At 32.6% G+C, this 57,671-nt stretch carries 33 protein-coding genes and 1 tRNA gene (2 of these 34 running past the window's edge); 9 read left to right on the plus strand and 25 right to left on the minus strand.

Translation table 11 applies throughout. The annotated features are described in order from the left end of the window. The 5 genes from MED152_RS07885 to MED152_RS07905 all read right to left on the minus strand — a co-directional run. Positions 1-765: the start of a helix-turn-helix domain-containing protein gene (locus MED152_RS07885; protein WP_015481336.1), read on the minus strand. 1,635 nt of this gene lie to the left of the window's left edge; 765 of the gene's 2,400 nt are visible here — the first part of the coding sequence; it begins with the start codon at positions 763-765; its stop codon lies off the left edge, out of view. 78 nt (positions 766-843) lie between these two features. Beyond that, a complete protein-coding gene (locus tag MED152_RS07890) occupies positions 844-1,209 on the minus strand; it encodes a DUF2200 domain-containing protein (protein WP_015481337.1) in 366 nt (121 codons plus the stop codon). Positions 1,210-1,269: 60 nt separating this feature from the next. Beyond that, positions 1,270-2,154, minus strand: a complete 885-nt coding sequence (locus MED152_RS07895; protein WP_015481338.1) for a hypothetical protein — start codon at positions 2,152-2,154, stop codon at positions 1,270-1,272. A gap of 41 nt (positions 2,155-2,195) precedes the next feature. Beyond that, positions 2,196-3,419 carry a 2-oxoglutarate dehydrogenase complex dihydrolipoyllysine-residue succinyltransferase gene (odhB, locus tag MED152_RS07900; RefSeq protein WP_015481339.1) on the minus strand — a complete coding sequence of 408 codons (1,224 nt, stop codon included), beginning with the start codon at positions 3,417-3,419 and terminating at the stop codon, positions 2,196-2,198. Positions 3,420-3,452: 33 nt separating this feature from the next. Continuing rightward, positions 3,453-6,182 (minus strand): 2-oxoglutarate dehydrogenase E1 component, encoded by a 2,730-nt coding sequence (locus MED152_RS07905; RefSeq protein ID WP_015481340.1) that lies wholly within the window; start codon positions 6,180-6,182, stop codon positions 3,453-3,455. A 182-nt stretch (positions 6,183-6,364) separates the two neighbouring features. Between MED152_RS07905 and MED152_RS07910 the strand changes: the two genes are divergently transcribed. Continuing rightward, positions 6,365-6,438: transfer RNA gene (locus MED152_RS07910), tRNA-Asn, on the plus strand. 70 nt (positions 6,439-6,508) lie between these two features. On the opposite strand, the gene MED152_RS07915 is transcribed toward MED152_RS07910, so the two are convergent. The 4 genes from MED152_RS07915 to MED152_RS07930 form a co-directional block, all read right to left on the minus strand. Then, complete coding sequence (locus MED152_RS07915; protein ID WP_015481341.1) at positions 6,509-7,480, minus strand: type I phosphomannose isomerase catalytic subunit; 972 nt, start codon at positions 7,478-7,480, stop codon at positions 6,509-6,511. Between the two features lie 49 nt (positions 7,481-7,529). Next, positions 7,530-7,952, minus strand: coding sequence for a hypothetical protein (locus MED152_RS07920; RefSeq protein ID WP_015481342.1), 423 nt, complete (start codon positions 7,950-7,952; stop codon positions 7,530-7,532). 65 nt (positions 7,953-8,017) lie between these two features. Next, positions 8,018-9,085, minus strand: a complete 1,068-nt coding sequence (locus MED152_RS07925) for a zinc metalloprotease (RefSeq protein ID WP_015481343.1) — start codon at positions 9,083-9,085, stop codon at positions 8,018-8,020. Between the two features lie 216 nt (positions 9,086-9,301). Continuing rightward, positions 9,302-10,516: an aminotransferase class V-fold PLP-dependent enzyme gene (locus MED152_RS07930; RefSeq protein ID WP_015481344.1), complete on the minus strand. Its 1,215-nt coding sequence runs from the start codon at positions 10,514-10,516 to the stop codon at positions 9,302-9,304. A gap of 97 nt (positions 10,517-10,613) precedes the next feature. Between MED152_RS07930 and MED152_RS07935 the strand changes: the two genes are divergently transcribed. The 4 genes from MED152_RS07935 (at position 10,614) to MED152_RS07950 (ending at position 38,574) form a co-directional block, all read left to right on the plus strand. Continuing rightward, positions 10,614-11,939: a serine hydrolase gene (locus tag MED152_RS07935; protein ID WP_015481345.1), complete on the plus strand. Its 1,326-nt coding sequence runs from the start codon at positions 10,614-10,616 to the stop codon at positions 11,937-11,939. 161 nt (positions 11,940-12,100) lie between these two features. Then, positions 12,101-36,061: an isopeptide-forming domain-containing fimbrial protein gene (locus MED152_RS13685; RefSeq protein WP_015481346.1), complete on the plus strand. Its 23,961-nt coding sequence runs from the start codon at positions 12,101-12,103 to the stop codon at positions 36,059-36,061. A 14-nt stretch (positions 36,062-36,075) separates the two neighbouring features. After that, entirely contained in the window at positions 36,076-36,981 is a 906-nt protein-coding gene (locus tag MED152_RS07945; RefSeq protein WP_041383492.1) for a type IX secretion system membrane protein PorP/SprF, read from the plus strand. A gap of 9 nt (positions 36,982-36,990) precedes the next feature. After that, on the plus strand, positions 36,991-38,574 hold the full coding sequence (locus tag MED152_RS07950; RefSeq protein ID WP_015481348.1) for an OmpA family protein: 1,584 nt from the start codon (positions 36,991-36,993) through the stop codon (positions 38,572-38,574). Here the strand turns inward: MED152_RS07950 and MED152_RS07955 are convergent, their stop codons facing one another. From MED152_RS07955 to MED152_RS08005, 11 genes are all read right to left on the minus strand, one after another. Beyond that, complete coding sequence (locus MED152_RS07955) at positions 38,575-39,480, minus strand: hypothetical protein (RefSeq protein ID WP_148284806.1); 906 nt, start codon at positions 39,478-39,480, stop codon at positions 38,575-38,577. It abuts the gene before it with no gap. A 74-nt stretch (positions 39,481-39,554) separates the two neighbouring features. Then, positions 39,555-39,758 (minus strand): hypothetical protein, encoded by a 204-nt coding sequence (locus MED152_RS07960; RefSeq protein WP_015481350.1) that lies wholly within the window; start codon positions 39,756-39,758, stop codon positions 39,555-39,557. Positions 39,759-39,842: 84 nt separating this feature from the next. Beyond that, entirely contained in the window at positions 39,843-41,156 is a 1,314-nt protein-coding gene (gene sufD, locus MED152_RS07965) for a Fe-S cluster assembly protein SufD (protein WP_015481351.1), read from the minus strand. Positions 41,157-41,210: 54 nt separating this feature from the next. Beyond that, positions 41,211-41,960, minus strand: a complete 750-nt coding sequence (gene sufC, locus MED152_RS07970; RefSeq protein ID WP_015481352.1) for a Fe-S cluster assembly ATPase SufC — start codon at positions 41,958-41,960, stop codon at positions 41,211-41,213. Between the two features lie 12 nt (positions 41,961-41,972). Continuing rightward, positions 41,973-42,833: an N-acyl homoserine lactonase family protein gene (locus MED152_RS07975; protein ID WP_015481353.1), complete on the minus strand. Its 861-nt coding sequence runs from the start codon at positions 42,831-42,833 to the stop codon at positions 41,973-41,975. A gap of 27 nt (positions 42,834-42,860) precedes the next feature. After that, positions 42,861-44,309: a Fe-S cluster assembly protein SufB gene (gene sufB, locus MED152_RS07980; RefSeq protein WP_015481354.1), complete on the minus strand. Its 1,449-nt coding sequence runs from the start codon at positions 44,307-44,309 to the stop codon at positions 42,861-42,863. A gap of 12 nt (positions 44,310-44,321) precedes the next feature. After that, the gene (locus MED152_RS07985; protein WP_041383495.1) at positions 44,322-44,651 is read right to left on the minus strand and encodes an iron-sulfur cluster assembly accessory protein; all 330 of its coding nucleotides are present in this window, start codon (positions 44,649-44,651) and stop codon (positions 44,322-44,324) included. 106 nt (positions 44,652-44,757) lie between these two features. Next, a complete protein-coding gene (locus MED152_RS07990) occupies positions 44,758-45,816 on the minus strand; it encodes a cytochrome-c peroxidase (RefSeq protein ID WP_015481356.1) in 1,059 nt (352 codons plus the stop codon). Between the two features lie 13 nt (positions 45,817-45,829). Then, positions 45,830-46,582, minus strand: a complete 753-nt coding sequence (locus MED152_RS07995) for an MbnP family protein (RefSeq protein ID WP_015481357.1) — start codon at positions 46,580-46,582, stop codon at positions 45,830-45,832. Positions 46,583-46,586: 4 nt separating this feature from the next. Next, positions 46,587-47,909, minus strand: a complete 1,323-nt coding sequence (locus MED152_RS08000) for a hypothetical protein (RefSeq protein WP_015481358.1) — start codon at positions 47,907-47,909, stop codon at positions 46,587-46,589. 8 nt (positions 47,910-47,917) lie between these two features. Then, complete coding sequence (locus tag MED152_RS08005; protein ID WP_015481359.1) at positions 47,918-49,174, minus strand: choice-of-anchor B family protein; 1,257 nt, start codon at positions 49,172-49,174, stop codon at positions 47,918-47,920. 162 nt (positions 49,175-49,336) lie between these two features. Here MED152_RS08005 and thiL point away from each other — a divergent pair, with 162 nt between their 5' ends. Next, complete coding sequence (thiL, locus tag MED152_RS08010) at positions 49,337-50,380, plus strand: thiamine-phosphate kinase (protein WP_015481360.1); 1,044 nt, start codon at positions 49,337-49,339, stop codon at positions 50,378-50,380. Positions 50,381-50,425: 45 nt separating this feature from the next. Here the strand turns inward: thiL and MED152_RS08015 are convergent, their stop codons facing one another. The 3 genes from MED152_RS08015 to MED152_RS08025 all read right to left on the minus strand — a co-directional run bounded on the left by MED152_RS08015 (position 50,426) and on the right by MED152_RS08025 (position 52,748). Then, positions 50,426-51,199, minus strand: coding sequence for a LuxR C-terminal-related transcriptional regulator (locus tag MED152_RS08015; RefSeq protein ID WP_015481361.1), 774 nt, complete (start codon positions 51,197-51,199; stop codon positions 50,426-50,428). Positions 51,200-51,364: 165 nt separating this feature from the next. After that, positions 51,365-51,919, minus strand: coding sequence for a hypothetical protein (locus MED152_RS08020; protein WP_015481362.1), 555 nt, complete (start codon positions 51,917-51,919; stop codon positions 51,365-51,367). Between the two features lie 49 nt (positions 51,920-51,968). Then, a complete protein-coding gene (locus MED152_RS08025; protein WP_015481363.1) occupies positions 51,969-52,748 on the minus strand; it encodes an alpha/beta fold hydrolase in 780 nt (259 codons plus the stop codon). A gap of 43 nt (positions 52,749-52,791) precedes the next feature. On the opposite strand from MED152_RS08025, the gene brnQ reads away from it, so the two are divergent. From brnQ to MED152_RS08040, 3 genes are all read left to right on the plus strand, one after another. Beyond that, positions 52,792-54,081 (plus strand): branched-chain amino acid transport system II carrier protein, encoded by a 1,290-nt coding sequence (brnQ, locus tag MED152_RS08030; RefSeq protein ID WP_015481364.1) that lies wholly within the window; start codon positions 52,792-52,794, stop codon positions 54,079-54,081. Positions 54,082-54,154: 73 nt separating this feature from the next. Continuing rightward, positions 54,155-54,937 carry an alpha/beta fold hydrolase gene (locus MED152_RS08035; RefSeq protein WP_015481365.1) on the plus strand — a complete coding sequence of 261 codons (783 nt, stop codon included), beginning with the start codon at positions 54,155-54,157 and terminating at the stop codon, positions 54,935-54,937. Between the two features lie 43 nt (positions 54,938-54,980). Next, on the plus strand, positions 54,981-55,985 hold the full coding sequence (locus MED152_RS08040; RefSeq protein WP_015481366.1) for a sugar kinase: 1,005 nt from the start codon (positions 54,981-54,983) through the stop codon (positions 55,983-55,985). Positions 55,986-56,042: 57 nt separating this feature from the next. Here MED152_RS08040 and MED152_RS08045 read toward each other — a convergent pair whose 3' ends face one another. Further along, positions 56,043-57,332 carry an aminopeptidase P family protein gene (locus tag MED152_RS08045; RefSeq protein ID WP_015481367.1) on the minus strand — a complete coding sequence of 430 codons (1,290 nt, stop codon included), beginning with the start codon at positions 57,330-57,332 and terminating at the stop codon, positions 56,043-56,045. A gap of 55 nt (positions 57,333-57,387) precedes the next feature. After that, positions 57,388-57,671 carry the 3' portion of a DEAD/DEAH box helicase gene (locus tag MED152_RS08050; protein WP_015481368.1) on the minus strand. 1,033 nt of this gene lie beyond the right edge of the window, so 284 of the gene's 1,317 nt are visible here — the last part of the coding sequence; its start codon lies off the right edge, out of view; it ends in the stop codon at positions 57,388-57,390.

A 57,671-nucleotide genomic window follows, 5' to 3' on the forward strand; every position in this document is an offset into this window, starting at 1 on the left:
GGTTTTGTTGTTAAGCTTATTTAATTCAGAATCGTTAATGGTGTTTGCTCTTTTATTATGTGTGGTGAGCGTTATATAATTGTCGTCTGCACTTGGAGAAAAACTAGGATCAAACCTTTCATTCAAAATTTTAGCAGACTTATCAGACAGATTGTTGTTTCGAATCTCATTAAGAATGGTTATAAATTTTTCGTTTTTTTGACGATAAATATGCTTTAATTCAATGGATACAACATTGGCTTCTTGAAAAGCTTTTGAACTAAAAAAGTAAACAGTATTATAATATTGTTGCAATAAACTCCATTCATTTGGTCTAATAACTGGCGCTAATTGCTGTAAATCTCCAATCATTAAAACTTGTGCGCCACCAAAAACCTTATTTCTGTTTTTGTATCTGCGCATAACTTGATCTATACCATCTAACAAATCCGCACGAACCATGGAAATTTCATCAATAATTACTAAATCTAAAGATTTAATAATATCAATCTTTGTTTTAGAAAATCTACGTTGCTGATTGTTTTGAGTTTGGTTGGGCAAAATAGGCCCAAAAGGCATTTGAAAAAAGGAATGAATTGTAACCCCTTTTGCGTTAATTGCTGCAACACCTGTAGGCGCAACAATTACTAATCTTTTTAAAGATTCGTTTTTAATTTGATGTAAAAAAGTAGTTTTACCTGTACCCGCTTTTCCTGTAATGAAAAGGTTTCTATCTGTTTTTTCGATAAAACTTAAGGCAAGTTCTAATTCAGGATTTGTGGGCATTTTACTTTTTGATGCAAGATAAACAAACCTGAATTATATCTTAAATATCGTATTAAAAAGTTACCTAGAATGTTTGGTTTAAGAGCGTAAAATTTTCTCCATTTTTCTACCTTTTGCAAGTTCATCTACCAATTTATCTAGATATCTTACTTTTTGGGTTAACTCATTATCTATTTCTTCTATTCTATAACCACAAATAACACCTTTAATCAAACTAGCATTATCATTTAAATTTGCTTCTTCAAAAAAAGTAGTAAAAGTGACTTGATCCTTAATTAATTGTTGAAGTTTCTCTGAATTAAAACCTGTTAACCATTCTATTACTTGATGTAATTCATTAATAGTTCTACCTTTTTTCTCAATCTTTGTTACATAATGAGGATATACAGAATAGAACTTCATGTTAGCTATTCTAGCATTATGTTTGTCTGTAGTTGTGCTCATAAATTTGGTTTAGTCGAATTTACAAAAAATTATATGGTAATAGAAATAAGAAAGGTTTGGTTACTCTTTAATTAACTGATAACCTTTAAAATTCACATTGTCTAAAGTTACAGCAACAGGATCTACACCTACTGAATTTTTAACAGACTTATTACCATTAATTTGCATGCCTATTTGAATAAAGTTTTCTACCCAGCCATTTTTTGCATTTACGTAAGGTAAGGTTGTGTTTTGCAAACTAAATATTTCATTATCAATAATCATTGATTTGTAAACAATAGTATTTTCTGTGATATAACTTTCTAACTTAATGGTGTGCCATTCTTTTGGAGACAAACAATAATTAATTTTAGGACTGAAAGATTGCCAACCAATGGGAATATTATCTGCATTTTGCTCATCATTCCAAAAACGCCATTCACCAGCTTTACTAAATTGTAATCCAAATCCATGTGAAAAAGGCAATTCTATATGTTGCCAAGTAAGTTCTAAACCTTCTATTGTTGCCAAATCTGAGTTAGAACAGTCTAATTCGCCATCTATATACAAATCTAATTCGTAAACCAAATACTTTGCTTCTTGATATTGCCAAGGTTCTCCTTGCCATTTCAAAGCTTTTGTGTTTGTGAAAAATACATTATTGTATTGGTCTCCTCCTGTTATTGCACAGTGTAACTTTATATTGCTAATACTATTGGTATGATCTAAAGACCAGCTTATTGTTGTACCAGGAAAAATAATATCTTCATAAACGCCCCAACCTGTGTAATACAAGTCTAGTTGTTCGTCATAAATTCTTTGAGAAGCATTGAGGGTATCATTCTCAATGTTTTGATAGTCAAAAATAAGTTCTCCTTTTTGGTAAGCAGAAACTTGAAGTGGATTTTCTTTAGAACATCCAAAAATAAGAAGAACACTTGCGAAAAAAATGACCCTTTTAATCATACTATCGTGCTTCTTATTTTTGGATATTGAAAAGAGTAAAATTACATTTCTAATGCTTTTGTTGGATTATTATCCATCAATAATTCTACAGGATTTTCTAAAGCCTCTTTAATAGCAACTAAGAAACCTACAGATTCTCTACCATCAATAATTCTATGATCGTAAGATAGTGCTACATACATAATTGGTGCAATTGTTACACCACCATCTACAGCAATTGGTCTTTCTACAATATTGTGCATTCCTAAAATTGCACTTTGAGGTGGATTGATAATTGGCGTAGATAACATAGAACCAAAAACACCACCATTGGTAATTGTAAAGGTTCCTCCTGTCATTTCATCAATAGTAATCTGCCCATCTCTAGCTCTTAAGGCCAAACGTTTTACTTCGCTTTCTACACCTCTAAAAGATAAGTCTTCTGCATTTCTAATTACAGGTACCATTAATCCTTTAGGACCAGATACTGCAATTGAAATATCTTGAAAATCATGTTTTACTTGGTAATCTCCATCAATCATAGAGTTTACATCTGGGTACATTTTTAATGCTCTAACTACTGCTAAAGTAAAGAAAGACATGAACCCTAAACCAACACCATGCTTTGCTTTAAAATCTTCTTTATATTGAGATCTTAAGTCAAAAATTGGCTGCATATTTACCTCGTTAAACGTAGTTAACATTGCAGTTTCGCTTTTTACAGCTACTAAACGTTCTGCAACTTTTCTACGTAACATAGACATTTTCTTACGCTCAGTTCCACGAGTTCCGTTTGCAGGTTGAGTACCCATAGATGGTACTGCTTTTACAGCATCATCTTTAGTAATTCTACCATCTTTTCCAGTACCTTTTACAGTTGAAGCTTCAATTCCTTTTTCAGCTAAAACTTTTTTAGCTGCAGGAGATGCAACACCAGATGCATAGGTATCTTTTTTCTCTACTGCTGGAGAAACTTTATGCTCTTGTGTTGGAGCTTCTTTGGTTGGTTTTTCCTCATTTGATGAATCTCCTCCTTCTGGTTTAGAAGCACTTGTATCTATTAAACATACTACTTCACCAACAGCAACAGCATCACCTTCTTCTGCTTTTAAAGTGATAATTCCGCTTTCTTCTGCAGGTAATTCTAAAGTAGCTTTGTCTGAATCTACTTCTGCAATTGGTTGATCTTTCTCAACATAATCTCCATCTTCAACTAACCAAGTTGCAATTTCTACTTCTGTGATTGATTCTCCTGGAGAAGGAACTTTCATTTCTAAAACACTCATGGTTTCTCTTTTATATTTATTCTAAATCTCTTATTAACTATTAAAAACGCTGTCTATTACAGCTTTATGTCTTTTCTTAAAACGTGTACTTGAACCTGCTGCTGGTACTGCATAATATTTACGAGAACGTACAGATAGGTTCTTCAATTCAAATCTTTGTAACATGTAGCTCCAAGCACCCATATTTCTAGGTTCTTCTTGTGCCCAAATATATTCTTCAATATTTGGATATCTCTCTATTACTTGCTGAATTTTTTCTTTATGAAGTGGGAATAATTGCTCTATTCTAACTAAAGCAATATCTTCTCTTTTATTTTCTTCTCTTTCTGCTAACAAATCATAATAGAATTTACCCATACAGAAAACTAATTTCTTTACTTTATCTGGGTTAATTGTATCGTCTATTACTTCTTGGAATTCTCCAGTAGCTAATTCTTCTATGGTGTTAACCGCTTTTACATGTCTAAGTAAACTTTTAGGAGTAAAAACAATTAATGGTTTTCTATAATCACGTTTCATTTGACGACGCAATAAGTGGAAAAAGTTAGCTGGAGTTGTACAGTTTGCAACTGTCATATTATCTTCTGCACAAAGCTGTAAATAACGTTCTATTCTTGCAGATGAATGTTCTGATCCTTGCCCTTCATAACCATGAGGTAATAAAACTACAATACCGTTTTGAACTTTCCATTTGTCTTCTGCAGCAGAAATATATTGATCGAACATGATTTGTGCTCCGTTTGAAAAATCTCCAAACTGTGCTTCCCAAATTGTTAATGTATTTGGGTTAGCCATGGCATAACCATAATCAAAACCTAACACACCATACTCAGATAATAACGAATTGTAAATCGTCATTTTACCCTTATTGTTTGGGTTTGTGTTTAATAAATTTACACGTTCTTCAGTTTTTTCATCTCTTAAAACAGCATGTCTGTGCGAAAATGTTCCTCTTTCTACATCTTGCCCAGAAATACGAACATTAAAGCCTTCTTCCATTAAAGAACCATAAGCTAAATTTTCGGCCATTCCCCAATCTAATTGATTGGTTTCGAATGCCATTTTAGCTCTACCTTGTAAAATACGTTCTGCTTTTCTTACAAAATTTGCACCTTCAGGAACAGTTGAAACTACTTTTGCAATGCGCTTTAAACCATCTACAGGATACTTTGTGTCTAAAGTTTGTAGCATGGCAGTTTCATTCTGACGCTCAAAGCCCTCCCAAGTAGACTCCATAAATTCTTTTACTTTAGAATTTTCGTCTTGCTTAGAATTGTCAAACTCTCTTTCTAACATTCCTTTAAATTCATCTGTAATTTCTTTTACATATGATGAATCTATAGAACCTTCTTGTAATAATTTCTCTGCATAAATTTCCTTCGGATTTTTATGCTTAGAAATTGCTTTGTATAATTTAGGCTGTGTAAAACGAGGTTCATCACCTTCATTATGCCCATATTTACGATATCCTAATAAATCAATAAAAATATCGGTTTTAAATTTCATTCTAAACTGCAAAGCCATTTCCATTGCATGACAAACAGCTTCTGTATCATCTGCATTTACGTGCAATACAGGAGATAACGTTACTTTTGCAACATCTGTACAATACGTACTAGAACGTGCATCTAAGTAATTGGTTGTAAAACCTATTTGGTTATTTACTACTATATGTATAGTACCACCAGTTTTGTAACCATTTAATTTGGCCATTTGTACAACCTCGTAAGCTATACCTTGCCCAGCAATAGCTGCATCTCCATGAATAACGATTGGTAAGATTTTACTTGAATCTCCATCGTATTTTCTATCAATTTTAGCTCTTGTAATACCTTCTGCAACTGCTGCAACAGTTTCTAAGTGCGATGGATTTGGAACTAAATTCATTTTAATTTCATTACCATCTCTATAGGTTTTACTCAACGTTAAACCTAAGTGATATTTTACATCACCATCTATATCTTGGTCTTCAAAATCTTTACCTTCAAACTCACTGAACAAATCTCTTACAGGTTTTTTAAAGATGTTCACTAAGGTATTTAAACGCCCTCTGTGAGCCATACCTAAAACACATTCTTTAACTCCGTATTTCTCTGCAGCATCTCTTAACATTACACTAATTCCAGGAATTAATGTTTCTCCTCCTTCTAAAGAAAAACGCTTTTGACCTACATATTTAGTTTGTAAAAAGCTTTCAAATGTAACTGCTTGATTTAATTTAGATAAGATGTATTTCTTAGAATCCTGACTGTAGCTAGGGTGATTATCGTTCTCATTTAAACGCTCTTGCCACCATTTTAATTTCTCAGGATTACGCATGTACATGTATTCTACACCAATAGAATCGCAATAAATGCTTTTAAGATGATCTATAATTTTAGATAATTTTACTCTACCAATGCCTAAAACATCACCTGCAGAAAATTCTTTGTCTAAATCATCTTGAGTTAAACCAAAGTTTTCTATAGCTAAAGTTGGTTCGTATTTTCTTCTATCTCTAACAGGATTTGTTTTTGTAAATAAATGACCTCTAGTTCTGTACCCATTTATTAAGTCTACAACCAAGAATTCTTTTCTAACTTCTTGTGGAATTTCTGTAGAAACTTCTTCATCTGTTAACGAATAGTTTTCATTTGCAAGATCATAACCTTGAAAAAAACTTCTCCAACTTGGTTCTACTGAATCTGGATTAACTAAATATTGATCGTATAAATCTGCTATAAAGCCTGTGTGTGCTGCGTTTAAGAACGAAAATTTGTCCATATAATTATTTATGCTTTTGTTTAAGCTACTAATTGAAACAAAAATACAATTTTTAAAAATATTGCGTAATTTATTTAGGAATATAAATCATTAAAATTTTATTAAAAAAAATAAAAAAGTATTTGGCAATATTCTAAAATAATATATATTTGCACTCGCTAATCACAAATTGTGAAGCAAACTCCTCCTTAGCTCAGTTGGTTAGAGCATCTGACTGTTAATCAGAGGGTCCTTGGTTCGAGTCCAAGAGGGGGAGCAAAAAAGCCTTATCTAATTGAGATAAGGCTTTTTTAATTTATACAATTCAAACTTAAAATACTTCTTTTTTAATAATACACTTCTAATAATTTTGCGTTAGAAGCCTCAATATTAATACTGTTAATTGCAGCTGGCAACAAAATAGTTTCACCACAATTTATACTATATGTTTTATTTTCATGATGAATAGTTGCATTACCTTCTACACACATAAAAATTATAAACGAATCTATAGCTGAATAATCTTTTTCAATTTTTGAATCTACATCTAAAATATTTGTAGTAAAATATGGCGAATGCACTAGTTTGTTAGATTTATTTTTATCTAACTCATAAGACGTTTTATAACTATCATGCACTTGATAATCAATGACATCTATTGCTTGCTCATTATGTAAATCTCTTTTTTTACCAGTTTTAGCATCTACTCTGTCATAATCGTAAATTCTATAGGTAATGTCTGAAGTTTGCTGAATTTCTGCCAACAAAACTCCTGCTCCAATTGCATGTACTCTTCCTGTAGGAATGTAAAAAGTATCTCCTTTATTTACATTTTCATGATGCATTACGTCTAAAATTGTATTGTTTTTTAGATGCTCTTTGTATTCATCTTTATTAATTTCTTTATCAAAACCAACTATTAACTCAGCTTCCTCATCTGCTTGCATTACATACCACATTTCATTTTTACCAAATGAATTGTGCCTTTCTTTTGCTATTTCATTACTAGGATGCACCTGAATAGAAAGTGGTGTTTTAGCATCTATGAACTTAATTAGTAAAGGAAACTCTTCACCAAATTTTTCGTACACGTTGTTTCCAACAAAATCTCCTTTAAACTCATTGGTTAAATCTCTTAACGATTTACCTACTAAATTACCATCTGCAACTAAGGTTTCATCTCCAGAAACATCTGATATTTCCCAAGATTCACCAATATTCTCTTCTGTGTACTCTTTATTTAATTCTGTTTTTAGTTTTTCACCACCCCAAATTCTGTACTTATACAAAGGCGTAAACTTTAAAGGATAAAAATTCATAATAATTTATTTTATTCAAAGATAACAAAATGACCTTTTTAGAAATGTTTTACTCGTTTAATGATATTATATATGCATATAAACTGCGTAAAGCTTTAGGTGGGTTACCATGATCAAACTCAACAGAACTATATGTGGTATTGTCTTTTGTGATATTTAGGGCTGCAAACATAGCACCATCTGTATACCTTTTTTCTGAAGGTGCTTCCATTTGATTCATTTGTGATAAATCAATTTCATTTACCAATTTAGTTAGTTTGCTAATTTGAGTTTTACTTAAAACTTTAGTCTTTTTTGTATCTGAGGAACTAAAATTGAATTTACCATTTTCGATAGTCATTAAAAAAGACGAACCTCTAGTTTTAGCTTCATATTTTATTGATAGATTATCTTCTTGATGCGCATCTTGACTCTTACAATCTAAGCAAGCAAAAAAGACCAAGAAACCTAAAACTTTAATGTATTTATTCATAATTGACTTTTAAATTAACAAAAAAAGGCGTCTAAAGACGCCTTTTTACTAAATTTTTGAAAGTATTAGTTTCCTGCAATTGAGGCTCTTCCACCTCCTGAAGCAAATAAAGCTCTCATTCTTTCTTTTTGACCTTCACTAAACATATTCATACAAGCATCATCTGTATAATCCATGTAATTCATGAATTGATCATTACTTCTACAGTGATATGCTGTTGTAGGACAACCATAATTTGGCCTGTCTGAAGATGGTGTATCTGCAACAAAATCATCTCTGTTACATCTTCCATCACCCCAAATATGTCTTAAGTTTAGATAATGACCAACTTCGTGAGTTGTAGTTCTACCTCCATCAAAAGGTGCAGCAACGTAACCAGTTGTTCCAAAGTACTGAGGAGAAACTACTATACCATCTGTAGCAAGGCTACCTCCAGGAAATTGTGCATAACCTAAAATTCCACCACCAATATTTGCAACCCAAATATTCATGTGAGTTTCTGGAGTTACAGGAGGATAAGCAGATTTTACTGCATTATTAGTACCCCAAGCAGTTGTTGTACTTGCGTTTCTAAATGTTCCTGCTAATGAAAATGTAATTTCTGTATCTGCTGCTACACCTGCAAAAGCACTTGGTGTATTGTTTGCATCGTTATTAGTTCTTCTAAAATCATCATTTAAAACTGCAATTTGGGAGTTTATTTGAGCATCAGAAATATTTTCATTTGAGTTACTATAAACAACGTGCACATAAACAGGAATGTTTACAATACCTAAGTTGTCTGAAACTGGTGGGTCTCCTCCACCATCATTTCCTCCACCACCATTTCCATTTCCATTACCAGCACCAGATGGCTTTTTTCCAGCAATAAAACTTCTAGTAGCATATTCAATATCGTACATTTTTTTATAAAGCCCTTTATTTTCTGCAAGTTGTCTATTTAAAACCTGCATAGAATAACATTCTTTACCATCTTTTTCTGATGGTCCTTTAGCTTCTAAATCGTCTGTATGAACAAAAAAGTCGCTCATATCTATTTTAGATTGTTGATCGTTTGAAATGTCTGTTGTTTCATCTTGACATCCCACAAAAATTCCTGTTGCTAATAGCAAGCCTAATAATGATTTTCTCATAAATTAAAATGATTTTGGGGTTTAATTAAAAAGTTAAAGTAAGTTAATTTTTTATAAAATAATTAATGAAAATGTTTAAATAATAACAATTATTCATAATTATGTTAAATTTTTTAACGATGCGAATATACCGTTATTTTTAACATTTCAAAATAATTCATAAAAAAAATCATCAAATATTGATGATTTTTAAATTTTTACAAGAAAACAGTGAATTTATGACAACATAGTAACCGCCCTTTTTAATGCGTTCACAAAAACGTCTATTTCATTTTTCGTATTGTAGAAAGAAAACGATGCTCTTACAGTTCCTGGTATTTGAAAGTAGTCCATAATAGGTTGTGCACAATGATGCCCAGTTCTAACTGCAATACCTAATTTGTCTAAAATTGCTCCAATATCATAAGGATGAATCTCATTTACATTAAACGAAATAACTGCAGTTTTTTCTGCTGATGTTCCATAGATTTTTAATCCTTCAATTTTAAGTAATTCTTCTGTAGCATAAACTAACAAATCATTTTCATAAGATGCAATATTATCAAAACCAACAGAATTCATGTAATCTAAAGCTGCACCAAAAGCGATTCCTCCACAGATATTTGGAGTACCAGCCTCGAACTTATGAGGTAAACCTGCATAGGTAGTTTTTTTAAAAGAAACAGTGGCAATCATTTCTCCTCCTCCTTGATAAGGTGGTAATTTTTCTAACCATTCTTGTTTGCCATACAATAAACCAACTCCTGTTGGCCCACATAATTTATGAGCAGATGCTACATAAAAATCTACGTCTAAAGCCTGTACATCTGGCTTAATATGAGGTGTAGCTTGTGCACCATCAATTAAAACTGCAGCATTAACTTTATGTGCGGCTTCAATAATTTCTTCTATAGGATTTACGGTACCTAAAGCATTAGACACATGATTACAAAAAACAAGTTTTGTATTTTCATTTAACAACTCATGATAGGTTTGCAAATCTAACACACCATCAGCAGTCATTGGTATTACCTTTAAAATAGCGCCTGTTTTTTCGCATAGCATTTGCCAAGGCACAATATTAGAATGATGCTCTAAAGCAGAAACAATTAATTCATCTCCCTTACTCAATAAAGACTCAAAACCTGAAGCCACCATATTTATGGCATGTGTTGTACCTGCAGTTAAAATAATTTCATAAGCTTCTTTCGCATTAAAATGATGCTGAATTTTTATACGCGCTTCTTCGTATTTATCTGTAGCTTCCTGGCTTAATGTATGCACACCTCTGTGAATGTTTGCATTGTAATTGCTGTAATAATCTACAATAGTATCTATAACAACTTGAGGTGTTTGAGAAGTTGCTGCATTATCAAAATACACTAAAGGTTTACCATGTACTTTTCTTTTTAGTATTGGAAAATCTTCTCTAATCTTATCTACATTAAACATGGGAATCATTTTAAAATACAAAGATAAAACTTGATTTTTTAAAGTGCGAAGAAAGACAATATGATTTTCTTATTTTTACATCACTAAACTCTTTGCAATGAAAATTTTAAAGCGAATTTTACTTTTATTCTCTATTTCTTTAATCCTTATTATTTTTTTTAACTATCCAAAATTAAATATGCTTTCTGGTTATGCTGCCAAAAGTACAGCTTCATCTGTATTTCTTGCTGAGAGAGATTTAGATGTTACTAATGCTACAGACAACAATTTTTCTCCTGTAAACTTAGCTACAAACACCGTGAATGCTGATAAGAAAATTGCCATTTCTTCTGCATTCGGACTTTTAACAAGAAAAGCAATTTATAGAGATGGTTTAGGTGCTGTACTTACACTGTCTAAAGAGGATGAATCTGCCACTTATTTAAAACCGAAAAGAAGTATTCCTGATAATAAAACGCCTTATCCTTATGGAAATGCAGAACAGAAAGACACTATTTTCAACAATATTGATTATTCAAAATTAGATGATGCTTTAACCTATTTATTTGACGAAAAAAATCAAACTAGAGCTGCTATAATTTTGTACAAAGATCAAATCATTGCAGAAAAATATGCTGATGGTTTTACAAAAGAATCTAAGTTATTAGGCTGGTCTATGACAAAAAGCATTACCAGTACCATTTTCGGAATTTTAGAGCATCAACAAAAAATAAATGTGCAAGACAAAGCACCAATAGCCGCTTGGAAAAATGATGAAAGAAGCAAAATTACCATTCATAATCTGCTACAAATGAATTCTGGTTTAGAATGGGATGAGAATTATGACAAAATTTCTGACGCCACAAAAATGCTTTTTTTAGAGAGAGATATGACTAAAACCCAAGAACTAAAAGAACTTGCAGGTCAACCAAACCAAAGCTGGAATTATTCTTCTGGAACCACCAATTTATTATCTGGTATTCTTAGAAAACAATTTCAATCTCATCAAGAATATTTAGATTTTTGGTATACAGATTTAATCGATAAAATAGGCATGAATTCTATGCTAATAGAAACTGATTTAGAAGGCAATTATGTAGGGTCTTCTTATGCTTGGGCATCAGCCAGAGATTGGGCTAAATTGGGCTTACTTTATTTAAAAAATGGAAACTGGAAAGGCGAACAACTCTTTGATGAAAATTGGGTAAAATATGCTACAGAACCTACACCAAGCTCTAAAGGTTGGTATGGTGCTCAAATTTGGCTTAATGCTGGCAATAGGTACCCAAGCGTTTCTAAGAACATGTACTTTTTTAGTGGTTACCAAGGGCAAAATGTATTTATTTTGCCAGATGAAGAAATGGTAATTGTAAGGCTAGGTTTAACCAAAAACGCAGACGTAAATACCTTTCTAGAAAAAGTTGTTAACAGCATCCGAAATTAAACTTAACGTTAAATGTCTGATAATAACTGAAATCTGTTAAATTCTTGTTAATAAGTTTCGACTTTTTTATTTACTTTTAGGCTTTAAAATTAAAAAACATTCTTTTTCCCTCCTTGACAGGTGTTTTTTTGCCTATGAAATAATTAATTTATTTAATAAAGATGATTTATAGTTACCTTCATTCTATTCTATTAAACATTAAAAAACTTACCTTAATTTTAGTACTTAGTTCACCTGTTTTATTAGGTCAAAACTTAGTACATAACTTTGAATTTAATGGTAATTTAAATGATACTAAACTTACTGGAGTTAGTTTAACAGCAACCAATGTAGCATCTTCGAGCTTTAGTTCAAACCCAAATAGATGGACCTGGTCTCAACCAAGTACTCCTGGAGGAGGTTTAATTTTACAAACCGATAAATTGGTTGATGAAGAAAGCTATTCTATAGGTTTTAGAATTTCTTATCAGAATACAGGTAACCCAGATGGAACCTCTAAAAGCTATAAAAAAATTCTTTCCTTTAAGGGCCCTACAGATGATAATGGGCTTTATTTTAATCATCAAAACTTACAGTTTTTTCCTTTTGGTGCGAATAATGCAGTAACTTATACACCAAACGTTTTTTACGATTTCATTTTAACAAGAACAGCAGATTCTAAAGAATTATATGTTTATATAGTAGAGAATGATGGTTCTGTAACCTTAGTATATTCTAAGATAGACACCAATGATTCTGCAGTACCTAGATTGGTTGGAGGTAAACACGAATTTATCTTTTTTAAAAATGATGGTACAGGTTCAGAAAATACACCTGGTGGAACTGTAGAAGGAATTCGTTTGTGGGATGGCCCTTTAAATCAATCACAAATTGGCGCTGCTCTTTCTTCTGTAACAACTAATCCTGCTACAAACGTATTTGGTTCAACAGCTACTTTAAATGGCGAGGTTAACCCACAAGGTTCAACCTCTAATTTTGAATTTGAGTATGGGTTAACTACAAGTTATGGTCAAACTATAACGCCTACACCTTCTTCAGGCAATGCATCTTCAGCAATTACTGTATCAGCAAATTTAACCGGTTTAACACCAGGTATTGAATATCATTACAGGTTAAAATCTACAAATACAGCAGGTGATTCATTTGGTTCAGACCAAACATTTACAACCATTTCTCCTGGTGGAGTTAATGGTGCAGGTTTATGGTTAAATAGCAGTGATGGTGTTTCAAATTCTGGAGATAATCTTACCAATTGGGATGACCAATCTGGAGCCAATACATTTACTATTGTTGGTAACCCAAAAGTTGTAAATAATGCCATAAATTTTAACAAAGCCATTGCGTTTGATGGTGTAGATGACTATCTACAAGGGAGTCAACCCATAATTTTTCAAAATATATATGCTGTTTATAAAAGAAATAGCGCCACAGAAAAAGACCCTTTAATAGGTGTTAATAAAGGTGTAGAAGGTTATGATGGTAGTATGCTTGTTGGCCCAAATATGTGGGTTTCAAACTCATCTTCTGGTCAAGGAATAATTTTTCAATCTGCAGGAGATTTAGGAACTTCAAAGGCTAGAATAGCGGTTTCTGAGATTATACCTGCTAATAATTTAAATAACCAATTTAGCTCTATTGATGGAAAAGTGTTTTCTACATCAGAAGTTACAAGTACTGGATCGTCTATAAGCACTTTTGCAGGAACCCCACTAATAGGTACAGATTTTGCATCTACAAATAGAGATTATTTTGATGGGGAAATCGCTGAATTAATAATGTTCTCTAACACCCATACAGAACTTCAACGAAAAAAAATAATCACGTATTTAGCCATTAAATATGGTATTACTTTAGACCCTTCTGTTGGTAGCTATATTACTTCTAATGGAACCGTTCTTTGGGATAATACTAGTTATTGGAATGATGTTTTTGGGATTGGTAGATCTAATGTGGATGGATTAAACTTAAAAGTATCTAACCCAATTAATACTGGTTTTGGAGATGGAAAAGGTATTCCAGGTAAAGGTAACGTTACAATTTCAAACCCCACTAATTTAGCTGATGGAGAATTTTTAATGATTGGCCATGACAATGGTGCATTGACAGAACAGTCTACAGATTTACCTTCTGCAAGTATTGGCAAAACACGTATAACCAGAGAGTGGAAAGTAAAAAATACAAATAATGTAAATGGTATTAATGTTACTTTTAGTTTAGACAGTATTTGCCTTTCTGGAGTTTTAAATACTGATTATACCTTAATTATAGATGAAGATGGAAATGGCGATTTTACTGATGGTACCATAACCCAATTTACAGCTTCTGCAATATCATTAGAAACTTTAATATTTCAAGGTGTTACATTAGTTGATGGTGCCGTTTTTACAATTCAAGGCACACCTGCATCAATTGCTTTATCTTCTGCTAGTACTACAGATAACCAAGAAATTTGTATTACAGACCCAATTACAGACATCACCTACGATGCAAAAAATATAGATAGTGCTACCATTACAGGTTTACCAACAGGTTTAACCGGTAGTTTTAACAATGTTGCTAAAGTTTTTACCATTTCTGGCACGCCTACACAAACAGGTAATTTTACGTACACCATAAACACAGTAAGCTCACAATGTAGTACAGCACCAACTATTACTGGTAAAATCACTATTTATGAGGCAGAAACTGTTAGTGCTGCATCAAGCTCACCAACTGTAGGAACCAACCAAACTTTACCACCAATAACACATACTACTACTGGTGCTACTGGTATTGGTACTGCAACAGGTTTACCAACAGGAGTTACTGCAAATTATGCTGCAGATGTAATCACTTTAAGTGGTACACCAACTTTGGCAGGTACTTATAATTATAGTATTCCTTTAACTGGTAAATGCGGAAATGTAAGTGCTACAGGTACCATAATTGTAACTGATAATTTAGATACAGATGGTGATGGAGTGTTAGATTCTGACGATTTAGATGCAGATAATGATGGTATTTTAAATACAGATGAAGGTTTTGGGGCTATAATTCCTGCAAGACCAATAAGCACATATACCTCATCAACATCAATCAAAGCTGCTGCTGGACCAAGTATTTCAAATCCTACAAACGGTTATGTGGTTACAGATAAATCAACTACTGGTAAATTTGCTTTTGAAGCTGTTTCAAGATCAGAAGATGGTTCTGGAGGTGGTATTGGTACAATCTCTTTTGTAGAAATAGATGTAGACTTTGCACCAAAAGAAACCGTAAGTAATGTTGTAGTAGACTTTAAAATAGGTAGTCAATCTAGTGCTACAGGTAATGGGTATTTTGATGATGGTATTTATATAGAAATTAACGGAGTTATTGTGGTTAATTTTAACTATGCACAATATAACGTTTCTGCATTCAATAACATATTTGATCTTAATGGTGGTGGATGGGCTCCTTGGAATGGAGAAGGGAACCCCACTCTTGAATTGGATTTATTGGGTAGACAAGTACGTTTAATGGCAGACACTAAGAATGGTGGACGCCAAGATGCCTTGCCTTTTATTACCAATGCAAAACCTAACCCAATGCCATTGGTAGATTTTGAAAAAGGTGTAAGAGTAGGTACAGCTTTTAACAACGAAAATGGTCCAGGAGGTATAGGTATACAAACCTTATCATTCTCTGCAGATGTAACTACACACATAGATAGTAATAATGATGGGGTGTTTGACTACTTATCTGATGATGGTGATAGTGATGGTTGTAATGATGTAGATGAAGCATATGGAACAGGTTTTGATACCAATGGAAATGGACAATATGGAGCAACACCAACCTTAGCTAATGGAGGTGTAAATGCCAATGGTTTAGTAGTTGCTGCTGGTATTGCAGCAAGTACTCGTGCTTATACAAAAAGTCCTTTAGATGCAGATTCAAATGGTACAAAAGACTTTCAACAACTAAGTCAAAAGTTAGGAGCTATTTCCACGCAATCTACTGCAGTAACTTCTACAATTGATACTGATGCCGTTTTTACAGTAGATTACACCTTAACAGGTTCAGGCACAGACACCTCTGTTATTCAATGGTACCTTAAAGAAAATGGTACAGGAGCAGAACAAAAATTAACAAATTCAACAATTACTGCTGGTAGTTTTAATGAGGCTTATAGTGGTGTAGATACTAAAACACTTACAGTATCTAACTTTAACAGTACAGATAATGGGCATGTATATTTTGCTAAAATCACTAATCCTGCTTTGGCATGTGACCCTGAATTAACTACAAGTGAAGTTGCATTAACAGTTACACCACACGCAATTGTGGCTACTTTAGACACCTACACTATCGTACAAAATAGCACAGGCGATTTAGCTACAAGTTTAATAGCAAATGATCTATTTAAAGGAGTAGCTGCAACAAGTTCTGATTTAAACGTAACTGTAACCGACTTTGGCACTACCAATGGTAATGTAACCTTTAATGCTGCAACAAACTCTTTAGTTACACAGGCTGCTTTAGCTCCAGGAAGTTACACTATACAATATCAAATTTGTGAAAAGGCAGATCCAACCAATTGTGATTCAACCACTGTAAATTTAGTAGTTCAGTTAGATACAGATGCAGATGGTGTTCCAGATGTTACAGATTTAGATGATGATAATGATGGAATTTTAGACACTGTAGAAGGAGAATGTATACTACCCACTCAAATGCGTTTAGGATATATACCAAATGCTAGAGATTTAGATGGAGATGATGGCTATACTCTAGATGGTAATAATATGAGTAATGCACTTACTCAAAAAATTCAAAATCCAGCAAATTTTGGTCCTTCAGGTATTGTAAAAACAGAAATTGTTTTAGTGCCTATAAACGCAAGCCCGATAACCAAAACCGATTTAGATAATTTAAATTTAGATGCTATATTTATTGGTGGTATAGATAAAATTCCAACTATAGAATCTTGGCTTTCAGATGCAGAATTCACGGCTATAAAAACATGGTCTTCAAGTCCTAACAAAACAGTTATAGTTACGCAAGCATCATCTACAAAATGGGGCAGAGTTCTTAAATCGGGTAATACAAACCCAGACACACCAACTACAATTGGTGCCTCAACTAGTATTTTTGATGGGCCTTTTGGTAAAAGTACTTCTTTTATCCAAGGAGGAACTTTTCAAGCTGTTTATGAACCAAATTCTACTAAAAATGATGTTATTCTTGCTGCAGATGCTAATAACAATATTGTAATCATTAAAGATGAAGTTTATAATGATATTTTATTATCTGATGTTGATATTTTAACCACTGTAGGAGGAGTTTCTAGTGGGCCAAATTTAGCCACACTTAATAATAATGATATATTAGCCATGAACCTAATATACACAGCCATTCCTTTAAGTTCTTGTCCTGGTTCTGATATAGATTTAGATGGTGTTTCGAACTCATTAGATGCAGATTCAGATGGAGATGGTTGTAATGATGTAAATGAAGTTTATGGTTCAAAAATAGATCCAGATTCTGATGGTGTTTATGGTGTTGGTAAACCTGCAGTAGACGCAACAGGTAAAGTAATTGCTGCAGACTACAGAAACCCTCAAGATATTGACTCTAATGGTACAGAAGATTTCATTCAATCTTCACTTATAGTAACACATGTAAAAACACAACCTAACCCAATTACAGTAGACTCTAAAGACGATGCTACTTTTACGGTTGAATTCAATACAAAAGGATCAGGAACCTCACCTATTTATCAATGGCAAGTTAAAGAAGCTGGTGCTACTAGCTGGACTGATTTAACTAATAATGCAGAATATTCAGGAGTTAATACGCCTACTCTAACAGTAATTAGAGCACTTTATGCTAAAAACAATAACCTATACAGAATAGAAGTATTTAACAATTCTAGTGTTTGTGCTGGTACTTTTCTTACGGATGCTGCAAAATTAACAGTTACTCCAGAGCCATTTGTAATTGTAGATGAAACTGAAACAATATCACAAGCTTTTAATGGTACCATTATTCCTACAGTGCTTTCTAACGATATGTCTGCAGGAATTACAGCAAGTGTAAGTAATTTAACCATTACATTAATTGGTACAGTGCCTAATGGAATTACTTTTGATACTGCAACAGGTGAAGTTTCTTCAGATGGAACAGCAACACCTGGAACTTATTCTTTTCAATACAAACTTTGTGAAATTGCAGATCCAACGAATTGTACATTACCAGCAGAATATGGTACAGTAAACTTAACTATTTTACTTGATACAGATTTTGACGGAGTTGCAGATATAAATGACTTAGATGATGATAATGATGGTATCTTAGATAGTATTGAAGATGCTGGAAACACAGATATAGATTCAGATGGAATTATAAATTCTTTAGATGCAGACTCAGATAATGATGGCTGTAATGACTCAAATGAAGTTTATGGTGCAAATGCAGATTCAGACAACAATGGAAAATTTGGTTCAGGTTCACCTACTGTAGATGCTAATGGTTTGGTTATTGCAGCTGGTGTAACAGGTAATGCATATAACACACTACCAACTGACAATGATTCAAATGGTACAGATGATTTCTTACAAACTTCAAAAGCCTTATCAGGCATTACTACACAACCTGTAGATCATTTAACTAATATTAATAGATCTGTTACCTTTTCTGTAACAACTGCAATAAGTGGTTCAGGAACAGATGTTAGTTATCAATGGCAAGTAAATGATGGTGGAGTTGGTACTTGGACAGATTTAGCAGACAATAGTTTTTACACAGGTTCTACCTCAGCTAGTTTAGTTGTAACGCCTAATAATAGCACGTTTAACAGCAATCAATATAGAGTGGTTATCACTACACCATCTTACGTTTGTGACTCAGATGTAACCTCGAATGCTGCTGTGTTATCTATTATTTCTAACAATATTAGTGCAGATAATGATGCTGCTCAAGTAGTAGAAAAAGTAGCGAATTCATCTATTGTAAATGTATTAACCAATGATATTTTAAACAATTCACCAGCACTAATTACAGAAGTAACACTTAGCCAAATAAGTAGTACAAGTGCAGGAATTTCTTTAGACATAGCTACTGGAGATATAAGCATTAACGCTAGTGTACTTGCAGGAATTTACTTCTTAGAGTACAGAATTTGTGAAAATGTAGATCCATCTAATTGTTCTAATGGTATTGCAACAATTGTTGTTCAAAAAGATACTGATGGAGATCAAATTCCAGATCAAACAGATCCAGATATTGACAATGATGGTAATCCAAACGCAACAGATCCTAACACCAATATTGCAACTGCAAATAATGATACAGCTACTGCAAAAGTAGCTCAAGCAAAGGATGTAGACATTTTAGCAAATGACGATTTTCTACCAGGTGCAAATACAACAATAACACAAACAGGAGGTTCTGCTGCAGGTGTAGTTTCTTTTGATAACACCACAGGTATTTTAACCTATACACCAACTTTAGCAGAAGCTGGTACTGATGTAACTATAGAATATCAAGTTACAAATACACCAACATCCGTTTCAAAAACTGCTACTGTTACCATCACTATAGATAATGAAGCAGATTTAAGTATTGCTTTAACTGTAGATAATAACGCACCAAATGTTGGCGATAATGTAGTGTTTACAATTACATTAACAAATGCTGGCCCAAGCAATGCTACTAATGTAGATGCTACTGCTTTATTACCTTCAGGTTATACTTATGCTAGTGCAATTGTTAGTAAAGGAACTTATAACCCAGTAACAGGAAATTGGTTTGTTGGGCCTGTAACTAATGCAAATCCTGAGATTATAGCCATTACAGCTTCTGTAAATGCATCAGGAACTTATTCTTTTCCGGCTGAAATTGCATTTGCAGATCAAACAGACCCAGATTCTACACCTGGAAATGGAAATACAACAGAAGACGATTATGCTACAATTACTGTAACACCAGTTGCTCAAGCTAATTTGGTTACTGTTTTAGCAGTAAATAATGCTACACCAAATGAAAATGATGAAATAACTTATCAAATAAAAGTAACCAATAACGGACCTAGTGCAGCTACTAACGTTCAAGTTAATTCTGCTACAATTCCTTCAGGAATCACTTATATTTCAGATGATGGTTCAGGAGATTATAATTCAACTTCAGGCATTTGGTCTATTGGTAATTTGGCTTCAGGAAACAGTGCAACATTGCATATTGTAGGAAGTATAGATTCTGGTGAAGCTGGTAATACCATTAACCAAACTGTTGCAACAACCGCAACTGAAAACGATACAACTACTACAGGTGATATTTTATCTGCAGATTTAACTGTAAATCAAGCAGCACTTACAACTACAATTGTGGTAGACAATGCAACACCTAATGAAGGTGATACAATAAAATACACTATAACTATTAGCAATTCAGGTGCAAATACTGCAACAGGAATTGAGCTTACTAGTATTTTACCATCAAGCTTAACTTATGTATCAGATAATGGTGCAGGTGCTTACAATTCAGCAACCGGAATTTGGCAACCAGCTGCTATTGCAAATGGTGCAAATGCTTCTTTAGAAATTACTGCAACCGTAAATTCAGGTACTGCAGGTAATACCATTTCAACTGCAGTTTCAAAAATAGTAAGCAATCAAAGTACAAGTAATACATTACCTGCAAGTACTGCAGATATTACAGTAAAAAGCATCAATTTAGTTACTGTAATTTCTGTAGATGATGCCTCACCAAATGAAGGACAAACGATTCAGTATACCATCAACATAAATAATGCTGGTACAGATAATGCAACAAACGTTTCTTTAACTGATGTATTACCAAATGGAGTTACCTACGTTTCAGACAATAGTGGTGGTACTTACAATTCAACAACAGGTCTTTGGACAGTTGGCACTATCAATGCTGGAAATTCTGATTCTTTAATCATTACTGCAACTGTAGATTCTGGAACTGCAGGTAATCATATAGATAATACCATCACCAACATTAGTGCTACAGAAACAGACACTACAAATACAGGTGATAATTTAACAGCATCTATTACAGTAACTAGTGCAAATTTGGTAACTGTATTGTCAATCACTAATGCATCACCTAATGTAAATGACAACTTTGCCTATACCATTACAGTTACCAATAATGGCCCTGGAAATGCAACAGGTATTTCATTAACTAATGTAGTGCCTAGTGGTTTAACCTATGTTAGTAATGTTGCTTCAGTAGGGTCTTACAATCAAACAACTGGTTTATGGACTTTAGGTGGTTTAACCAATGGTAATTCTGCAACTTTAACGATTAATGCAACTGTTGATGCTAATCAAGGTAATGTTACCAATACAATTAGTACAACTGCTGCAAATGGAGATCAAACAGATGCAACTAATGCAGGAGACGTTTTATCACAAAGTTACACACCTACTTCAGCAAACCTTATTACAGTATATTCTGTGAATAATCCAACACCAAATGTTGGTAGTCAGGTTGTATTTTCAATCACTGTAAACAATGCAGGGCCTAGTAATGAAACAAATGTTTCTTTAACTAGTTTGTTACCATCAGGAGTTACATATATTAGTGATGATGCTTCAGGTGCCTATAATACCACAACTGGTTTATGGACAATTGGTGCTATAAACGATGGTGCTACTTCTCAATTAAATATTACTGCTTCTGTTGATTCAAATCAAGGAGGACAAACCATAACAGGATCAACAACAGCTGCTACTGGAAATCAGGTAGATTTAATAACTGCAGGAGATGTACTTTCTGCCAGTTTAAATGTAACTAGTGCTGATCTTGTAACTATTTTAAGTGTAGATAATGCTACACCAAACGTTGGCCAAAATGTTACGTTCACTATCAATGTAACAAATAATGGTCCAAATGATGAAACAAATACAAGTTTAACAAGTCTGTTACCTAATGGATTTGCCTTTGTTAGTGCAACTCCAAGCCAAGGAACTTATAATGATGGTTCAGGCTTATGGACAATTGGTAATATTACTCAAAACACTACAGAAACATTAACTATAGTTGCAACTGTAAATAATGATCAAGGAGGAAATACACTTACCGTAAACACAACAGCTGCTAATGGAGATCAAACAGATCCTACCTCTACTGCTGATGTTTTGTCTGTAAATGTAAATCCTACAAGTACTAATTTAGTTACAGTTTTAAGTTTAAATAATAGTGTGCCAAATGAAGGAAGTACTATTAAATATACTATTAATGTTACCAATGTTAGTGCAACAGAAGCTACAAATACTTCATTAACTGCAGGTTTACCTGCTGGCTTAACTTATGTAAGCAACTCTGCATCTCAAGGTACTTATAATGACTCAACTGGTCTTTGGACTATAGGAGCTATAGGTTCTAATGCAAAAGTTTCTTTAGAAATCACGGCTACAGTTAACGCTAATACTAGTGGTACTTCAATAACAAATACTATAACTGCAGCTGTAGCAGATCAATCAGATACAAGTAGTGTTGGAGATGTTTTATCCAAATCACTTACAGTTACAAATTCTAATTTAATAACTGTAAAAACGGTCGATAACCCAACACCAAATATTAATACCAATGTTGTTTATACAATTACGGTTTCTAATGTTGGTGCATCAGATCATACAGATGTATCTTTAACAGATTTATTGCCTGCTGGAGTTAGTTATGTAAGCCATACTGAAAGTCAGGGTACTTATAATCAAACTTCAGGGCTTTGGACTATAGGAAATGTAACAACAAATTCTGATGCAACATTAAGCATAGTTGCTAGTATAGATACAAATCAAGGAGGACAATCTATTACAAATACAACTACGGCTGCTAAAGGTAATGAAGCAGATCCGTCAAATGTAGGAGATACTTTATCTGCCACTGTTAACGTAACTAGTGCCAATTTAGTTACCGTTCTTAATGTTGATAATAAAAACCCAAATATTGGAGATCAGGTAAAATATACAATTACTGTAACCAATAATGGAGCTTCTAATGAAGATGCGATTTCTTTAACAAGTATGGTACCTTCAGGTTTAACTTTTGTAAGTGCAAACCCTTCTTCTGGTAGTTATGCTTCAGGAGTTTGGACAATAGGAAGTTTAACAGCATTGTCTTCTGCCACAATCGAGTTAATAGCGACAGTAGATTCGAATCAGGCTGGAAACACAATCACATACACAACAACTGCTGCCTCAGGTAACCAAACAGATCCAACAACAGTTGGTGATGTTTTATCTACTGATATTTTAGTAGCAACATCAAACTTAGTTACAACTATTCGTGTAGATAACCCTTCACCAAATGAATTGGAAACGATTGTTTATACCATTTTAGTTAGAAATGCAGGGCCTAATGATGAAACAAATACCAAATTAACTGATGTTTTACCTTCAGGTGTTACTTACCAAAGTGAAACTGTAACTCAAGGTTCATATAATAATAGTACTGGTTTATGGACTATAGGAACTTTAACAAATGGAGCAACAGCTACTCTAGAAATCACAGCCACTGTTGATGCCAATGAAGGTGGAAATACAATTACAAATACAATAAGTGCTGCTTCAGGTGATGTTGTAGACTTAGATACAACAGGCGATATTTTATCTGCAAGTATTACTGTAGAAGATGCAAAATTAGTAACTACTTTATTTGTAAATAATACTACTCCAAATGAAGGTGATGAGGTTACATATACGTATACAGTGGTTAACAATGGCCCATCAACAGATAGAAATATTGAATTAACAAGCCAATTGCCTGCAGGCTTAACTTTAGTTTCGGCTACTGAAAGTCAAGGTTCTTATGATCAAAATACTGGACTTTGGCAAATTGGAAACTTAGCAAATGGTGCCAATGCTACTTTAATAGTAAAAGCAACTGTAAACGCAAGTACAGGAGGTTCTACGATTACAACAACAACTACAAAAGCAGAAGGTGACCATACCAATGCATCTACAACAGGAAATGTGTTATCTGCCTCTATAAACGTAACTACAGTTAATTTAGTTACTACGAAATCAGTTGATAATCCTGTACCTAATGAAGGTGATACTGTTATTTATACCATAAATGTTTCTAACATTAGTAAAACAAATGCTACAAATGTTTCTTTAACAGATGAATTACCAACAGGTGTAAGTTTTGTAAGTAGCTCAGCTACAGCAGGTTCATATGACATTACTAGTAAAATATGGACCATTGGAAATATAAATCAAGGAGATACAGAGACTTTAAATATAACAGCAACAGTAGATCCAGGGACATTAGGTAATGTAATTACCAATACTATTTCTGCTAGAGCTGCAGGAGATCAAACAGATGGTACAACTGCTGGAGATGATTTAACAGCAGATATTACTGTTAGTGCATCAGATTTAGTAACTGTAGTTGCAGTAGATAATCCAACTCCGAATGTAGATGATATCATTGAGTATACAATTACTGTAATAAACAACAGAGGTTTAAGTGATACTAATATTTCTTTGACAGATCAATTACCTGCAGGTGTAACTTTAAGTGGAATACCAACAGCATCGCAAGGAACCTATGATTCAGGAACTGGTGTTTGGACCATTGGTACTTTAAATTCTGGTGATAAAGTTACTTTAAAAATTAAAGCGACTATAAATTCAGATCAAGGAGGACAAACAATAACGAATACTATAGATTCAGTTGCGAGTGGTGATCAAGCAGATCCAACAACTAACGGAGATATTACTAGTGTTGATGTAAACGTTACAAGTGCAAACTTAGTAACAACTATTAGAGTTGATAATCCAAATCCGAATGTTGGTGATACCATTAAGTACTTGATTAGTGTTACCAATAATGGCCCAAGTGATGAGACTAATACAAGTTTAACAGCGCAATTACCTACTGGAGTTACTTACAGTGCAGATAATGCAAGTTCTGGTACTTATAATTCAGTTTCTGGTTTATGGACCATAGGTAGTATTGCAAAATTTACTACTGTAACTTTAGAATTAACAGCAACTGTAGATGCAAATACTGGTGGAACTACCATAAGCAATGTAATTACTGCTGCAAATGGAGATCAAACAGACCCAACAACTACAGGTGATAATTTACAATCGGATATTATAGTACAAACAGCAGATTTAATTACCCAATTATCAGTAGATAATACTACTCCAAATGAAGGTGATACTGTAGTTTATACTTTATCCGTTAGAAATTCTGGGCCAAACTCAGAGTCTGGTATTAATTTAACAAATGTACTACCTTCAGGAGTAACTTATGTATCGAATTCACCAAGTCAAGGTACTTATACTTCAGGAAGTGGTTTATGGAATGTTGGTACATTATCTAATGGAAGTATTGCAACCTTAACTATAAATGCAACTGTTGATGCAAATACTGCAGGCTCTGCAATTGTTGCTACAACAACAGCAGCTTCAGGTACAGTAACAGATCCAAATACAAATGGCGATAATCTAACAGCAACTATAAATGTATTAGGTGCAAAATTATTAACCAATGTTGTAGTTTCTAATGCTTCACCAAATGAAGGAGACATTGTAACATATACAATTACAGTTACCAATAACGGACCAACTGCAGATGAGAATATTAGTTTAACAAGTTTTGTTCCTTCTGGATTAACTTATAACAGCGATTCTGCTTCTCAAGGAAGTTTTATTCCTGGAACAGGAGTTTGGTCTATAGGGAATTTAGCGAATGGAGCTCAAGCTACCTTAGTGGTAACGTCACAAGTTAACAATAATACTGGTGGTACTTCAATTACAGTTAATACTACTGCTGCAGACGGAGATCATACAAGTAGTACTTTATCTTCTAATGTATTAAGTGCAGTAATGAATGTTACAAGTGTAGATTTAGTTACCACTATAAGTGTAGACAATCCTGTACCTAATGAAGGAAATACTATTGAGTATACAGTTAATGTATCTAACATAAGTAGTACAAATGCAACCAATGTTTCTTTAACTAGTTTATTACCTTCAGGGCTTAGTATAGTTGGCTCAGCATCTGTATCTTCTGGAACTTACAACAGTAGTTCTGGCTTATGGTCTATAGGAACTTTATCAAAAGGAAACAAAGCTACCTTAACCTTAACAGCAACAGTAGATGCTGGTACAATTGGTAGTGTTATTACGAATACTACAACTGCTGCAGTAGCAGATCAATCAGATGTTAGTAATTCTGGAGATGTTTTATCTGTGCCTATCACAGTTACTGGTGGTAATTTAATTACGGTAAAAACGGTAGACAATACATCACCAAACACAGGAGATACTGTAAATTATACCATCACTTTAACCAATAATGGGCCATCTGCTTACACTAATGTTGTATTTACTGATAATTTACCATCAGGTGTAACTTATGTGGGTAGTTCAGCAAGTCAAGGTACTTATTCAAATGGGAATCAACTTTGGACAGTTGGTACAATTCCAGCAAATAGTACTGCAACTCTGCAAATTACAGCTACAATTAATGCTGATAAAGGTGGTGATACAATTGTAAGTACCATAACACCTGCAACAGCAGATGAAGCAGATGTATCTACAATTGGTGATGTTTTAGAAGCAAGTTTAACAGTTACTAGTTCTAATTTAATAACATCAATCTCATTAGATAATACAAATCCTAATGTTGGTGATACTGTAAACTACACCATTGTTGTTACCAATAATGGACCTAATGATGAGAATAACATCACACTAGAAGATTATGTGCCAACTGGTTTAACATTTGCAAGTGCAACAGCAAGTCAAGGTTCATATGCATCATCAACAGGAATTTGGAATATAGGTACTATTAATGAATTTGGAAGTGCTACTCTTACCATTTCTGCAACTGTAGATTCTGGAACAAATGCACAAACCATAACAAATACAATAACACAAAGAGCAATTGGTGATCAAACAGACCCAACAACTGCTGGAGATGATTTAGAAGCTAACTTAACAGTATCTAGTGCAAATTTAATTACGGTAATTAGTGTAAACAACCCAACACCTAATGAAGGTGAAGCAGTAAACTATACAATTACTGTAACCAATAATGGGCCAAATGACGAATCATCTGTTAGTTTAACAAGTTTATTACCAAGTGATATTAACTTTAATTCTGCAATTGTTGCACAAGGTAGTTATTCATCTACTTCAGGTATTTGGACTATTGGTAATTTATCTAAAAACACCTCTACTACTTTAACCTTATTAGGTACAGTTGCAAGTGGTGCAGCACAAAATAATCCAATAACGACAAGTACAACAGCTGCTCAAGGTAATATTGCAGATTCAAATACTGCAGGAGATGTACTGTCTGTAGCTATAAATGTTACACAAAGTGATTTAATTACAACTATTGCAGTAGATAATCCTACACCTAATGAAGGTGATACAGTTACTTACACAATAACAGTAAATAATAACGGACCAAATGATGAAACAAACGCATCTTTAACATCAGTTTTACCAACAGGTTTAACTTTTGTAAGTTCATCTTTACCTGGAGCTTATAACCAAGCAACTGGTTTATGGACAATAGGAAATATCTCTAAAAATTCATCTAAAACTTTAACTATTTCAGCTACTGTAAATGCAAATACTTTTGGTAATACCATTACTGCATCAACAACAGCTGCTAATGGAGATCAAGCAGATCCTAGCACTGCAAACGATGTACTTTCTACCACCATAACTGTTGGTAACTTTACAGATATTGTATTATCGAAAACAGTAGATAACAGCACTCCTAATATTGGAGATACTATAGATTACACAATTTCTGTAACCAATAATGGGCCAGCCAATGCAACAAATGTTGTTATTACAGATGTTCTTCCTGCAGGATTAACTTTTGTAAATGAAATTGCTGGTTCTGGGGTTTGGAATGCAACAAATTCTACTTGGACGTTAGCTACTTTACCAAATGGCGAAACTAGAAATTTAACGATTACTGCAACTGTAAATGCAGATCAAGGAGGAAATACCATTACCAATACAATTTCTAATACGCAAGATCAAGTAGATTCAAATGCTACTCAAGATGATAATTCAGAAGCAATTACAGTAACATCAGTAGATTTATTTGCTACTAAAACAGTAGATAACAACAATCCTAATGAAGGTGATGTAATTAGCTATAGCATAAGAGTAACCAACAATACAGGCTCAGACACTGCAACAAATGTGGCTATTACAGATGTTTTACCAACTGGAGTAACTTATTTAAGTAATACTGCAACTAATGGTTCTTATAATTCAGGATCAGGTTTATGGTCTATTGGAACTTTAGCTAGTGGTGCAAATGCCTTATTAATTATTGATGCACAAGTAAATGCAGGTACTTTAGGTACAACTATTGTAAATACAGCAAGTACATTAATTTCAGATCAAGCAGATAACAATACAACTGCAGATGATTTATCTGAATCAATAACGGTAACTAGCACTGATTTAGTTACAACCAAAACTGTAAATACTGCAACACCTACAGAAGGTGAAGACATTATTTATACGTTAACAGTAACTAATAATGCTGGTAACAACGCAACTAATGTTAGTTTGGTAGATAGGTTACCAAATGGTGTAACCTACAAATCTGATGATGCAGGTACTTATAATGCTACCTCAGGAATTTGGACAATTGGTGATTTATCTGCAGGAAACAATGCTACCATAAATATTACAGCTACTGTAAATGGAGGTACTGCAAACACTAGCATTACCAACACAACTTCTGCAGCAACAGCAGATCAAGCAGATTCAACTACTGTTGGAGATAGTTTAGCTGCCACAATTAACGTAGTTAGTGCAGATCTTGTTACAACAAACACTGTAAATGTAACTGAAGCAAATGTAGGCGATACTGTTATTTACACAATTACTGTAATCAATAATGGACCAAGTTCTGCAAGTGGAATTACTTTAATAGATCAATTACCTAGTGGAGTAACCTATGTTTCCGATGATAGTTCAGGGGCATATGATAATACTACTGGAGTTTGGACAATTGGTAGTTTACTAAATGGGGAATCTAATGTTTTAGAAATAACAGCAACAGTAAATGCATCTGCTGCTGGTAAAACTGTTACAAATGCAATTTCTCAAGAAGCACAAGGTGCAGAAGTAGATCCTACAATTACGAATGATAATTTAGTATCATCTTTTAATGTAATATCTAATGATTTAGTAACCTCATTAACTGTTGATAAAACAAATCCGAATGAAGGTGATGCTATTCTTTATACATTAACCATTACAAATAATGGACCTAGTAATGCAACTGGAGTAACAATCACTGATAATTTACCTGTTGGAGTTACTTATACCAATCATGCTACTAGTGAAGGTTCTTACAATAATGGTTCTGGAGTTTGGAATGTTGGTGCTATTGCAAAAGGTAGTGTAGCTACTTTAACTATTAATGCAACCGTTAACACTACTACTGGAGGAACTACCATTACCAATACAACTAATAATGCAACTGCTAATAATTCAGATCCTGATACGTCTAACAATTCAGATAGTGTTGCAATAACGATAGGAAATGATGCAGATATAGTACTCACAAATACTGTAGATAATGCTTCACCAAATATTGGAGATACTGTTACTTTTATTGTTACTGCAACAAATAATGGGCCTACAGAAGTTCAGAATTTGGTTATTGAAAACACTATTCCAAGTGGTTTAACCATTACCTCTGCCTCTCCAAGTAATGGAACTTTTACAAGTCCAAATTGGACGATTGGTAGTTTAGCTAGTGGTACTACAGAAACTTTAACTATAGAAGCTACTGTAGATTCAGGTACAGCAGGTAAAACTTTTACAAGTTTAGTTTCTAATACCCAAAATCAAACAGATAGTAACTTAACAACAGATGATTTATCAGCATCATTAACCGTACAAAGTGCAAACTTAATTACAAGTAAATCCGTAAATGTTACTACTCCAAATGAAAATGACGTAATCACTTATACTATTTCTGTTACTAATGATGGGCCAAGTGATGCAACAGGCGTTTCTTTAACAGATGTTTTACCAACTGATGTTACCTATGCCAGTGATGACAGTTCTGGATCTTACAATAATGTTACAGGAGTTTGGACGATTGGTAATTTAGCTAATGGTGCTACTATTAGTTTAAACATAAATGCAACAGTTAATGCAGGTACTTCTGGTACATCAATAGTAAATGTTACTTCTAGAGCAACTGCAGATCAAACTGATTTGGTAACAAGTGGAGATGATTTAGACGCTTCATTTACAGTGGCAAGCTCTGAGCTAGTTACACAAATATCTGTAGATAATACAACACCTAATGAAGGTGATATTGTTACTTATTCAATTCTAGTAAATAACCAAGGAGTTAACGATGCAACTGGTATTAGTTTAACAGCATTTTTACCAACAGACATTTCTTTTACCAATTTTACAGCACCTGCAGGAACAAGCTATAATCAAGGTTCAGGGTTATGGACTATTGGAAACTTAGCAACCAATGCTAGTAAAACATTAACTATTGAAGGGCAAGTAAATATTGGTACTGGAGGTACAACCATAACCAGCACAACTACTGAAGCTGTAGGAGATCAAACAGATCCAAACAACGTTCCAGATATATTAAGTGTTGCTTTAACTGTTGAAAATTCTTCAGATATTGAAATTACAAAAACCGTAAATAATAACAATCCTAATGAGGGTGATACAATTACATATACCATAACTGCAACCAACAAATCTGGAGCAGAAGTAACTAATTTTGTACTTACAGATGCATTACCAAATGGATTAACTTTTGGTAATGTTACTGCTTCATCAGGAGTTTGGTCTGCACCAAATTGGAGCATATCTAAATTATCTGTAAATGATCCGCAAACGTTAATTGTTGAAGCTTTAGTAGATGCAGGAACTGGTGGTTTAAGTTTAACCAACAATGTTACACATACACAAGATCAAACAGATACAAATGCTTCTGCAGATGATTTATCTGAGACTGTTATTGTAACATCATCAGATCTAGTAACTGTAAAAACGGTAGACAATGCAACACCAAATGAAGGTGATACCATCAACTACACAATTGTGGTTACCAATAATGGTGGTAGTGATGCTACTAATGTAAATCTTACAGATAATTTACCTACAGGTGTAACTTATGTAAGTCATACCACAACTTCAGGATCATATAACACAGGTTCTGGTTTATGGGATGGTTTTAATCTTACAAATGGCGATTCAGAAACCTTAACAATTACTGCTACAGTAAATGCAGGAACTGGCGCCAGTACAATAACAAATACAGCAATTACAGCTCAATCAGATCAATCAGACCCAACAACAACTGGAGATGTATTATCTGCTTCTATAACTGTAACAAGTACTAATTTAGTGACTGTAAAATCTGTAAGTAATAGCACACCAAATGAAGGTGATGTAGTTGTGTACAGCATAGAAGTTTCAAACAATGGGCCATCTGATGCTAGCAATGTTAGTCTAACAGATATTTTACCAAATGGTGTAACTTATGTTTCTGATGATTCAGCTGGAAATTACAATACAACTTCTGGGGTTTGGACAATTGGTAATATTGCAAACGGAACAACAAAAACTTTAAATATTTCTGCAAGCGTAGATGCTGGTACAGGTGCAAATCAAACTACAATTACCAACACAACAACTGCTGCAATTGGTGATCAATCAGACCCAACTACTTCAGGCGATGTTTTATCAGCAAGCATAAATGTAAATAGTGTTGATTTAATTACAGTAAAAACTGTAGATAATGCAAGTCCGAATATTAATGATACTGTAAAATATTCAATTGCAGTTTCTAACTCAGGACCAAATTCAGCAAATAATGTTTCATTAACGGATGTTTTACCAGCTGGTGTAACTTATGTTTCAGATAATTCTGCGGGTGCTTATAATTTAACTACAGGAGTTTGGACAATAGGAACTGTTTCAAATGGACAAACAAAAGTTCTTGAAATTACTGCAACAGTAGATTCAGATCAAGGAGGAAATACAATTACCAATACTACTACCCTAGCCACTGGTGATGAAGCAGATTCAGACAACTCTACAGATGTTTTATCAGCAACCATTAATGTAACAAGTAGTAATTTAATCACTAAAAAGAGCATTACAACAAGTAGTGGAAATGGTACTTCTTTTGAAGGTGAAGTAATTACGTACACCATTTCTGTTTTAAATGATGGTTCTTCTAATGCAACCAATGTTTCATTAACAGATGTATTACCAGTTGGTGTAACTTACGTAACTCATACTACCACAAGCGGATTATACAACAGTGCTTCTGGAGATTGGTTAATTGGCGACATTACAAACAATGATACTGTATTCTTAAACATTACAGCTTCTGTAGATGTTGGTCAAGCAGGCAATACTATTACAAATACAGTTACCAAAGCAATAGGTGATCAATCAGATCCAACAGATGCTGGAAACGAATTATCAGCTTCTATAATTATAGATAATTTAGCAGATGTAGTAGTTTCAAAAACAGTAGATAATAATAACCCTAATGTTGGTGATGTAATTACATACACACTTGTAGCCACAAATAAAGGCCCAGCAAGAGTAACCAATTTAGTAATTACAGATAATTTACCTACAGGCTTAACATTTGGTAATGCAATACCTACACAAGGAGTTTGGACTGCACCAAATTGGACAATTAGTTCATTAGATTCAGGAGATTCTGCAACTTTACAACTAGAGGTAACAGTAGATGCAAATACAGGAGGACAAACGTTAGTGAATAACCTTACTGTTACTCAAGATCAAACAGATTCTGATGCTACAGCAGATGATTTAACCGAAACAATTACAGTTACTAGTTCAGATTTAGTAACTACCAAAACAGTTGATTTATCTACAGTTAATGAAGGTGACACCATTTTATATAGCATCTTAGTAGAAAACAATGGTACTAGTGATGCAACAAATGTAAATCTTACAGATGTTTTACCCACTGGAGTTACTTATTTAAGTGATGATAGTGTAGGAACTTACAATCCTAATACAGGTTTATGGATTTTAGGTGATGTAGTAGCAGGCTCGTCTAAAACACTTAACATTAATGCAGAAATAAATGCAGGAACTGCAGGTCAAAGTATTACAAATACAACTTCTACTGCTATTGCAGATCAATCAGACCCAAGCACTGCAAATGATGTTTTATCTGCAACTGTTATTGTTAGAAGCGAATCAGACATTGTACTTACTAAGGTTGTAGATAATGATAATCCTGATGAAGGTGATATTGTAACCTATACCATTACTGTTACCAATAATGGTGGTGCAACTGCAACGAATTTAGTTGTTTCAGATAATTTACCAAGTGGTTTAGCTTACAATCAAGCCATTGTAACTGCAGGTTCTTGGAATGCTCCAAATTGGACAGTTGGTAATTTAGCTCCAGGTACTACAGAAACCTTAACGCTATCAGTCTTAGTAGAACCAGGTACGCTTGGTTTAACCTTAATTAATACCATATCTAACACACAAGATCAAACAGATACAAATGCTACAACAGATGATTTAGATGCATCTCTTACAGTAACAAGTTCAGATCTTGAAGTGGTTAAAACGGTTTCTAATAATTCTCCAAATGAAGGTGATACCATTGTTTATAGAATTACTGTAGAAAATAACGGACCAAGTGATGCAACAGGAGTTAGTTTAGAAGATGTATTACCAACAGGTGTAACTTACGTTGGTCATTTTGCAAATACAGGAAACTACAACCAAGCTACAGGATTATGGACTATTGGTTCTTTAAATAATGGAGACATTGTAACCTTAACTATAAATGCAACAGTAGATGCAAATACTTCTTTCAATAGCATTACAAATACTACCGCTAATTTAACAGCAGATCAAGCAGATCCTGATAGTTCAAATAATGTTGGTAGTGTAACTATAGTTCCTGGTTCATCAATAGATTTAAGTTTAACTAAAAGAGTATTAGGTAACAATACATCACCAGTAACAGGAGATATTGTTAGCTACGAAATTGTAGTTAAAAACGATGGACCTAATACAGCAACAGGTATTGTTGTACAAGACCTTTTACCTTCTGGTTTACAATTTGTAAGATATAATAGTTCTGGAACGTATGATGCTACAACAGGAGAGTGGAATGTAGGTACTTTAGCCAATAATGATACCAAAATTCTATTTATAGAAGCAGAAGTTTTAAGTTCTGGAGATTATGAAAATTGTGCAGAAGTAATTGCTGCAGATCAAACAGATTCAGATTCTGTACCAAACAATGGTAGCACAACAGAAGATGATTATGCTTGTGCAGGTATAGTACCTCAAGTAAATGTAGACGTTATTATTACCAAAACTGTAGATAATAATTCTCCTAATATTGGTGATATAATTACCTATACAATTCAAGCAGAGAATAAAGGTCCTGCAAGAGCAACAGGATTAACCATTACTGATGCCTTACCAACAGGATTAACTTTAGTAAGTGCAACACCTAGCGAAGGTACTTGGACAAACCCTAATTGGAATGTTGGTAATTTAGAGGTAGGTAACATAGAAACATTAACGCTTCAAGTTCGTGTAGATATGAATTCTGGAGGTCAAACAATTGTAAATACTATTAGCAAAACACAAGATCAAACAGACTCAGATGATACTACAGATGATTTAGAAGAATCAATTACTGTTACTAGTGCAGATATTAGTGTTGTAAAAACAGTAAGTAATAGTTCACCAAATGAAAATGATGTAATTGTGTATCAAATTACAGTTGCCAATAATGGCCCAGACACAGCTACAAATGTTTCTTTATTCGATGTTTTACCTGTTGGAGTAACCTATGCAAGTCATTCAACAACCAATGGTGCTTACAACCAATCATCAGGATTATGGACAATTGGTAGCATCAACAATGGAGATGCTGTTACTTTAGACATTAGTGCCTCAGTAAATACTGGTACAACAGGTCAAACTATTACAAATACAACTTCTAATTTAACTTCAGATCAAGCAGATTTAGATAGTTCTAATAATGTAGGTTCTGTTTCAATAACACCAGGTTCTGTTGTAGATGTAGTTATTGCAAAAAGAGTTTTAGGCAGTTCAACACCAAATGTAGGCGATGTTATAAATTATGAAATATCAGTTTCTAATTTAGGCCCTAATACAGCAACTGGTGTAGAAGTAACAGATATTTTACCTTCTGGTCTTCAATTTATCAGTTACAACAGTTCTTCTACATATAACAGTACAACAGGTATTTGGAATGTGGGTACTGTTTCAACTTCAGACAATAACGTATTAATTATACAAGCAGAAGTGTTAAGCTCTGGAGATTATGAAAATTGTGCAGAAGTAACTAGCATAAATCAAGGAGATGCAGATTTAACCAATAATGAAGCTTGTGTAAGCATTACTCCAAATTCATCTGCAGATTTAGAGTTAAATATGAGTGTAAACAATAACAACCCATTGGTAGACACAAATATCATATTTACGTTAAGCCTTACCAATAAAGGGCCAAGTAGTGCAACTAATGTGGAAGTTACAGATCTAATTCCTACAGGTTATACCTTTGTAAGTGCTTCACCTTCTTTAGGTAATTATGATAGTCTTACAGGAATATGGTCTTTAGCATCAATGACAAGTAATACTGCTGAAACGTTAGCTATTACTGTAAAAGTGTTGAATTTTGGAGATTGGGTTAACATTGCAGAAGTTACAAGTGTAACAGAGTCAGATCCTGATTCGACTCCAAATAACGCAGACATAGATGAAGATGATTATTCAGAAATAAGTACAATATCACCTAACATAACAGTTATAATCCCAGAAAGTTTCTCACCAAATGGAGATAACATTAACGAGACTTTCGAGATTCCGAATTTACATGTAGAATATCCTAAATTTAGAATTGTGATTATCAACAGATATGGAGATAAAGTGTTTACATATTCACATAATGGAAACCCAAATACAACACCAACTTATTGGGATGGTACCTCAATGAATAATGGCATTTTACCTTCTGCCACTTATTTCTATACCATTTACTTTAATGATGGTAACAGAACACCAAAAACAGGATGGGTTTATTTAAGAAGATAAAAGAAATTAAGCATATGAAAAGCATAAAATATATAATTAGTTGTACTCTTTTACTGGTCACAATTTCAATTAAAGGTCAGCAAGACCCACTGTATACTCAATACAATTATAACATGAATGTTATTAACCCTGCTTACGCAGGTTCTAAAGGCGTATTTAGTCTGGGTGTTTTAGGTAGATCTCAATGGGTAGGTATAGAAGGTAGCCCAAGAACGCTAACATTAGCAGCGCATTCACCTGTTGGTAAATCTGTAGGTTTAGGGCTTTCTGTAATTGCAGATAGAGTTGGGCCTGTAAGAGAAACAAATATTTTTGGAGATTTTTCGTACACGATTGTAACTTCAGAAAATAGCAGATTAGCCTTAGGTTTAAAGGCAGGTGTAACTTCTTTGCAAGTAAATACACTAACTGCAAACAACAATAACGATCCCTTAAACGTACCTATAGATAGAACTGCACCCAATTTTGGAACAGGTGCGTATTTCTATACAGACAAATTCTATGCTGGGTTTTCGATCCCAAATTTGTTAAAAACCAGGTATTTAGAAAAATCAGCGGGGGTTGTATCTACAGCATCAGAAGAAATGCATTATTTTATCACTACTGGTTACGTTTTTGATATTTATGATGATTTAAAACTAAAGCCTTCTACCATGATTAGAGGTGTAAAAAATGCACCTTTATCTGTAGATATTTCAGCCAATTTACTTTGGCAAGAAAAGTTTGAATTTGGTGCATCTTACAGGTTTAACAAATCGTTTTCTGGTGTAATTGGCTTTTTACTAAATGAAGATATGAGAATTGGTTATTCATATGATCAAAGTATTGGAAACTTTGGGAACTTTAATTTTGGCTCACATGAAATAATGTTGCTTATCGATTTTAACAGGAGAAATTTAAAAAGTCCAAGATTCTTTTAAACTTAAATTATGAGAAAAATTATACTACCATTTCTTTTCTTAACCTTAAGTCTATTTGCTCAAGAAGAGAACTACACTATTAAAAATTTAGATATCAATAAAAAATACCAAGATTTTGGTGTTAGCTTCTATAACGATTCTACAGCCGTTTTTGCTTCAGCAAGAAAAACGGTTTTTATGAAACGTGTTTGGTCTGGCAATCACGAGCCCTTTTTAAGATTGTATCAAGGAAAAATTGCTTCTGATGGAGAAATTACAAATCCTACAGAATTTGGTCATCAATTAGATACCAAATATCATGAGTCTAACCTTAGCTTTTCTAAAGATTTAAAAACTGTTTATTTTGATAGAAATAACTTCTTCCATAAAGAATACAGAACAAACGAAGAAGGTGTTAATTTAATACAAATTTATAAAGCCAAAATAGACGAAAATGGTAAATGGGTAGCTGTAGAAAGATTGCCTTTTAATAGCGATGAATTTAGCTCTGGACATCCTGTTTTAAATGCAGACAATACCAAGCTTTACTTTATATCAGACAGGCCAGATTCTTATGGAGAAACAGATATATATGTAGTAGATATAAATGCTGATGGTTCTTATGGCGAACCTAAAAATTTAGGAACCACTGTAAACACTTCTAAAAAAGAAATGTTTCCTTTTATAGATGAAAACAATGTGTTGTATTTCTCTTCTAACGGATTCAATTCTGGAAAAGGAAATTTAGATGTTTATGCTACCAAATTAAACAAGCAAGGTGATTATTTTGCACCTCAAAACTTAGGTTTTCCTATAAATAGCAATCAAGATGATTTTGCTTTTGTGAAACAGAAAGGTAAAAATACAGGCTATTTTTCTTCTAACAGAGAAGGTGGAAAAGGAGATGATGATATTTACGCAATAACAGAAATTAAAGCACCAATTTTTGAATGTAAAGAAACCTTAAAAGGTATTGTTGTAAATAACAAAACAACCAATACTATAGCATCTGCAGAGGTAAAATTATATCATAACAATAAAGAGTTAGCAGCTGTAATTACAGATAAACAAGGTAGATTTTCTTTTACCATAGACTGTGAATTGAACTACAAATTAGAGGTTTCTAAAGAAAATTTTCATCAAGCATTTAAAGAAGTTGCAAGCTCTAAAGAAAATTTTATAGAAGTTGATTTAGAATTAGAGCCTATAGAAAACAATCATTTTATTACAGTTAGAGATCAAGTTATGCTAAACATACCTCCTATTTATTTTGATTTAGCAAAGGCAACCATTAAAAAAACATCAGAACAAGAATTACAAATGGTGGTTGATTTAATGAACAGATATCCAAAAATTATAGTGCAAATTAGAGCACATTCAGATAGTAGAGGAAATGATAGTTATAATCTTAGGCTTTCCGATAGAAGAGCAAAGGCAACTGTAAATTGGATTCTAGACAAAGGTATTGCCAAAAACAGAATTTTCGGAATTGGTTTTGGTGAAGAAGATTTGGTAAACGAATGTTCTAATGGTGTGCAGTGTTCAGAAGAAAAACATCTAGAGAATAGAAGAACTGAATTTGTTATTTTAAATCCGTTTACGGTAGGTAAATAACTAATCTATCTTTTTATTTCTTTTAAACCAACTGTAATTGTAGTAAGTGAAACCACTAAAATTTAAGTGCTCACTTAGTTTTACGTTGTTTTTAGCCAATTCTGTATGAAACGTATCTTCCGCTTCTTGGAATCTATGACGTTGTAACCATCTTCCCATAAAATTATTTTCGTAAGAGAATAAAATAGATACTTCTATATGAGAATGAATTGCATCTAAATAGTTTAACCTGTCTTTTACGTAAACGTAGCTGTATTTTGGATCTTTTACATAATCGTGTATTAAAAGCTTATCTACATGCGCGCTTATTTGATCTACTTCGTCCCTTGTGTATTTTCCAACGTAAGCCTCAATTTCAACGTCCATATTATCATCCTTAGCAAGTTCTTTCATCACTTGTAAAGAGCTAATGAAATAGTTGAAAGAATTTTCTCTATTGCATTTTAACTGCGCATTTTTTAAGTAAGTTTCACAGTAATAACCCTTATCTACAGATTCTTTTTTGTTCCAATATTCATATTCTATATTGTAAACATTAAAACGTTCTAATTCGTTTTCCCTAGATTGGTTATAAGGATGAATTGCTTTGATGAAAAAATCTCCAGTTTCACCTGAAGCGCTTACACTTTTTACACCAAAATCTTTTTTAGCCTTACAAATAAAATCGGCCAATAGTTGGTTCTTAGAAGCATCACCTAATGGAAATCGTTTATGTACTTTATGTAAATCATACAAAATAAGTTCATCTATTTCATTAGTTTCTACAAATTCGAAAAGTTCTTGTTCAAGCGTATAAGAACCTAAAATATTTGCAAAATTATCTACATATAATTTTCTTTCTTGACCATAAATAGTAGTCATTAAAAGAAGGCAAACAACAGAGAATAAGTGGTTTAATTTTATCATAACGTAAAGATAAACAATTATAACAAAAAAAAACCACTCAAAATTTGAGTGGTTTTATATATTATTTGGAAGTTTTAGCTTTTTCCTTTTACAAGACTTAAAACTACTGCTGCAATTCCTAAACCTATTACTATAAATGAGTTGGTATTGTCTTGCGCTTCTATTAAACTAACATCGCCAATAGCAACTTTAGTTTCTGGTATTACCATTGTATAAATTCCGTAAGCTAATAAAACTACACCTACAATTAGTAATACTGTTTTAATTGTTTTGTTCATAATTTGGTTGTTTATTGTGAGTTACGAATTTAACAATTAAAAGCAACTAAGATTAACGCAATCAAAACTTAGATTAACGTTTACCTACAAATCAAAACCAATATTTACATTTAATTTGTTAGCAATAAGCTTTGTAATTCTTGATTTCACCTCAGGAATTTTTACACTTTCTAACACCGTATTTGCAAAGGCAAACATTAATAAACCTCTACCTTCTTTTTTAGGTATTCCTCTTTGCTGCATGTAAAATAAAGCATCATCATCTAGCTGACCAATTGTACAACCATGAGAACATTTTACATCATCTGCAAAAATTTCTAATTGAGGTTTTGCGTTTATTGTGGCTTTATCACTAACTAAAACATTATTATTTTGCTGGTAAGCATTGGTTTTTTGAGCTTCTTTCTCTACAATTACTTTACCATTAAAAACACCTGTAGAACGTTCATCAAAAATACCTTTATAATCTTGATGAGATTCGCAATTTGGCTCTATGTGATGTACTAAAGTATGGTGATCTACGTGTTGTTTACCTTCAATAATTGTGATACCTTTTAAAATAGAGTCTATATGTTCTCCATTTTGATAAAAGTTTAAATTATTTCTAGTGATGTTACCACCAAATGAGAACGTATGCACAGATACTACACTGTTCGATTTTTGATTTACATAAGTATTATCTACCAATGAAGCATTGGTATTATCATTCTGAATTTTGTAATAATCTACAGTTGCACTTTTAGCCGCAAAAACTTCGGTAACAACATTAGATAAAACCGCATTAGAAGTTAAACTTTGATGACGTTCTATAATTTGAACATGAGAATTTTCTTCAACCACAATTAAATTTCTTGGCTGAATCATTGTTGCTGGCTCAGAACCTGTTGTAAAATTAATAATCTGAATTGGTTTCTGAACTTCGATATTCTTTGGGATGTAAATGTAAGCACCCTCTGATGCAAATGCAGTATTTAAACTTGTTAAGTTATCTTGTTTGGCAACTTTATTAAAATAAGTTTCTATTACTGATTTGTATTTTGGTTTATTTAATGCAGAAGACATTAAGCAAACATCGAATTTCTCATGCGTTGTTGCAGATAAGAAAGAACTGTATTTACCATCTATAAAGACTACTTTATAAGTATCTATATCATGAATAAAATACTTTTTAACATCTGCTAATTCTACAGCTTTTTCTCTATCAGGAAAAATGCTATAGTCGTTTTTTAAAAGTGAGTTTAAAGATGTGTATTTCCACGCTTCCAATTTTTTGGTTGGGAAACCTAGCTTGTCAAAGTTTTCTAAAGCTTTAGAACGTATTTCATGAACTTCTGAGTTCAAGTCTACATTATCTTCAAAAGCTACATAAGAAGAAAGTAATTTATCTTTTAATTCCATTTTATTTCGTTTGAAAGTTAAAATCACAAAGGCTATTACTAATAGCTTTTGTGTTTAAACTAGTTCCTTTTTAATCCAATCATACCCTTTTGCTTCTAATTCTAATGCAAGAGAGGCATCACCAGTTTTTACAATTTTACCATCGTGTAAAACGTGTACAAAATCTGGAACTATATAATCTAAAAGTCTTTGATAATGTGTAATAACAATTACAGCATTGTTTTTAGATTTTAATTTATTTACACCATTTGCTACAATACGTAAAGCATCAATATCTAAACCAGAATCAGTTTCATCTAAAATGGCTAATTTTGGCTCTAACATTGCCATTTGAAAAATTTCGTTACGTTTTTTCTCTCCACCAGAAAAACCTTCGTTTAACGAACGAGATAAAAATTTACGATCTATTTCTAACAATTCTGACTTTTCACGAATTTTCTTAAGCATATCTTTAGCAGGCATATCTTCTAAGCCTTTTGCTTTTCTAGTTTCGTTAATAGCTGTTTTTATAAAGTTAGTTACAGAAACACCAGGAATTTCTACAGGATATTGAAAAGATAAAAATACTCCATTATGAGCTCTTTCCTCAGGTGCTAGTTCACTAAGATCTTCGCCATCTAATTCTATACTACCATTGGTTACTTCATAATCTTCCTTACCTGCAACTATGTTTGCTAAAGTACTTTTTCCAGCTCCATTAGGCCCCATGATTGCATGAACTTCACCAGCTTTTACCTCTAGGTTTAATCCTTTTAGGATAGATTTCTCTTCTATTGCTGCGTGTAAATTGTTAATTTTTAACATGTTTTCTACTCTTTAGTTTTGAGCTTTTGGCTCTATGCTATTTAATAATTTTTCTAATTTTTCGTAATCTTTTGGAGAATGTTGTATAATCACTTCTGCATTTTCTTCTTCTGCAAATTCTTCAAAAGCCTCCATACTTTTTATAGTTTGAGGTGCATTGTAATTAAATGATGGTACTCTTTTATGTATTCTATTTTCTTCGAAATGATACAAATCACCAGTTAATAAAATTGGTTTTTCTAAACCTGTAACATTTACTAATAAAACTTGATGCCCAATTGTATGACCAGGCATTGCTTTTATAATTACTGTACCATCTGCAAAAACATCATAATCTCCATATAATTTTTGCACTTTGGTTAGATTTTTAAAAGCTTCATTTTTCGCTTTTACAGTATCTCCAAGAGTTACATTAAATTCATCATTCTGAATTAACAGAGTTGCATCATTCATATAACTGGCATGACCTGTATGATCAAAATGAGAATGAGACATTGCAAAATATTTAAAATCTTCTACTTTAAATCCTATCGATTTTAGTTGATTTTTCAGTGAATCTTGTCTTTGAATTCGATATACTCCACTTGGCTCATCAAAAGGTTCTGGCAATACTAATTGTTCTGGTAAACCAGCATCCCACATCAAGTTTCCTTTTGGATGCGAAATTACATAATAGGTATCTGTAAATTGCTTTTGTTGACCTGTATAAGTTGTATCTTGAGAAAAAACCTCTAGCTTTTTCACCAAAATAGATCCTCCTTTTAATTGATACAATTTCACTTCAGGAACATTAGGTGATTGTGCTTCTTTCTTTTCTGCATTTTTGCAGCTTACAATACTAATTGCAAAAAATAAGTAGAATAGGTTTTTCATTAATTTGGTTTAAGTTAATTTTTATGCTTATCCTACAGAACCTTCTAAAGAAATTTCTAATAATTTCTGTGCTTCTACAGCAAATTCCATTGGTAACTTGTTAAGTACTTCTTTACTAAAACCATTTACAATTAATGCAATTGCTTTTTCTGTATCTATACCTCTTTGATTACAATAAAATAATTGGTCTTCTCCAATTTTACTTGTAGTAGCTTCGTGTTCTATTTGAGCTGATTTGTTTTTAGCCTCTATATAAGGAAATGTATGTGCACCACAAGCATTACCCATTAAAAGTGAATCGCATTGCGAAAAATTACGTGCATTTTCTGCTCTTGAGTTTATTTGTACTAAACCTCTGTAAGAGTTTTGAGATTGACCTGCTGAAATACCTTTAGAGATAATGGTTGACTTGGTATTTTTACCCAAGTGAACCATTTTAGTACCTGTATCTGCTTGCTGAAAATGATTAGTTACTGCTATAGAATAAAATTCACCTACAGAATTATTTCCTTTTAAAATACAAGAAGGATATTTCCAAGTTACTGCAGAACCTGTTTCAACTTGTGTCCAAGAAATTTTTGCATTGGTTTCACACAAACCTCTTTTGGTTACAAAGTTAAAGACACCACCTTTTCCGTTTTCATCTCCAGGAAACCAGTTTTGCACTGTAGAATATTTAATTTCAGCATCATCCATAGCAATTAATTCTACAACTGCAGCATGCAATTGATTTTCATCTCTTTGAGGTGCAGTACAACCTTCTAAATAAGAAACATAACTACCTTTGTCTGCAACAACTAAAGTTCTTTCAAATTGTCCTGTTCCTCCTTCGTTTATTCTAAAATAGGTTGATAATTCCATAGGACATTTAACACCTTTTGGAATGTAACAGAAAGATCCATCAGAAAAAACAGCCGAATTTAAAGCTGCATAAAAGTTGTCTGATGTTGGCACAACTGTACCTAAATATTTTTTCACCAACTCTGGATGCTCTTGAATAGCTTCTGAAATTGGCATAAAAATAATACCTTTTTCACCTAAAGTTTTCTTAAAAGTAGTAGCTACAGAAACAGAATCCATTACAATATCTACTGCAACATTTGCTAATTTCTTTTGCTCATCTATAGAAATACCTAATTTTTTAAATGTTTCTAATAAATCAGGATCTACCTCGTCTAAAGAATTTAATTTTGGTTTCTTTTTAGGTGCAGAATAATAGGCAATCTCTTGAAAATCTGGCTTAGGATATTTAACGTTAGCCCAATCTGGCTCTGTCATTTTTTCCCAAACTCTAAACGCTTCTAGCCTCCATTCAGTCATCCATTCTGGTTCGTTTTTCTTTTTAGAAATTGCACGAACAACATCTTCATTTAAACCTTTGGCAAACGTTTCACTTTCTATATCTGTATAAAAACCATATTCATACTCTTTGGTTTTTAATTCTTGTTCTAAATCTTCTTCTGTATACTTTGACATGATTGTCTAATTTTAAAGTGAAAATGATTCTCCACAACCACAAGTTCTATTTGCGTTTGGATTATTAAACACAAAACCTTTACCATTTAGACCTCCTGAATATTCTAAAGTGGTACCAACTAAATATAAAAAGCTTTTTTTGTCTACGACAATTTTTACATCATTCTCTTCAAAAACTTTATCGTTTTCTTGTTGGTTATTATCGAAAGTTAAATCATAAGATAAGCCTGAACAACCTCCACTCTTTACACCAACTCTTACAAAATCTTTTGTCGAGTCAAAGCCATCATCTGTCATCAGTTCAATGACTTTTCTCTTTGCTGTGTCTGAAACTTTTATCATAATTTTAAATAGATTAAATCTAAATTGTCTGCAAATATACGACATAAGTCGCAAAAAAAACACAAACTTTCATTATGAAACTTAATGTAGTTATTGGTTTTATTGATTAGTTTTTAAAGGCAGGATTATTGATAAATTCTTGGTCTGTAAGTGTTAATAAAAACGCTTTTAAATCGGCCTTTTCTGCGTCACTCAAACCTACTCCACCTTGGTTTACTTTTTTCATTAACGGATCTATAGTTTCTGAGAATTTTAGGCCTTCTGAGTAGTGATTGATAACTTCTTCTAAAGTAGAAAAACGTCCATCATGCATGTAAGGTGCTGTATAAGTTAAATTTCTTAAAGATGGTGATTTGAATTTACCATTATCTGCAGAATCTCCAGTAATGGCCCCTAAACCTAAATCTGTAAAGGTTTCATCTAAACCATTGTTATGAAATTGATTGTCTGTCCACAGTGGATTATTATTGCTTCCATGACAATGAAAACAATCCCCTTTTTCTTCACTCATAAAAATGTTAAATCCATTTTGTTCTTCAACTGTTAGTGTTGCTTCACCCAATAAATAGTTATCAAATTTTGAATTTGCAGAGATGATAGTTCTCATAAATTGAGCAACTGCCTTAGCTACCAAATCTGAACTGATTTCTGAGGTACCAAATGCCAATTGAAACAAATCTGGATACCTATCATGATTGTTTAATCTTTTGGTAATCTCTTTTAAATCTCCATGCATTTCTACAGGATTTACAATGGGCTCAATTACTTGATTTTCTAAACCAAATTCTTTACCATCCCAAGCAAACCGTTCGTCAAAATTCCAGGCTAAATTGAATAAGGGCATAGAATTCCTTGAACCTAAATCTCCTTCAGCACCTTCACTAAATTGAAAACTGTCTGAAAAAGCTTCTTGTAATTTGTGACAGTGAGCACAAGATTGTGTTTGGTTACCAGATAAAATTCTATCAAAAAACAACTTTTTACCCAAAGCTACCCCTTCTTCTGTAAGTGGATTATCAGCAGGGATAACAGGTGCTATAAGCTTATCTGCAAATAATTCTGGTATTTGTAAATTGTAAGAAACAGGTACATAAATATCTTCCTCTTTAGATGAGCAACTCATTAAAAAAGTGAAAAATAAAATATATAAACCTAATTTTCTCATATCCTTAAAAGTACTAATTATTCGTTATTTCACCCAGAGAAAAGACAGATTGACCATTGGCATTCATTAAAATTTGAGCATCGAAATTGGGCATTAAAACTGTATTAAGTTCGTTTAAATTCCAGGTATTTGGATTTTTAAACCATTCTGCAACATTCATTTGAATTTCTATAGTTGTATTGTCTGAAATTTCTACATTCCCTAGGTCTATATCTATTGAAGTATCTTGTAAAATTAAGTTATCTGGATCTGTAATATCTGCAGCTCTAATTGCATGATAATTAAAATTAGCATCTGCATTATTAGTGTCTTTGTATTTGCCATCAAATTGCATGTAATGATAGCCTCCACCCAACATTTCTGGAACATTAAAAGAAGCTGAATTCAAATCTGGATAAATACCATCTAAATTATCTGCATCATTAAAACCAAATGTAAAATTAAGTGATTTTGAGCCCTTAGTAATACCTTCTAAAACAATCTCTGCACCTGTATTTTCAACAACATCAATAAGTTGATAATTATTGGCTACTGCCCCAATTGTTGTATTTGAAACCACATATCTTAATCTTTCAATACTAATTAAATCTCCATTTTCATTGGTAAATTTAAACTGATTAAAATCTGATGATGAAATTGCTGTACCATCCCAATTTTGGGTAAATTTAAGAGTAACATTTACAGTTTCTATATTTACATCATTGTCTTCTGAACAGGCCAAAAATGTAAAACAAAATACTACTAAAGTGAATATTATTTTTCTCATAAAATTATTTTATATGTATAATCAGTCCGTCTGAAAAACCTTTATTCTCAGAGATATCTAAATCTGAACTGCTACTTTCTCCTACAGCAATAATCTGGTTATTGTTAAGTGCAACAGCATCAAAAAGTAATTCATTTTCTGAACCACCAACAAATTGTTGCCAAAGTAAATTACCATTATTATCAACTTTTAAAACCCAAGCATCATTTTGACCATTATTGGTAAAACCTGAATCTAAACTTCTGGAGTTACCAGAAATTATAAAATCACCATCTTGCGTTTTAGAAATAGATCTTGCCACATCAAAACTAGAGCCACCAAAGTTTTTGCCCCAAATTAAATTACCATCTGACGATATTTTTATCATCCATAAATCTGCACCCCCATTGTTTGAAGAGACATCTTGATCCGTACTTCTTGTATCACCTACAACTATAAAATTACCATCATCTGTGGCTGTAATTCCTCTTGGCTCTTCTACTTCTGAGCCACCAAAACTTTTTTCCCAGATTAATTCTCCAGTATTAGAAAGTTTGAAAAGCCAATAATCATAAGTGCCTTTGTTATTGCTTATATTAAAATCTTCGCTATCTGAAGATGCTGCAATTATGTATTCATTTGTGTTGGTTTCAATGACTCCAAAAGGCACATCTGTAAATGAACCTCCAAAATATCTGCTCCAAACTAAATCCCCATTATTGTTTAATTTTATAGCCCAGACATCTCCTCCTGCATGTCTTTCTAAAGTTTTAGAATTACCTTGACCATTAGAAGCTGTTACATCTAAAACACCCGTAATTAAAAAACCATTGTCTGCTGTTTGAAGCAAAGCATTACCTGTATCTGCACCTGAAAATCCAAAAGTTTTTTCCCAAGAAATGCTGCCATCGAAAGTGGTTTTTATCATCCAAAAATCTTGTGCACCTGCATTTTCATCTACATCAAAATCTGAACTTTTACTAAACCCAAATAACGCAAAGCCACCATCATTTGTAGCTATTAAATCTGCTGCTCTGTCATCATCTGAACCACCATAAGTTTTACTCCACAATAAAACGTGATCTGATGAGAATTTCATCAACAAAAAATCGAAACTTTCATCGGATTTATCTTGAATATCAAAATCGTTACTTTGTGTGTATCCTAAAACTGCATAACCACCATCTAAAGTGCTAACCACTGATTGATAAACATCATTTTTAGAACCTCCATAAGTGGTTGCTGTAACTTCTTTTGTTGAATTTACAAAAGAAAAACCTCCTCTAATTTCTGGATCTGAACATTGAAAAAGGAAAAAAAGAGATGCTAAATAGCAGAGTTTTTTCATTCAAAAATTTATTCTGATTTTTTAATTAAAAACAATCCGTTTTCAATATCACTAACTACAATTACGCCACTTTCAAAATAAGGATAAACATTCCAAACTCCATTGAATGAAGCTAAGTTATTAGCAGGCCTTGTGTCAAAAAAACCAACTTCATTTACAGTTTTATTGGCAATGTTGGTAATGTCTATCATTCTAACACCTGCTGTATAATTTGCTAAATAAAACGTATCACCTTTAACATAACCATTATGATCTATAGCTGCAGTTACACCTAAATACTCAAGGTGTAATTTAGGATTATCTAAATCGATAAAATCAAAAACTACAGTTCTAGTTCTTCCTCCATTTCTTAACTCATCTAACTCATCACCTAAAAGAAAATAACTCATGTCTTCTGTAAACCAACCTTGGTGTGTGTACTCTACATTAGAATAACTTATAGATGATAGTTTAATAGGGTTTCGTTTGTCTGTAATATCTACAATTACAACTTCTGTTTCATTACTACCAATTAATATTTCTTTTCCTACATGTTCTGTGTCTGGCCCATTATAAGTAACAACTTGAGCATCATGAGAGTAGTTTGTGAAACCACCTTCGTTTACTGGATTTAAAGGATCTTGAATATTGATAAATAGTGGACCACCAGCAAAAGTGCCATTTCTACTTGTACCAACAGGATATGCATAACCTTCACTTTCATTAATGACAATATTGTGTGCACTACCAAAATTGGTATAAGTTGCATCTGCATCGAAAACAACTGGCGGATTTGCTACATCTCTTAACTTTGTTAAATCAAAAACTTGCATACCATGATTTGATGCTTCACTAACCACAAAAGCATGATTGTTATACACTTTTACATCTCTCCAATCGCTATTTACAGTTGCAGTTGGTAAAAAACCAACTATTACTGGCTCTGTTGGCTCACTAATATCAATAAAAGAAACACCAGAATTTAAGCCCATTAATGCATATTCTTTATTGGTTGTTGGGTCTGTCCAACCCCAAGAGTCATTACCACTTAAGTTATTGGTAGCTGTGTTTGATAAGTCTAAATCGCTTAAAGAAATTCTAGCCAATAAATCATAACCATTACAAGGAAAACCACCGGCCGAACCATTTTCACATTTGGTTATGGTGTCATCATTGGTATCAACAATATCTACTACAGGATTTGGATCTGTGATTTGTGAATCTGAAAGATCTTTAGAACAACTAAATGAAATAAGAATTACTAAAAACAATACTTTTTTAAACATAACATTTTTTTTAGGTTGGTAGCAATAGTGCTGATAAAACGATAAGTAACAAAGCGTTATTGCATAATTATTATACCAAAAATATAATTTATAATTGAAATCAAATTAAAATCTCTGTTAAAGTAACTCTATCAATTTTAAGAATGTGACTATCTTTGCAGCATGTTAGAAGATAAAAATCAGAATAAAACGTCATTGGCTGAACTTGGTGAGTTTGGTTTAATAAATCATATTACAAAATACTTTAAAGCAAATCATACCTCTACAGTGAAAGCTGTTGGAGATGATGCTGCTGTTTTAGAGGCTTCAGAGCAACAAACTTTAATTACCACAGATTTGTTAATAGAAGGTGTACACTTTGATTTAAGTTACATGCCCTTAAAACATCTAGGTTACAAAGCTGTAATGGTTAATTTATCTGATGTTTATGCTATGAATGGAACTGCAGAGCAAATCACTGTGTCTATTGCTGTTTCTAACAGATTTCCTTTAGAAGCTATTGAAGAACTATATGCAGGTATTCAATTGGCTTGTTCTACTTACAAAATTGATTTAGTTGGGGGTGATACCACTTCTTCTACAAAAGGTATTTTAATTTCGGTTACTGCAATTGGTAAAGCCAACAAAGAAGATGTAGTTTACAGAAACACTGCAAAAGAGACTGATTTAATTGTAGTTTCTGGTGATTTAGGTGCTGCCTATTTAGGGCTACAAGTTTTGGAAAGAGAAAAGCAAGTTTTTCAAGTAGACCCAAACAATCAACCAGACTTAGATAATTATACATATTTAATTGAGCGTCAATTAAAACCTGAAGCACGTAAAGACATTCCTGGTTTACTGAAAGAATTAGAGGTAAAACCAACATCTATGATTGATATTTCTGATGGTCTGTCATCAGAACTTTTTCACATTTGTACACAAAGCAATGTTGGTTGTAAAATTTACGAAGACAAATTGCCTTTAGACCCTCAAGTAATATCTGCTTGTGAAGAATTTGAATTAGATTCTACAATGGTTGCTTTAAGTGGTGGTGAAGATTACGAACTACTTTTTACTGTGCCTATTGCTGATTTTGATAAAATAAAAGGAAACCCTAATTTTTCTATTATTGGCCATATCACAGAAGAAAATCAAGGTTTACAATTAATTACAAGAGCCAATCAAGAAATTGAATTGAAAGCTCAAGGTTGGAATTCTATGCAATAGTGCTATTGTTTCTTTAAGTTTACACTAGCTCAAAAATTTAGAGTTTTAATAAAGTTGGTTGTTTAAGAAATACGTTACCAATTCTGAAGAAGTCTTTAAATTTAGCTTATTAAGTATATTTTTTCTGTGCGTATGAACTGTATGAATGCTTATAGATAACTTAGCTGCAATTTCTTTGCTAGAATTATTTAGAGAAATTAATCGAATAATATCTTGCTCTCTAGAGGTTACAGCTGCTGATAAAAGTAACTGAGAATAATTTTTATAAAACAAAGTTTCGTATTCATTCTTATCATTAAGAATTTTAATACTAGCAATTATAGGCCTTTTATTTTTTTCATCTATTAAACTGCAATGTGTTATACCAATTATTGGTTTTCCCTCACCATCAAAATAAATTGGTGTTTGATGTTCTACAATATTAACATATTCGTCTTTGCTATTTTTAACTCTAATATTCCAAGTATAGCTTAATTTATGTCTGTCTTTCTTTTCAACTTTGGTCATAGTAAAGTTCATCAAATCTTCTAACATTGATAAAAATACAGGCAAACTTTCTGGGTCAAAATGAGAAAACCAATACTTAATACCTTCAGTCGTCATTTTTTCTACACTTAACCCTAACGTATGTTCAAAATTTTTACTCACAAATTCATAAATCTGTTTTGATGTATTTGTAACTATAAAAAAAGATTGCATAGGAGGTAAAAACTCATCCAACTCTCTTAATTTTTGAATATGATCTGCTACAATAGTTCCATCATACTCTTTGTAAGTATCAAAAACCTCTTTAAAAAGATTGTATTTCTGCTTTTGCATATATTTCTTAAATAACGATTTACTAAAAAACTATTCTTGGATAGATTTATTTAGAACACCAAAATACCTTAAACTAATCTATAATTTAATAGCTCATTGATATTTATTTTGAGGGATAAATTGCATTTCAATAAAAGCAACGTAAGCATTGATCTATTGAAAAATTTAATGGGAGATTGTTTGATTTACTATGATATTATGATTCATCAATTTAAGAGAACCATAACCACCAAGAAAAATACATAGGCTAGCAAGAAAATGATTTCCTGTCAATTTTTCAAGAAAAAAACCAATAATAAATCCAAAAGTAATTCCTAGCAGAACCTTTAAGTAATACTTAGTTAACTTTTGTTTAGCCAAAGCAATTTGTAATGCATTACTTTCTGTAAAATTCTGATTTCCATTTATAAACAAATCCAGATTATGAATAAAATCTGCATACAATTTTTGAAAAGCAATTGGCGTAATTTGCATATTACCAGGCACATAGTAAGTTATGCTAAGTATATCTAAATTTTGAATAATGGTAATTTTAGATTCCCAATTTAAAGGATTCATTTTCCAACCATCTACTAAAGATGACTTCTTAAAAAAGGTAAATGTATTTGTACTTTCTCTCTTTTTCTTGAAATTGTAAAGTTCAAAATACTGAGTTAACTTTTCTTCTAAATCATATTGATTATCTACAACAAATTCGAAGCTTTTCCGATAAAAATCCATTACTTAAGTAAAATTGGATTAAACAACAATTTTTTTCCAAAAATAACATTTATTTAACAAATTCTTTCAAAAGATCTTGCAATTCTTCTAGATTCTCTATGTGACTCATATGTCCATTAGTCAAAGTTTTTAATTCTGTTTTTGTTACTGAAGCTTCTTCTACAGATTTTTCATAACTCAAAACAGGATCTTTTTTACCAGCAATTATTAATTTTTTAAAGCTATTGTTGGCCAACACATGGTTTTGGTTTGGCCTTAAACGCATACCTTCATTTGCTGCTATATAACCCTGAATAGGTGTTTTTAAGGCTTCCTTTAAGGCTAAATTAATTTCCTCACGAAATGCATTTCTACTGGTTTCTGTAAATAAATTTACAAAAGACATACGAACCAGGTTTTCAAAATTGTTTTGTACCATTTTATTAGCACGAATTCTTAGTGCTTTTCGCTCTTCATCATCTTCATTAGAAGTTGAATTTAATAAGCATAAGCCTTTTATGGCATCAGGGTTTCTATCTGCCAATGTCAATGCCACATACCCTCCTAAAGAATGACCAACAATAAAGTACCTTCTCAATTTTAGGTATTTTAAAACAGCTTCTATAGCTTCTGCAAATAATTCTAAACTATGCACATAACCCAAACATGCTGTATCTCCATGTCCTAATAAATCTATAGAAATAACTCTATTTCTTTGTGATAGACTTGGTGCTATATATTTCCACATGGTTTTATTTTCTAAAAAACCATGAATCAAAACAATAGCAGTTCCTTTACCAACATCAGAAAAAGAAATATTTATTTTTTTAAAAGTTATCGATTTTTGCATCACACAAAAATATGTATATTTCCACTTCTAAATTAACCAAAACATGAACAAAACAAAAGAAATCTGGATTGCTGGTTTTGCACTCTTTTCACTTTTTTTTGGAGCAGGAAATTTAATTCTACCACCAACTTTAGGTGCCAAAGCAGGTTTAGACTGGTGGATTGTTGTTTTGGGCTTTGTTACTACAGCTGTTACCATACCTATTTTAGCCATTTTTGCTCACGCAAAATTACAGGGTACTTTATATGATTTTGGTAAAAAAGTATCACCAGTATTTAGTACAATTTATTGTTTATTGATTTATAGTATTGCCATTGCAATTCCTTCTCCTAGAACTGCAGCAGTTACGCATGAAATGACTGTGCAACCTTTTTTTGACACATCAACACTATTTACAAGTATCATTTACTTTGTACTTGTTTTTATTTTTGCCATTAACAGGTCTAGAGTTATAGGTTTAATAGGAAAATTCTTAACGCCTATTATTGTTATTATTTTATTAATTATTATTGGTATTGCCATTTTTACATCACCAGCAAGTTTATCTGCTTCTACTTTTAATACTCCTTTTGTAGATGGTTTATTGGAAGGTTACCAAACTTTTGATGCTATTGGAGGTGTTGTTGTAGGTGCTGTAATTATCATTTCATTAAACTATAGTTCTCACACTACTTTCGAAGCTAAAAGAAAGCTTATTAGAAAAGCTGGTTTTATTGCTGGTACAGGCTTATTACTAATTTATGGTGGTCTTATTTTAGGAGGATCTTTATTTGCGAGTACGTTTGCAGAAAATGCTTCTAGAACCGAAATTTTAACCAGTTTAAGCACACAAACATTAGGTAATTTTGGAACAACTTTTTTAAGTGTATTGGTTGCTTTGGCATGCTTTACAACTGCAGTTGGTATTGTAACAGGTTCTGCAGATTATGTTAAGGGTATTTGCAACAATTCTCAAAAAGCTTATTTAATTACAGCTGCAATTGCTTCGTTAATTGGCATTTTTGTTGGCAGCTATCAAGTAGACTTTATTATAACACTTGCAGTACCTGCTTTAATGTTTTTGTACCCAATAACTATAATGCTAATTTTACTAAACATTGTGCCAAATAAATTTGCTTCTAAATTAGTGTTCAGGGGTGTAATTCTTGTAACTTTCATTTTTAGCATTCCAGATTTTTTAGGCTTTATCATTCCTAGAGAAAACTTAACTGGTATAAAAAGTATTATTCCTTTAGCAGAAAATAGTTTGGGCTGGGTTTTACCTGCTTTATTTACTTTTGCAATTTTAAATCTTAGCACTTTTAAGTCTGAAAAAGATAAATTACAAGCTTAAATTTTATCATTTAATAGAAATATAACTTTTAGCAATTCAAAATACTGTAAATTAGCTACTTTAAATTGGGGCTTTGTTAAACTATTATCTTTATCCACATAACACATCTAAAGAATGGGTAACCTTTGTACATGGTGCAGGAGGTAGCAGTTCTATTTGGTTTAAACAAATACGAGATTTTAAAAAGCAATTTAATGTACTCATTTTAGATTTAAGAGGGCATGGAAATAGCAAGCCTACTTTAAAAGACACTTTTAATCCAAAATATACTTTTGATTCTATTACCAATGATATTGTAGAGGTAATAGATCATTTAAAAATTGAAAAATCTCATTTCATTGGTATTTCTTTAGGTACTATTTTAATTAGGAATCTTGCAGAAAAAAAACCAGATTTAGTACAAAGTATGGTAATGGGTGGTGCTATTATTAAGTTAAACACTCGTTCTCAAATCTTAATGAAATTGGGTGTTATCTTTAAATCTGTAGTACCTTACATGCTACTCTATAAATTCTTTGCATTTATTATAATGCCTAGAAAAAATCATAAAAAATCGAGAAGTCTTTTTGTAAACGAAGCTAAAAAACTATATCAAAAAGAATTTATACGATGGTTTAAATTAACCTCTGAAATAAATCCTTTATTGCGCTTCTTTAGAGCAAAAGATATAAAGATTCCTACTTTATATGTTATGGGTGCAGAGGATCATTTATTTTTGCCATCTATTAAAAATATTGTGAATAAACACACTACAAGTTCTCTTTTTGTAATTAACAATTGTGGACATGTTGTAAACGTAGAACAACCAGAAGTATTTAATAATGAAACTATTGGTTTCATTAATTCTCTTGCATAAGCCTTTTTAATATTCTAAATTTACTTTTAAATTTAGAAAAATCATGAACCAGATTATCACCTTTGGTGAAGTATTAATGCGTATTTCGCCAAGAGGAAACAAAAAATTTATTCAATCTAACAACGTAGAGTTTTATTTTGGAGGTACAGAAGTAAATGTAGGAATTTCAATTGCCAATTTTGGAGGAAAAGTAAAACACATCTCTTGTATTTCTGATGATTTTATTGGTAACACAGCAATATCATATTTGAATAAATTTGACCTTGACACCACTGCAATTGTACGTTCTAGCAGACCTTTGGGTGTTTACTTTTTAGAAGTAGGTGCAGTTATTAGACCAAGTTCTATTTCTTATAACAGATCTCACTCCTCTTTTTCTGAAATAAAACCAGAAATGGTTGATTGGGAAAAATCGTTAGAAAATGGCAAATGGTTTCATTGGACAGGGATTACACCTGCCTTAAACAAAGGTAGTCAGCAAACTTTATTAGAAGGTTTAAAACTAGCGCGTAAAAAAGGCTTACAAGTTTCTGCAGATCCTACTTATAGAAGTGGTTTATGGAAATATGGAGAAAATCCTAGAGAAATTTTATCAGAAATGATTGAATATTCAACCATTTTTATAGGCGGAATTAATGAAATAAATGAACTTTTAGAAACTGAATATACTTACTCTAATGAAGATTTTATAGCAGCTAGTAAGCAGTTAATGGAAACATATCCATCAATAGAAAAAGTTTTTGATAAGATTAGAACATCTATTAATTCTTCTTGGCATAAAATAAGAGCGAGAATGTGGAATGGAATTGAATTTAGAGAAACTGAAGATATAGACATTACCCATGTTGTAGACAGAATTGGAACAGGTGATGCATTTGCAGCTGGCTTAATTCATGGTTTACAAAAGTTCGATGATTTTAAAGCCATACAATTTGCATCTGCTGCTTGTGCTATAAAACACACGTATTTGGGTGATGTAAATTATGCTAATGAAGAAGAAGTAATTAGCATTTTAGAAGGTAATACTACTGGTAGGTTAAAAAGATAAAACAATAAAAAAGGCAAGTAATAATTACTTGCCTTTTTTTAAATTTTTTAATTGAATTTAATTCATTAAATCTTCAATCTCATCTGCTTCAATAGGTATGTTTCGCATTAAATTAAAAGGTTCTCCTTTTTCTTGTATAACAACATCATCTTCTAAACGGATTCCAAAACCTTCTTCTGGAATGTAAATTCCTGGTTCTACTGTAAAAACCATATTTGCTGTCATTGGTTTATGTAGCAAACCATAATCGTGAGTATCTAAACCTATATGATGACTTGTGCCATGCATAAAATATTTTTTATAAGCAGGCCATTTTGGATCTTCATTTTGAACATCAGCTTTATCTAATAAACCTAATTTTAATAACTCAGAGGTCATAATTTTACCAACCTCAACATGATAATCTTTCCAAATAGTGCCAGGTACTAATAGTTTTGTAGCTTCGTTTTTTACATAATTTACAGCATTGTAAACTTCTTTTTGCCTTTTAGAAAATTTACCAGAAACTGGTATGGTTCTAGATAAATCGCTCTTATAATTGGCGTATTCTGCTGCTATATCAAACAAAATTAAATCGCCACTTTTACATTGCTGATTGTTCTCTATATAATGCAAAACATTTGCATTGTTACCAGATGCTATAATTGGTGTATAGGCAAAGCCTTTAGATCTATTTCTTACAAATTCATGCAATAATTCTGCTTCAATTTCATACTCCCAAACACCTGGTTTTACGAAATTTAGAATTCGCCTGAACCCTTTTTCTGTGATGTTGCAAGCATGTTGCATTAGCTCTAATTCAATACCATCTTTTACAGCTCTTAAATCTTGTAAAATAGGGTTACTTTTTGCAACAGAATGTGCAGGATATTTAGCCAATAACCATTTTGTAAATCGGTCTTCACGTGTTTCGGTTTCTACAGAAGCTCTATAATGTTCGTTGGTATTTATGTAAAAAGTATCTGCGTAAGTAGACATTTCAAACAAGGTTTTTTCTAAGTCTTGCAACCAGAAAATAGTTTGAATTCCGCTTGTTTTTGTAGCTGCTTCTTTCGTTAGTTTTTCACCTTCCCAAACAGCAATATGTTCATTTGTTTCTCTAACAAATAATACTTCTCTTAAATCTTCATTAGGACAATCAGGAAATAACATTAACACACTTTCCTCTTGATCTACACCACTTAAATAAAAAATATCTCTGTGTTGTTCAAAAGGCATTGTGCTATCTGCACTTATAGGATAAATATCATTTGAGTTAAAAATAGCAATACTTTTAGGCTTCATTTGAGCCATAAAATTTTTACGATTTTTTATAAAAAGTTCTGAATTTATTGGGTTGTATTTCATGCGTACTTAAATTTTAGTACACAAATGTAGCAATTAAAAACTCAAAAAAAGAGTGCTAGTTTCGTTTACTTTTGGCTGCACCACTTCTACCTCTTCCTGAATTATTTGCGGGTTTTCTTCGCTTATAATTGTTAGTTCTTTTCGCTTTTTTAGGTGTATCTGATTTGCCTTGTGTAGTTTTTTTCTTTTTGTTAAATGAACCTTTACTTTGAGAAGCTGCTCTTTTTGGAGCTGCTGTATCTGTAGGTTCAAAACCTTCTACAACTATCGATGTTAATTTCTCATTCAATAATTTTTCAATTTCTTTTTGATATTCTGTTTCTTCACTACAAACTAATG

Origin of the sequence: Polaribacter sp. MED152 (assembly GCF_000152945.2) — a bacterium.
Classification (GTDB): domain Bacteria; phylum Bacteroidota; class Bacteroidia; order Flavobacteriales; family Flavobacteriaceae; genus Polaribacter.

Coding starts and splice junctions, on each gene's coding strand:
- MED152_RS07890 (WP_015481337.1), bottom strand. CDS start 1,209: ATGAGCACAACTACAGACAAACATAATGCTAGAATAGCTAACATGAAG.
- MED152_RS07895 (WP_015481338.1), bottom strand. CDS start 2,154: ATGATTAAAAGGGTCATTTTTTTCGCAAGTGTTCTTCTTATTTTTGGA.
- odhB (WP_015481339.1), bottom strand. CDS start 3,419: ATGAGTGTTTTAGAAATGAAAGTTCCTTCTCCAGGAGAATCAATCACA.
- MED152_RS07905 (WP_015481340.1), bottom strand. CDS start 6,182: ATGGACAAATTTTCGTTCTTAAACGCAGCACACACAGGCTTTATAGCA.
- MED152_RS07915 (WP_015481341.1), bottom strand. CDS start 7,480: ATGAATTTTTATCCTTTAAAGTTTACGCCTTTGTATAAGTACAGAATT.
- MED152_RS07920 (WP_015481342.1), bottom strand. CDS start 7,952: ATGAATAAATACATTAAAGTTTTAGGTTTCTTGGTCTTTTTTGCTTGC.
- MED152_RS07925 (WP_015481343.1), bottom strand. CDS start 9,085: ATGAGAAAATCATTATTAGGCTTGCTATTAGCAACAGGAATTTTTGTG.
- MED152_RS07930 (WP_015481344.1), bottom strand. CDS start 10,516: ATGTTTAATGTAGATAAGATTAGAGAAGATTTTCCAATACTAAAAAGA.
- MED152_RS07935 (WP_015481345.1), top strand. CDS start 10,614: ATGAAAATTTTAAAGCGAATTTTACTTTTATTCTCTATTTCTTTAATC.
- MED152_RS13685 (WP_015481346.1), top strand. CDS start 12,101: ATGATTTATAGTTACCTTCATTCTATTCTATTAAACATTAAAAAACTT.
- MED152_RS07945 (WP_041383492.1), top strand. CDS start 36,076: ATGAAAAGCATAAAATATATAATTAGTTGTACTCTTTTACTGGTCACA.
- MED152_RS07950 (WP_015481348.1), top strand. CDS start 36,991: ATGAGAAAAATTATACTACCATTTCTTTTCTTAACCTTAAGTCTATTT.
- MED152_RS07955 (WP_148284806.1), bottom strand. CDS start 39,480: ATGATAAAATTAAACCACTTATTCTCTGTTGTTTGCCTTCTTTTAATG.
- MED152_RS07960 (WP_015481350.1), bottom strand. CDS start 39,758: ATGAACAAAACAATTAAAACAGTATTACTAATTGTAGGTGTAGTTTTA.
- sufD (WP_015481351.1), bottom strand. CDS start 41,156: ATGGAATTAAAAGATAAATTACTTTCTTCTTATGTAGCTTTTGAAGAT.
- sufC (WP_015481352.1), bottom strand. CDS start 41,960: ATGTTAAAAATTAACAATTTACACGCAGCAATAGAAGAGAAATCTATC.
- MED152_RS07975 (WP_015481353.1), bottom strand. CDS start 42,833: ATGAAAAACCTATTCTACTTATTTTTTGCAATTAGTATTGTAAGCTGC.
- sufB (WP_015481354.1), bottom strand. CDS start 44,309: ATGTCAAAGTATACAGAAGAAGATTTAGAACAAGAATTAAAAACCAAA.
- MED152_RS07985 (WP_041383495.1), bottom strand. CDS start 44,651: ATGATAAAAGTTTCAGACACAGCAAAGAGAAAAGTCATTGAACTGATG.
- MED152_RS07990 (WP_015481356.1), bottom strand. CDS start 45,816: ATGAGAAAATTAGGTTTATATATTTTATTTTTCACTTTTTTAATGAGT.
- MED152_RS07995 (WP_015481357.1), bottom strand. CDS start 46,582: ATGAGAAAAATAATATTCACTTTAGTAGTATTTTGTTTTACATTTTTG.
- MED152_RS08000 (WP_015481358.1), bottom strand. CDS start 47,909: ATGAAAAAACTCTGCTATTTAGCATCTCTTTTTTTCCTTTTTCAATGT.
- MED152_RS08005 (WP_015481359.1), bottom strand. CDS start 49,174: ATGTTTAAAAAAGTATTGTTTTTAGTAATTCTTATTTCATTTAGTTGT.
- thiL (WP_015481360.1), top strand. CDS start 49,337: ATGTTAGAAGATAAAAATCAGAATAAAACGTCATTGGCTGAACTTGGT.
- MED152_RS08015 (WP_015481361.1), bottom strand. CDS start 51,199: ATGCAAAAGCAGAAATACAATCTTTTTAAAGAGGTTTTTGATACTTAC.
- MED152_RS08020 (WP_015481362.1), bottom strand. CDS start 51,919: ATGGATTTTTATCGGAAAAGCTTCGAATTTGTTGTAGATAATCAATAT.
- MED152_RS08025 (WP_015481363.1), bottom strand. CDS start 52,748: ATGCAAAAATCGATAACTTTTAAAAAAATAAATATTTCTTTTTCTGAT.
- brnQ (WP_015481364.1), top strand. CDS start 52,792: ATGAACAAAACAAAAGAAATCTGGATTGCTGGTTTTGCACTCTTTTCA.
- MED152_RS08040 (WP_015481366.1), top strand. CDS start 54,981: ATGAACCAGATTATCACCTTTGGTGAAGTATTAATGCGTATTTCGCCA.
- MED152_RS08045 (WP_015481367.1), bottom strand. CDS start 57,332: ATGAAATACAACCCAATAAATTCAGAACTTTTTATAAAAAATCGTAAA.